The sequence below is a fragment of the Flavobacterium sp. genome, assembly GCF_035456085.1.
Classification (GTDB): domain Bacteria; phylum Bacteroidota; class Bacteroidia; order Flavobacteriales; family Flavobacteriaceae; genus Flavobacterium.
The window spans coordinates 1-57,671 of sequence record NZ_DATIDY010000023.1 but is presented as its reverse complement, the minus strand read 5'-3'; the positions used below and the strand labels follow the sequence as shown (position 1 = coordinate 57,671).

The 57,671-nt window shown below is 32.9% G+C and carries 48 protein-coding genes (1 of these 48 running past the window's edge); 32 read left to right on the top strand and 16 right to left on the bottom strand.

Annotated features, from left to right (window positions below):
- From VLC96_RS02035 to VLC96_RS02015, 5 genes are all read right to left on the bottom strand, one after another.
- Positions 1-174, bottom strand: the 5' portion of a protein-coding gene (locus VLC96_RS02035; RefSeq protein ID WP_325260383.1) for a CsgE family curli-type amyloid fiber assembly protein. The gene continues 126 nt to the left of window position 1, outside the view; only the first 174 of its 300 coding nucleotides appear in the window; its start codon is at positions 172-174; the stop codon falls past the left edge of the window.
- Between the two features lie 35 nt (positions 175-209).
- Positions 210-620, bottom strand: a complete 411-nt coding sequence (gene csgH, locus VLC96_RS02030; RefSeq protein ID WP_325260382.1) for a curli-like amyloid fiber formation chaperone CsgH — start codon at positions 618-620, stop codon at positions 210-212.
- A 1-nt stretch (position 621) separates the two neighbouring features.
- Positions 622-1,164: a hypothetical protein gene (locus tag VLC96_RS02025; RefSeq protein WP_325260381.1), complete on the bottom strand. Its 543-nt coding sequence runs from the start codon at positions 1,162-1,164 to the stop codon at positions 622-624.
- A gap of 81 nt (positions 1,165-1,245) precedes the next feature.
- Positions 1,246-2,115, bottom strand: coding sequence for a hypothetical protein (locus tag VLC96_RS02020; protein WP_325260380.1), 870 nt, complete (start codon positions 2,113-2,115; stop codon positions 1,246-1,248).
- Positions 2,116-2,464: 349 nt separating this feature from the next.
- Positions 2,465-4,654 (bottom strand): glutamine synthetase III family protein, encoded by a 2,190-nt coding sequence (locus tag VLC96_RS02015; RefSeq protein ID WP_325260379.1) that lies wholly within the window; start codon positions 4,652-4,654, stop codon positions 2,465-2,467.
- 382 nt (positions 4,655-5,036) lie between these two features.
- Between VLC96_RS02015 and VLC96_RS02010 the strand changes: the two genes are divergently transcribed.
- Positions 5,037-6,053, top strand: a complete 1,017-nt coding sequence (locus VLC96_RS02010; RefSeq protein WP_325260378.1) for a glutamine synthetase beta-grasp domain-containing protein — start codon at positions 5,037-5,039, stop codon at positions 6,051-6,053.
- A 189-nt stretch (positions 6,054-6,242) separates the two neighbouring features.
- Positions 6,243-7,202 carry a TerC/Alx family metal homeostasis membrane protein gene (locus tag VLC96_RS02005; RefSeq protein ID WP_325260377.1) on the top strand — a complete coding sequence of 320 codons (960 nt, stop codon included), beginning with the start codon at positions 6,243-6,245 and terminating at the stop codon, positions 7,200-7,202.
- 70 nt (positions 7,203-7,272) lie between these two features.
- Here the strand turns inward: VLC96_RS02005 and VLC96_RS02000 are convergent, their stop codons facing one another.
- Together VLC96_RS02000 and VLC96_RS01995 are read right to left on the bottom strand one after the other, a co-directional pair.
- On the bottom strand, positions 7,273-7,815 hold the full coding sequence (locus VLC96_RS02000; RefSeq protein WP_325260376.1) for a hypothetical protein: 543 nt from the start codon (positions 7,813-7,815) through the stop codon (positions 7,273-7,275).
- Positions 7,816-8,001: 186 nt separating this feature from the next.
- Positions 8,002-8,868, bottom strand: a complete 867-nt coding sequence (locus tag VLC96_RS01995; protein ID WP_325260375.1) for an alpha/beta hydrolase — start codon at positions 8,866-8,868, stop codon at positions 8,002-8,004.
- A 260-nt stretch (positions 8,869-9,128) separates the two neighbouring features.
- On the opposite strand from VLC96_RS01995, the gene VLC96_RS01990 reads away from it, so the two are divergent.
- Positions 9,129-9,851, top strand: a complete 723-nt coding sequence (locus VLC96_RS01990) for a DUF4197 domain-containing protein (RefSeq protein WP_325260374.1) — start codon at positions 9,129-9,131, stop codon at positions 9,849-9,851.
- A gap of 261 nt (positions 9,852-10,112) precedes the next feature.
- On the opposite strand, the gene VLC96_RS01985 is transcribed toward VLC96_RS01990, so the two are convergent.
- The 3 genes from VLC96_RS01985 to pyrF form a co-directional block, all read right to left on the bottom strand.
- The gene (locus VLC96_RS01985) at positions 10,113-10,898 is read right to left on the bottom strand and encodes an alpha/beta fold hydrolase (protein ID WP_325260373.1); all 786 of its coding nucleotides are present in this window, start codon (positions 10,896-10,898) and stop codon (positions 10,113-10,115) included.
- A gap of 78 nt (positions 10,899-10,976) precedes the next feature.
- Positions 10,977-11,771, bottom strand: a complete 795-nt coding sequence (locus VLC96_RS01980) for an ABC transporter substrate-binding protein (protein ID WP_325260372.1) — start codon at positions 11,769-11,771, stop codon at positions 10,977-10,979.
- A 125-nt stretch (positions 11,772-11,896) separates the two neighbouring features.
- Complete coding sequence (gene pyrF / locus VLC96_RS01975) at positions 11,897-12,715, bottom strand: orotidine-5'-phosphate decarboxylase (RefSeq protein ID WP_325260371.1); 819 nt, start codon at positions 12,713-12,715, stop codon at positions 11,897-11,899.
- Between the two features lie 159 nt (positions 12,716-12,874).
- Here pyrF and VLC96_RS01970 point away from each other — a divergent pair, with 159 nt between their 5' ends.
- The 7 genes from VLC96_RS01970 to VLC96_RS01940 all read left to right on the top strand — a co-directional run bounded on the left by VLC96_RS01970 (position 12,875) and on the right by VLC96_RS01940 (position 19,123).
- Positions 12,875-13,060, top strand: coding sequence for a CsbD family protein (locus VLC96_RS01970; RefSeq protein WP_325260370.1), 186 nt, complete (start codon positions 12,875-12,877; stop codon positions 13,058-13,060).
- Between the two features lie 357 nt (positions 13,061-13,417).
- Entirely contained in the window at positions 13,418-13,984 is a 567-nt protein-coding gene (locus tag VLC96_RS01965; RefSeq protein ID WP_325260369.1) for a helix-turn-helix domain-containing protein, read from the top strand.
- 5 nt (positions 13,985-13,989) lie between these two features.
- Positions 13,990-14,436 carry a response regulator gene (locus tag VLC96_RS01960; RefSeq protein WP_325260368.1) on the top strand — a complete coding sequence of 149 codons (447 nt, stop codon included), beginning with the start codon at positions 13,990-13,992 and terminating at the stop codon, positions 14,434-14,436.
- A gap of 15 nt (positions 14,437-14,451) precedes the next feature.
- Positions 14,452-16,668, top strand: coding sequence for a PAS domain-containing protein (locus tag VLC96_RS01955; protein WP_325260367.1), 2,217 nt, complete (start codon positions 14,452-14,454; stop codon positions 16,666-16,668).
- A gap of 103 nt (positions 16,669-16,771) precedes the next feature.
- Positions 16,772-17,332, top strand: coding sequence for a hypothetical protein (locus tag VLC96_RS01950; protein ID WP_325260366.1), 561 nt, complete (start codon positions 16,772-16,774; stop codon positions 17,330-17,332).
- Entirely contained in the window at positions 17,329-18,306 is a 978-nt protein-coding gene (locus tag VLC96_RS01945; RefSeq protein ID WP_325260365.1) for a YihY/virulence factor BrkB family protein, read from the top strand. Before VLC96_RS01950 ends, VLC96_RS01945 begins: the two co-directional genes overlap by 4 nt.
- 154 nt (positions 18,307-18,460) lie before the next feature.
- Entirely contained in the window at positions 18,461-19,123 is a 663-nt protein-coding gene (locus tag VLC96_RS01940; RefSeq protein ID WP_325260364.1) for a DUF6565 domain-containing protein, read from the top strand.
- 134 nt (positions 19,124-19,257) lie between these two features.
- Here the strand turns inward: VLC96_RS01940 and VLC96_RS01935 are convergent, their stop codons facing one another.
- The 3 genes from VLC96_RS01935 to purU all read right to left on the bottom strand — a co-directional run bounded on the left by VLC96_RS01935 (position 19,258) and on the right by purU (position 23,903).
- Positions 19,258-21,465: a DUF5723 family protein gene (locus VLC96_RS01935; RefSeq protein WP_325260363.1), complete on the bottom strand. Its 2,208-nt coding sequence runs from the start codon at positions 21,463-21,465 to the stop codon at positions 19,258-19,260.
- Positions 21,466-21,586: 121 nt separating this feature from the next.
- Positions 21,587-22,663 (bottom strand): peptide chain release factor 1, encoded by a 1,077-nt coding sequence (gene prfA / locus VLC96_RS01930; protein WP_325260362.1) that lies wholly within the window; start codon positions 22,661-22,663, stop codon positions 21,587-21,589.
- 385 nt (positions 22,664-23,048) lie between these two features.
- On the bottom strand, positions 23,049-23,903 hold the full coding sequence (purU, locus tag VLC96_RS01925) for a formyltetrahydrofolate deformylase (protein WP_325260361.1): 855 nt from the start codon (positions 23,901-23,903) through the stop codon (positions 23,049-23,051).
- A 282-nt stretch (positions 23,904-24,185) separates the two neighbouring features.
- On the opposite strand from purU, the gene VLC96_RS01920 reads away from it, so the two are divergent.
- Positions 24,186-27,638, top strand: a complete 3,453-nt coding sequence (locus VLC96_RS01920) for a methylmalonyl-CoA mutase family protein (protein WP_325260360.1) — start codon at positions 24,186-24,188, stop codon at positions 27,636-27,638.
- Positions 27,639-27,749: 111 nt separating this feature from the next.
- Here VLC96_RS01920 and VLC96_RS01915 read toward each other — a convergent pair whose 3' ends face one another.
- Positions 27,750-28,148, bottom strand: a complete 399-nt coding sequence (locus VLC96_RS01915) for a T9SS type A sorting domain-containing protein (protein WP_325260359.1) — start codon at positions 28,146-28,148, stop codon at positions 27,750-27,752.
- 189 nt (positions 28,149-28,337) lie between these two features.
- Between VLC96_RS01915 and VLC96_RS01910 the strand changes: the two genes are divergently transcribed.
- The 4 genes from VLC96_RS01910 (at position 28,338) to VLC96_RS01895 (ending at position 31,773) form a co-directional block, all read left to right on the top strand.
- The gene (locus VLC96_RS01910; protein WP_325260358.1) at positions 28,338-29,210 is read left to right on the top strand and encodes an AraC family transcriptional regulator; all 873 of its coding nucleotides are present in this window, start codon (positions 28,338-28,340) and stop codon (positions 29,208-29,210) included.
- A 324-nt stretch (positions 29,211-29,534) separates the two neighbouring features.
- Positions 29,535-30,350, top strand: a complete 816-nt coding sequence (locus tag VLC96_RS01905) for a DoxX family protein (RefSeq protein ID WP_325260357.1) — start codon at positions 29,535-29,537, stop codon at positions 30,348-30,350.
- A 289-nt stretch (positions 30,351-30,639) separates the two neighbouring features.
- Positions 30,640-31,035: a hypothetical protein gene (locus VLC96_RS01900; protein WP_325260356.1), complete on the top strand. Its 396-nt coding sequence runs from the start codon at positions 30,640-30,642 to the stop codon at positions 31,033-31,035.
- A 150-nt stretch (positions 31,036-31,185) separates the two neighbouring features.
- On the top strand, positions 31,186-31,773 hold the full coding sequence (locus VLC96_RS01895) for a hypothetical protein (RefSeq protein WP_325260355.1): 588 nt from the start codon (positions 31,186-31,188) through the stop codon (positions 31,771-31,773).
- Between the two features lie 167 nt (positions 31,774-31,940).
- On the opposite strand, the gene fabF is transcribed toward VLC96_RS01895, so the two are convergent.
- Together fabF and VLC96_RS01885 are read right to left on the bottom strand one after the other, a co-directional pair.
- Entirely contained in the window at positions 31,941-33,179 is a 1,239-nt protein-coding gene (gene fabF, locus VLC96_RS01890) for a beta-ketoacyl-ACP synthase II (RefSeq protein WP_325260354.1), read from the bottom strand.
- A gap of 53 nt (positions 33,180-33,232) precedes the next feature.
- Positions 33,233-33,826, bottom strand: coding sequence for a TetR/AcrR family transcriptional regulator (locus tag VLC96_RS01885; RefSeq protein WP_325260353.1), 594 nt, complete (start codon positions 33,824-33,826; stop codon positions 33,233-33,235).
- A gap of 344 nt (positions 33,827-34,170) precedes the next feature.
- On the opposite strand from VLC96_RS01885, the gene VLC96_RS01880 reads away from it, so the two are divergent.
- The 17 genes from VLC96_RS01880 (at position 34,171) to VLC96_RS01800 (ending at position 57,514) form a co-directional block, all read left to right on the top strand.
- Positions 34,171-34,749: a cupin domain-containing protein gene (locus tag VLC96_RS01880; RefSeq protein ID WP_325260352.1), complete on the top strand. Its 579-nt coding sequence runs from the start codon at positions 34,171-34,173 to the stop codon at positions 34,747-34,749.
- A gap of 93 nt (positions 34,750-34,842) precedes the next feature.
- Positions 34,843-35,541, top strand: a complete 699-nt coding sequence (locus VLC96_RS01875; protein ID WP_325260351.1) for a DUF1826 domain-containing protein — start codon at positions 34,843-34,845, stop codon at positions 35,539-35,541.
- 79 nt (positions 35,542-35,620) lie between these two features.
- Positions 35,621-37,921 (top strand): type IA DNA topoisomerase, encoded by a 2,301-nt coding sequence (locus VLC96_RS01870; RefSeq protein ID WP_325260350.1) that lies wholly within the window; start codon positions 35,621-35,623, stop codon positions 37,919-37,921.
- A gap of 194 nt (positions 37,922-38,115) precedes the next feature.
- Positions 38,116-38,604, top strand: coding sequence for a DUF6265 family protein (locus VLC96_RS01865; protein ID WP_325260349.1), 489 nt, complete (start codon positions 38,116-38,118; stop codon positions 38,602-38,604).
- Between the two features lie 162 nt (positions 38,605-38,766).
- Positions 38,767-41,115 (top strand): TonB-dependent receptor, encoded by a 2,349-nt coding sequence (locus VLC96_RS01860; protein ID WP_325260348.1) that lies wholly within the window; start codon positions 38,767-38,769, stop codon positions 41,113-41,115.
- Between the two features lie 89 nt (positions 41,116-41,204).
- Positions 41,205-42,386 (top strand): PepSY-associated TM helix domain-containing protein, encoded by a 1,182-nt coding sequence (locus tag VLC96_RS01855; RefSeq protein WP_325260347.1) that lies wholly within the window; start codon positions 41,205-41,207, stop codon positions 42,384-42,386.
- Positions 42,387-42,817: 431 nt separating this feature from the next.
- Entirely contained in the window at positions 42,818-44,323 is a 1,506-nt protein-coding gene (locus tag VLC96_RS01850; protein WP_325260346.1) for an ankyrin repeat domain-containing protein, read from the top strand.
- A gap of 95 nt (positions 44,324-44,418) precedes the next feature.
- Positions 44,419-44,901 carry a DUF2271 domain-containing protein gene (locus VLC96_RS01845; RefSeq protein WP_325260345.1) on the top strand — a complete coding sequence of 161 codons (483 nt, stop codon included), beginning with the start codon at positions 44,419-44,421 and terminating at the stop codon, positions 44,899-44,901.
- A gap of 142 nt (positions 44,902-45,043) precedes the next feature.
- Positions 45,044-47,509 carry a TonB-dependent receptor gene (locus VLC96_RS01840; RefSeq protein WP_325260344.1) on the top strand — a complete coding sequence of 822 codons (2,466 nt, stop codon included), beginning with the start codon at positions 45,044-45,046 and terminating at the stop codon, positions 47,507-47,509.
- Between the two features lie 73 nt (positions 47,510-47,582).
- The gene (locus VLC96_RS01835) at positions 47,583-49,769 is read left to right on the top strand and encodes a PepSY domain-containing protein (protein WP_325260343.1); all 2,187 of its coding nucleotides are present in this window, start codon (positions 47,583-47,585) and stop codon (positions 49,767-49,769) included.
- A gap of 199 nt (positions 49,770-49,968) precedes the next feature.
- Positions 49,969-50,985: an FAD:protein FMN transferase gene (locus VLC96_RS01830; RefSeq protein WP_414655558.1), complete on the top strand. Its 1,017-nt coding sequence runs from the start codon at positions 49,969-49,971 to the stop codon at positions 50,983-50,985.
- Positions 50,986-51,341: 356 nt separating this feature from the next.
- Complete coding sequence (locus VLC96_RS01825; RefSeq protein WP_325260342.1) at positions 51,342-53,615, top strand: TonB-dependent siderophore receptor; 2,274 nt, start codon at positions 51,342-51,344, stop codon at positions 53,613-53,615.
- A gap of 168 nt (positions 53,616-53,783) precedes the next feature.
- Positions 53,784-54,635, top strand: coding sequence for an NAD(P)-dependent oxidoreductase (locus VLC96_RS01820; RefSeq protein ID WP_325260341.1), 852 nt, complete (start codon positions 53,784-53,786; stop codon positions 54,633-54,635).
- 90 nt (positions 54,636-54,725) lie between these two features.
- Positions 54,726-55,151 carry an HIT family protein gene (locus tag VLC96_RS01815; RefSeq protein WP_325260340.1) on the top strand — a complete coding sequence of 142 codons (426 nt, stop codon included), beginning with the start codon at positions 54,726-54,728 and terminating at the stop codon, positions 55,149-55,151.
- 376 nt (positions 55,152-55,527) lie between these two features.
- On the top strand, positions 55,528-55,995 hold the full coding sequence (locus VLC96_RS01810; RefSeq protein WP_325260339.1) for a hypothetical protein: 468 nt from the start codon (positions 55,528-55,530) through the stop codon (positions 55,993-55,995).
- Between the two features lie 42 nt (positions 55,996-56,037).
- Positions 56,038-56,844 (top strand): COG1470 family protein, encoded by an 807-nt coding sequence (locus VLC96_RS01805; protein WP_325260338.1) that lies wholly within the window; start codon positions 56,038-56,040, stop codon positions 56,842-56,844.
- Positions 56,834-57,514, top strand: coding sequence for a hypothetical protein (locus VLC96_RS01800; RefSeq protein WP_325260337.1), 681 nt, complete (start codon positions 56,834-56,836; stop codon positions 57,512-57,514). The genes VLC96_RS01805 and VLC96_RS01800 overlap by 11 nt, the downstream gene beginning before the upstream one ends.
- Positions 57,515-57,671 lie beyond the last annotated feature (157 nt).

The following is a 57,671-nucleotide window of genomic DNA, read 5'->3' as shown; positions in this document are numbered from 1 at the left end:
AACTTCGTTATCAACTGTGATGGTAATCTTTGTGTTTCGGGCAAAAGTATATTCTTCTCCAATCAAAACTATTTCCTTTGCATTTATTCCTACATCATTGTATTTAAAAAAAAATTTATCATAAAAATCTTTACCTGCTTTAGTTTTGGTATCATCCGTTATAATTCCTCTCATTGTAAAACTATCATCAGGCTTAGCTACTGGCTGTTCTAATTGGTCTTTTTTTTTTCGTCACCAAAAACCATACGGTCTTTGCTTATGATTTCTTTGTTTTCATTAAAAAATAACAACAATACTATTACCTCATCATCACTAGTTAAGTTAACTTGTGTTGTCGATAATTTAATCTTTTCATTTGGTTTTAATGTAAAAACCCCATCCTGCGAATTATTAGAACTATTATTATTTATATGATTATTTTTTATCACTGATAATTTATAAGATGCGCTCTTAGTTATATTAGTCATGTTTTCTGCAGTTCCAGTAATTGTAATATTACTTTCTACTTTTTCGACATCAATTTTAGCTTTTATTTCATTTTGAATAACTGCATTTTGAGCATAAAAAATGCAGCTAAAAAATAAAAAAATAATACTGATATTGATTTTCCCTGCTTGCATTTTAATTTAATTTGTTCAGGATTATTACTGATGCACCGTTACCTGTTTGCGTAACTTTCATATCTTTTGATATTGAGTTGGTTCCAATGCTTTTGATGTTCTGATTATTTCCGTTTTGAGTCATTTTGGTATTAACATCGTAATTAGTACGATAAGAATAATCATCAATTACATTATTATTTCCATTTTGAAGTACATCAGTGGATAATGTTTTAGCACTCTTCACTAAAGTATATTCATTGTAATTCCCATTCTGCATCACTCCTATATTAGCCTTGTCAGATTTAACATTTAAATCAGATGTATTATAATCGCCAATTTGTATGATCGAAACTATTGAATTTTGATTCTTTAAATAATCGACTGTTGTTGTTTTTTCCTTACTATCAGAAGCTGCAGAAATTAAACTTAAAGCTGTCTCTTTTTTATCAAATACAGATGAACTATAGTTTTTAAATTCTGAATTTTCTTCTTTTTCTTGAGAAAAAATCAACTGAGTAAAAAATAAAAGGATGACACTACTATTTATAAATATTGTTTTCATTTTATTTATTTTTTAAAATTAAAAAATGAGATAGTCATTATTTTTAAATGACTATCTCACATTGTATCCCATTAATTATAATTACGGCAAAGCATTAGTTTGAGTAACTATATGAGTATTACTATTCCCGCTTACAAAGGAGATAGCAGAATGGTCATTACCAGTTTGAGTTACAGTCGATTTATTTAATTTACCTATCAATAATGTATTTTCTTTTAATTTGAAACCTGTTTGAACAGTTGTTGCTGTATTTCCTTCACCATAAGCGTAATGTTTAGAAAGATTCACGTCTGCTGAAGTAGCTCCTGCTTTTGTATTAGTCTGAGTTTGATAAGATTTATTAGCTGTACCTCCTTGGCTAGAAAGCGCTTCATTCCAATTATTGTTTTGAGTTTGTGTTGCCTCATTTCCTCCATTAGGACCAAAAGGAACTACCACAAGATTTGCTGCAGCAAGTGCATCAGCTTCAAAGAAACTTGTTGATGGAGTAGGTCTTTCATTTCCAGTAGTACCTTGATCAATAGTTGCTTTATTGTGATCTCCAGTTTGAGTTTGCCAAGCTTTATCTCCTCCTCCTAATGCATTACCAAGTGGAGATGCTGCAATTTGATCTTGCCAAACTTTAGCTTCATTTGAATTACCAAATTGTTTTTGATCAGAAAAGTTATTTTTATTACTTTGAGAAACTTGTATTAAATTACCGTTCCCATTTTGTAATTGTATAGCCGCATTATGATCTGCTGGATAGCTATTTGGTAGAACTCCTTGATACGCATTAGCTGTATTTCCATCTCCATTTTGATGTAATATCGAGCCATTCCATGTTCCGTGCTGAGTCACGTTAGCAGCATTCCCATTACCAACTGTACTAGCTACAGATGTGTTAGCCTGAGCAAATCCAATTGCTCCTACAAATAGCATCGCTGAGATGCTTAAAACTACTTTTTTCATAATAAATATATTTAATTGGTTGTTAATTCTAATATTATTATGCAGGTAAAGTAGATTGGGGAATCTTTTTTTTTGTGATCACTTCATCATTGGTAAACATCCTAATTTTCCATTTTCACAAGTCAAATTTATATATCTTTTTTTAAAACAACAACCTCGAAACAAGTAATTTAAAACTAAACAAGCCACTTTTCGACAAACTGTTAAACTATCACGATGAACTACTTGTCTGACAAAAACTGTGCTAAGAAAATGATTACTAATAAAAAATACATTGCCTTTTTACTTTTAAAAATAAAAAAACCTGTCCATTTTATTGAACAGGTTTTAATAGAATTTACACCTAATTCTATTTAGTCAGAAGCAATTCTCTATATTTTGTTAATGTCCATAATTCATTATCCACTAACAATTCTAACTTGTCACAATGGTTTCTAATAACTTCGAAATACGGCTTTACATTATTACAATACGCCTCAGCCATTGCTAATGCATCTGTTAAATTATTAGCTTTTTTTCTTTCTTCAGTCATTTCCTCAACTTTAGAATTAATTCCTTCTATATGTCTGGAAATTTCTTTTATCAAAACAATCTGCTCTTTTGCAATAGATTCAAATTCGGAACCAAAAATATCTTTCAGACCTTTCACATTTTCAATCAAAGTATTTTGATATTTGATAGCAGTAGGAATCACATGATTTTTAGAGATATCTCCCAACACTCTACCTTCTATTTGAATTTTTTTGGTGTATTCTTCTAATTCAATTTCGTAGCGGGCTTCCATTTCAATATGGTTCATTACTCCCATTTCAGAAAATAAATCTAATGCTTGTTGAGTCGCTCTTGCTTTCAAAGCTTCTGGCGTAGTTTTGTAATTGCTTAAACCTCTTTTTGCAGCTTCTTTTTCCCAAGCATCACTATAACCATCTCCTTCAAAAAGAATTTTTTTAGATTGTTTGATATATTCTCGTAAGACATTGAAAATCGCATCATCTTTTTTCATGTCTTTAGATTCAATCAAGATATCAACAGCGACTTTGAAATCTTTAAGTTGTTTGGCAACAATAGTATTTAATGTTGTCATTGCATTTGAACAATTTGCCGATGAACCAACCGCTCTGAATTCAAATTTATTTCCTGTAAAAGCAAATGGAGATGTTCTATTTCTATCAGTATTATCTAAAAGAACATCTGGAATTTTACCGACAACGTTCAATTTTAAATCAGTTTTCTCTTCAGGGGATAATTTTCCTGTTGAAACTCCTTCTAATTCAGCTAAAACTTTAGTCAGTTGCTCTCCTATAAATACTGATATAATTGCTGGTGGCGCTTCATTAGCCCCTAACCTATGATCATTGCTTGCAGTAGCAATTGATCCTCTTAATAAAGCTTCATAATCATTTACCGCTTTAATGGTATTAATAAAGAATGTCAAAAATTGCAAATTGGTCATTGGAGTTTTACTTGGACTCAACAAATTAACACCTGTATCAGTTGAAAGAGACCAGTTATTATGCTTTCCTGAACCATTTACTCCTTTAAATGGTTTCTCATGCAATAAAACTTTCAAATCATGACGTTCTGCAACTTTTTGCATGATATCCATTAATAGACAATTATGATCTACAGCAAGGTTTGCTTCTTCAAAGATTGGAGCGAATTCAAATTGATTCGGAGCAACTTCATTATGACGGGTTTTTACAGGTATTCCGAGCAACATACATTCTTGCTCTAAATCTCTCATATAAGTTAATGCACGAGTTGGAATAGAACCAAAATAATGATCATCTAATTGTTGTCCCTTTGCCGAAGTATGTCCCAGCAAAGTTCTTCCTGTCATAATGATATCAGGACGAGAATTAGCCAAAGATCTGTCAATCAAAAAATATTCTTGTTCCCATCCTAAGGTAGCTGTTACTTTCTTTACATTTTTATCAAAATATCTACATACTTCTGTCGCAGCTTCATCCATAGCGGATAATGCTCTTAATAATGGAATTTTATTATCTAAAGCTTCTCCTGTATATGAGATGAAAATTGTTGGAATACATAAAGTTGTACCAAAGATAAAAGCAGGCGAAGTTGGATCCCAAGCGGTATATCCCCTAGCCTCAAAAGTATTTCTGATTCCTCCATTCGGAAAACTGGAAGCATCTGGTTCCTGTTGCACTAATTGAGCACCGCCAAATTTTTCGAGTGGGTCGCTTCCATCATACGAAGTTTCAAAAAAAGCATCATGTTTTTCTGCTGTTGTTCCAGTAAGAGGCTGAAACCAGTGTGTATAATGCGTAACACCTTTAGCTAAGGCCCATTCTTTCATACCCATGGCAATATAATCTGCCAATTTTCTATCAATTTTAGTTCCATATTGAACTGCCCCTTGTACCGCTTTAAAAGCATCCGAAGTCAAGTATTGCTTCATTGCTTTATCATTAAACACATTAGATCCAAAAAGCTCCGATTTTCTACCAAATTCCTGAAAATCAATTAACTTTCTATTAGAAGCTTCCTTTAAAGCTTGAAAACGAATTGACGACATATACTCCATCTTAAAATTAATATTTACTAAAAAAACACATACAAATATAAATCATTCTATTTAACAAATAATTAAAGCGTGAAACGAATAAGCAGTTATTTAAAACAGAGTTGATATATGACCAAAAAAAATAGTCATTAAACCAATTTTATCTAATTGTGTAATAAAAGTCTTAAATTAAATTTAACATCAAAAATTTCTAGATTATGAAATTAATCATTATACCCCCTTAAAATTGCAATTTTTAAAATATACCCCTCATAAAATGCAGTAATATCAAAAATTAAAAAGACTTAAATAAAAACTACCCCCTAATTTTACGACATAAGTAATTTATTTTATATTTGCATCTGAAAAAACAAAAAAAACTAATTATAATATTATGGCTAAAATAAAATTAGAGTATATCTGGTTAGACGGATATGAACCTACACAAAATTTAAGAAGCAAAACTAAAGTTGAAGAACACGAAAATTTTCAAGGAACATTAGCTGAACTAGGAAACTGGTCATTTGATGGTTCATCAACAAAACAAGCACAAGGCGGATCATCAGATTGTCTTTTGGTACCAGTTGCTATTTATCCAGATCCAACACGTATCAATGGATATTTAGTTATGTCTGAAGTTATGTACGCAGATGGAACTCCACACCCTTCAAACGGTAGAGCGACAATTGATGATGAAGATGATGATTTCTGGTTTGGATTTGAACAAGAGTATTTCATCATGGATACAAAAACTCAACTTCCTCTTGGATTCCCAGTTGGAGGTTACCCTGCTCCACAAGGGATGTACTACTGTTCAGTAGGTGGAAAAAACACACACGGAAGAAAATTAGTTGAAGAGCATGCTGATTTATGTATCGCTGCCGGAATCAACTTTGAAGGGATAAATCAAGAAGTTGCTTGTGGACAATGGGAATTCCAATTGTTTGCTAAAGGAGCTAAAAAAGCGGGTGATGAAATCTGGGTTGCTCGATATTTATTAGACCGTTTGACTGAGAAATATGGTTATTATATTGAATATCATCCAAAACCACTAGGAGATACAGATTGGAATGGTTCTGGTATGCACGCTAACTTCTCTAATTCAGTATTAAGAACTTGTGGTTCTCAAGAAGTTTACGAAAAAATCTGTGAGGCTTTCCGTCCTGTTACTGCTGAGCACATAGCTGTTTACGGAGCTTACAATGATCAACGTTTGACTGGTAAACACGAAACTGCTTCTATCCACGATTTCTCTTATGGAGTTTCTGATAGAGGATGTTCAATTCGTATTCCATTAATGACCGTTCAAAAAGGATGGAAAGGATGGTTGGAAGATAGAAGACCAGCATCAAATGGTGATCCATATAAAATTGCTGCAAGAATTATTAAAACTGTAAAATCAGCTTTGTAATAACAGCCATTTAATCATAAAAAAATGCCTTTGTAAATCGAAGGCATTTTTTTTTGCATTTTAATAACAATGTTTAATCTATACTATTACAACCATTAATAAACCTTTAATTTAATTATTTAATAATCAATAATTAGACTTTAAAAAACAAATCTTACATTTGAAATATATAACTAAAATCATTGTATTATGATCGTCTGGATATTATTCTTAGTACTAATAATATTGATATTGGCACTCGATTTAGGTGTATTCAATAAAAATCCCCACGTTATTAGCACTAAAGAAGCTAGTAAATGGACTGCTATTTGGATAGCCTCATCTTTTCTTTTTTCGGGAGTTGTATATTGGCTCTATACTACCAATTATGTTTTAAATCCAGATCGTTTAAGACCAGGAGTTGCTTCAATGAAATTTATTACCGGATATTTAATTGAGCTATCGTTAAGTATTGATAATATTTTTGTAATTGCATTAATATTTGCTTCATTCAAAATTAAAAACGAATACCAACACCGAGTTTTGTTTTGGGGAATATTGGGTGCGATAGTTTTTCGGGGGTTAATGATTTTCTTTGGCGTTTTGTTGATCAATAAATTTTCATGGACAACATATGTTTTTGGAGTCTTCTTGATATTTACAGCAATGAAAATGTTGTTTTCTTCTGAAGATGAAAAAGAATTTAATCCTCAAAAATCGATTGTCTATAGAATTTTAAGTAAAATAATTCCAATTTCTACACAAACAGAAAAAGAACATTTTTTTATAAAAACCGAAACAGGAAATGCCGCTACTCCATTGTTTGTAGCTTTAATTATTATTGAAGTAATGGATGTTATCTTTGCCGTAGATAGTGTTCCAGCGATTCTAGCAATTACATCAGATCCTTTCTTGGTATTTAGTTCTAATATTTTTGCGATATTAGGTTTGCGCTCTATGTACTTTTTCCTGGCAAATATGCTAGAAAAATTCAGTCACTTGGAATACAGCCTGATTGCAATATTAAGCTTTGTTGGGCTCAAAATGCTACTGCATGATTATATAGATGTTCCAGAATGGGCTTCGCTCGGGTTTATATTTGTTTCTTTACTTGTTGGAGTAATTGTTTCAATTAGGATTGCGGATAAAAAAGAATCCAATTTGGATTAATTTAAATTTATAATCATTATTTCAAAAAAAAAAGCTGTCAAATGACAGCTTTTTTAATATGATTAAGGGCTTAATATTTTAAAACCTTCACATTTGAATCATCAACATTATAAACTTTAATAACTGCATTATAATCGGAATAATCGATTTTTTTGGTATTTGCATTTTTACCTGTTGAAGCATATGTCAGATAGCCAGGAATTATAACAATTCTAAAAACTTGGTTCAATCTATATTCATTACCAACTGTTGCTAAATCATTTCCTTCTAAAAATATACTCACATCATTAATACTAAAATCAAAATTGTAACCAAAATTTTTAGTCCCATCGTCAAAATAGTATGTTTCTGGGAGTAATTTCCAAATATCAGCACCAGTATTAGTTGAGCCTGACAACCTATAAACCAAAACCATATCTGACGCTTGTATTGCAGGATTTAGTGGTATTAATGGTGCATAACCGTTTGTTGTATCAAACTTAACTCCCGAAACTTCGAAAACTTCACTATTAGGACCTGCTTCACCCGGAGGTCCTTCTGGTCCTTCAGGTCCTTCGCAAGCTTGAAACCCAAACATTGCTATTACTGTTAAAATTGTTATTATTTTTTTCATCTTAATTTTTATTTAAAGTTCGATAAAGGTATTTCAAAAATTAAGCCAAAAAAATTATTTTAAGTAATTTCAATCAAAAAAATTCAATCGATTTCGTTTTTTAACATAAAACCTTAACCTTACTCGCTAGTCTTTAAAATATTATACTTTATTTTTTTTTTAAACAAATAAAAAATATCTAACAAATTAATTAGCCATTGAACCGTTGGCTTTCCAAATTTTACTAAAAAACAACACCTGATAAGGCAACGAATTCTCCCAATATTCCCATGTATGTGCTCCGGGACGCTCTATGTAATCATGAGGAACTTTGGCATAAACTAATCTTCTATGCAATTCTCTATTAGGTTCAATCAGAAAATCATCAACGCCACAATCGATAATTAATGGCAGTTTATTACCCTTTATTTTATCGACCATTCCGATTACAGCATTTTTATCATACAAATCCTGATTGGTACTTTGATCTCCAAAAACAGGTTGCATTAATTTTATAACTTGATCATTTGGCTCTCTGCCCAACATCGTACCCATATCTACAGCCCCACTCATACTTCCTGCGGCACAAAACAATTCTGGATGTTTAGAAGACAAATACAAAGCACCGTGACCACCCATAGAAAGTCCAGCTATAGCACGTCCTTTTTTGTCATTAATAGTTCGGTAGGTTTTGTCAATTTTCTGAATCACTTCAGAAGTAATATAGGTTTCAAACTGACTTTCTTTATTTACGGGACTGTCAAGATAGAAACTAAATGTTTCGCCTTCCGGCATTACAATTATAATATTATATTGATCGGCTAAATTCTTTACAGTATTTTTATTAGGAGTCTTTGACACCCAATCTGCAAAATGTCCATAAGCACCGTGCAAAAGATAAAGCACCGGATAAGTCGATTTTCCTTTAGCATAAGAATTTGGAAGCACAACTGCCGCTTTATAATTCTTATTCATGGCCACACTAGGAATTTGCAAAGTATCTACTGTCGATGCAAAAGACAAAATGGTATTACCAAATAAAAATGCAATACATAGTATTAGTAATTTTTTCATATTTTAATTAATTATGTTATTTATAGTTGACATGTAAATATACGCTTTATACAAATAAAAAATAATTATCGCAAAACCGATTAAACAATTGGTTAACTATACAAAACCAAGTACAAACTATGGAATAGAATAAATCATATTAATTCAAAATCCTTTTTGAATATTATCATTTTGTTAAAATGATTAGTTTAAAAACTAAAACTACCAATTGTTTTTTATCCTTAAGTATGTTTCTCTACATTTGAAAAAAAATTAATAAAATGAAAAAAGCCCTACTCCTGCTACTACTTATACCTGCAATTAGCAATGCACAATTTAAAGACATTTTAGCGAAAGCTGCCGAAAAAATCGCTGCAGCTACCAAAACAAATAGCAATTTAGACATTGCTGCCGGATTAAAAGAAGCTCTTAACAAAGGTGTTACTGAACAAGTGTCAAAACTTACTAAAACCGATGGTTTTTATAAAAATGAAGCCGTAAAAATTTTAATGCCAGAAGAATTAGCAAAAGTTGATAAAACTTTGCGTAGAATGGGAATGTCAAAATTGGCAGATCAAGGTATTCTTGCTTTAAATAGAGCTGCAGAAGATGCCGTGAAAGAAGCTACTCCAATATTTGTAACCGCTATTAAAGACATCACAATAACAGATGCAAAAAGTATTTTGCTTGGAAGTGAAAATGCCGCAACACTTTATTTGCAATCAGCGACTACTACTCCGCTGTATGCCAAATTCAGCCCTGTAGTTCAACAATCGATTGGAAAAGTCGGTGCTGATGTGATTTGGACAAAAATAATTAAACAATATAATACCATTCCATTGGTAACTAAAGTAAATCCTGATTTGACAGATTATGTTACCAACAAAGCTCTTGATGGTGTTTTTAAAATGATCACTGTCGAAGAAAAAAATATCAGAACTAATATCAATGCAAGAACATCTGATGTTTTAAAGAGAGTATTTGCTTTGCAGGATAAAAAATAAAGACTTGCATCACCAAACCAAACAACTATAATCCAATTAATTATGGATTTGTAAAGTTTAAAAAATTTTATTTGTTAAAATTGAAATACAAAACTTAACTTTTATAAAATAACTAATAACAATTCCTTAACAACAAAACAAAAACATTATACTGATCTTTGCAATGTAATAAACTGGTTATTTATTATTTTGGTTTTGGTTAGTTATAAGATTGCCTGCATCTATACGGTGCAGGCATTTTTTATTTGGGTTATTTTCAGTTTATTTAGTGGTGTGGATAAAAGACAAAACGACAGAATTAAAAGTGTTTGGCTGCTCTACATTAACCACATGTCCGCAATTTTCGATTACAAATAACTGAGATGATTTATAATGACTTTCGACTACTTTGCGAACAGCCGGCAAAAACATATAATCTTCTTCACCCATAATGTAAAGTGTCGGAATATTTAATTCGACCTGACGAAACCACTTTAGCACTGGATTTATCTCGGCAGTAAGTTTAAACCACTTGATAAATTCTTTTTGATATAATTTCTTGGCTTCGGTAATAAAAAGTGAACGCGATTGTTTGTGACTTTTTTTAGGCATAATCACAAAAGCGAAAAACCTGTATAAAACCAAATACGGTAATACATATTTGAACGTATTTCCTAAACGCATTAATATTTGCGAACGAAAGTTCATTTTCAAAATAGCACCACCAAGTATCATACTTTGTACACGATTGGGATACATTTCGGCTAATTGCCGAATAAGAATGGTACCTAGTGAAATTCCGACGAAATGTGATTTTTCAATTTGCAGATGATCCAGAACTTCGAGAATGTCATGTGCCAGAGCAGAAAAAGTATATTTTTGTTTGAAAGCAGTTTTCAAAGTCGTCTTAGAATCTCCATGACCTCTTAAATCCAACAACAAAACATTATAATCTTTCTTAAAATCCCTAATTTGTTTGAACCAAATAGAGGAGCTTCCGCCAGCACCATGTACAAATGTTACCCATTGGTCGCTATTTTGGTTCTTATATATTGTGTAATTAATCACTTAGCTTTTTTGTGGCAAATATAGTTTTTTTTCAGGTGCTTACAACGTTGAATCACTACTTCGCTAAAGTTCAAACAATTACAAACTATTGTGCAAGTATTTAAAATAATTCAGAGCTTTCAGCAAACGGCTTCCATACCAAGAAAACATTTCACCATCAACTAAAATTGCTTTAGCATTTTGAGTAGCATTTACAATTTCGAAACCATCTTCAGCCTTAAAAGGAAAAGGCTCAGATGAAAGTAGAACCAAATCCAAATCACCATTAGAGTCTAAATTATCAAGTTCAATTTCGGGATAACGCTCCTGCGAAGCAAATTGATTTTGAAAATGGTTGAGTTGTAGCAACTCATCTATAAAAGTTCCTGAACCAGCCACCATATAAGGATTTTTCCAAATGAAATAACCAACATTCTTCACAGGGATCTCCTTCATAAAATTTTTAAAATCGCTCAAGGCAAAAGATAACTTTTCATTCCATTTCTTGGCTTCTGTTCTTCGACTAAAGAGTTTTCCAAAATCGGAAATCATTTGAAAATTATCTTCTAAAGTAAAAATATCAGTTATCCAAACAGGACAAATATCCCTTAATTCTTCAACAATTTCCTTTGTATTTTCTTCTTTATTACAAATGATAATATCAGGTTGCAACAAACGAATTTTATCAAAATTGACTTTCTTAGTTCCTCCAACTATTTTCTTTGTTGATTTAAAATGATACGGATGCACGCAAAATTTAGTAATACCAACTATTGAATCTTCAAGTCCTAAGTCGTATAACAATTCGGTTTGTGAAGGCACGAGAGAAACGATTCGCTGAGGCGTATTTTCAAAAAAATGTATAGTTCCCAGTTGGTCTGTAAAGATTTTCATTTTTTTAGAGTTACTAAGTCTCTAAGTTTCTGAGTTGCTAAGTTATACTTAGAGACTAATAACTGTTTTTTACGTACAAGAATCTTAGTACCTCAGTAGCTTAGCAGCTTTAAACTTTTAAAGAATTAAACTTTAGACAAAATGGTTGCCATTTCCTCTTGCATTTTCAACGCTTCTGTTCTTGCAACTTCAGCAAAATCAGTTCCATTTGAAGCATAGATAATAGCACGTGAAGAATTAATAAGCAATCCAACATTAGAATTCATTCCATATTTACAAACTTCAGAAAGACTTCCTCCTTGTGCGCCAACGCCAGGAACAAGCAAGAAACTGTCAGGAACAATTTTACGAATTTCAGTAAAATATTCGGCTTTGGTAGCGCCGACAACATACATTAAATTTTCAGCATTTTTCCAGGTTTTGGATGTTTCCAATACGTGTTTGTAAACTTCTTTACCATCAACTTGCAAAGTTTGAAAATCAAAAGCACCTTCATTTGAGGTTAAAGCTAATAAAATCGCGTATTTATTTTCGAAAGCAAGGAAAGGTTCAACAGAATCTTTTCCCATATACGGAGCAATCGTTACACTATCAAAATTCAAATCTTCAAAAAAAGCCTTGGCATACATTGAAGACGTATTTCCGATATCACCTCTTTTGGCATCGGCGATTGTAAAAATCTCAGGATGCTTTTCATTTATATAATCGATTGTTTTTTGCAACGAAGTCCAGCCTTTTATTCCATAGGCTTCAAAAAAAGCAATATTGGGTTTATAGGCAACAGCAAGATCATGAGTGGCATCAATAATTGCTTTATTAAATTCGAAAATTGGATCTTCTAATGTTAATAAATGCTGAGGAATTTTATTTAAATCTACATCTAAACCTACGCAAAGAAATGATTTTTTTAATTGGATTTGATCTTGAAGCTGTTGTGTTGTCATCTGAGAGTTTGTTATCCGGCAAATTTACAAACTTGAATTAAAAAACCTTGAAATTTTACAACATTCCTAAATAATTGTGTAATAAATTATGCGTACCATGCACATACATTTGTAAAATGAATATAAAAAAATGATTATTAATTTCTAAAACACATTGTCATGAACACTAATGAAATCAAAGGGAATTGGAATGAAATTAAAGGGAAACTAAAACAACAGTACGCTGATCTTACTGATGACGATTTGTTGTATGAAGAAGGTAAAGAAGACGAACTGTACGGAAAAATCCAAAAAAAAATTGGAAAATCTAAAGATGAAATCAATAAATGGATTGCTGAATTGTAATCCAAATTTTAACTGCCTATAATAATTTGTAACTTCTTGACTGATTTTTACAAATTGTATAGGCAGTTCTTTTAACTTAAATTAAAATCATACAATTAAACCTATTAAATATTTATTTCTACAATGTTAAGTTTTGAAAAAAAACTCAAAATTACCACTTTAACAAAAAAATACTTTTTTTAACACAATTCAATTGTAATCACATTCCCGCAATGTACTTATTTGATTACTTTTGCAATTATAAAGATTAAATAGCGTTTATAATAACACATCAAAAAGAATTAAAAACTAATCACTTAACTAACAATATTTTACAATATTTTTAATTATTTTTAGTGACTAAATAATTTTAGACCCATGAGGATATTTATTAAATTTGATTTCAACAACACTTGCAAAAAAATTCTGGAAGAGAAATTAGAAGAATGTCAAATAAAACATAGAATTTTAGGATTTGGGGAAGTTGAATTTTTAGAAAAAGTATCAACCGAAAAACTAAATTTATTTAGCAAGTCACTGGAACGATATGGAATTGAAATCGTTGAAAATCAAAAAACAATTTTGATACAAAAAATTAAGGACGCGATAACAGACATGGTCTTTAATGAGGATGCGAGTATAAATGTGAAAAGTTCAGTGTATTTATCAGAAAAACTGAATCATTCCTATGGATATTTATCCAACATTTTTTCTGAAGTAACTTATACCTCGATTGAAAATTTTATCATACTTCAAAAAATTGAGTACACTAAACAATTAATCATTAATAATCAATTGTCATTAACAGAAATAGCCTTTAAATTAAATTATTCCAGTGTTGCACATTTAAGTTCCCAGTTTAAAAATACAACAGGCATAACACCTTCGGCCTTTCAAAGAATTATAAATAAACGAAGGGAAATTACCACTAAAAACAAAAACTAAAAAACATGCAACACGATTCAATACTCATAACACTAGCAGACGACGACGAAGACGATAGATTATTTTTTACAGACGCTTTTGATGAATTAAAAATAAACACAATAGTCAATACTGTAAACAATGGTAAGGAATTATTAAACTACTTAAATGATCCCGATACCATTTTACCTAATATTCTTTTTCTGGATTTAAATATGCCTATCCTAAATGGGATAGAATGTTTGAAAGAAATTAAATCTAATGATAAGTTTAAAGATATTGTAATAGCAATCTATTCGACCTCATCTTCGGATCAGGATGTTGAAGACACTTTTGTTTTAGGCGCCAATATTTACATCAAAAAACCAAGTAATTTTGACAGCTTAAAAAAAATATTAGCAAACATTATAACTATCAACTGGCAATACCATACTAGCGGCTTGAATAAAGATACATTTTTACTAAGAGTGTAATCAATCACTAATTTTATGAAATACAATAGACAAAAATCTTCCGTTTATCATAAAATTATATTTACAATAAGCTTATTTATTTTACTATTCATAAGTGTGCTTACTGTAAAGCATATCAACAACATTTCCAATTCTACCAAGGTACTCATGCATACGTATGAAGTAAATTTAGAATTGGAACACTTGTATTCCTATATCAAGGATTCTGATAATAATTTTAGAAGTTATATTATCTCCAAAGATAATTTCTATTTGGTTATGTATCAGAATGATATAAAAAATGTAAATAGTTCTTTCTCTATACTTAAGGAGCTTAACAGTAAAGATCTAGGGCAGCAAAGAAATTTGGAAACTCTTTACAAAATGGTCAATAATCGTTATGAGTATATTGCCAATAACTCTAATCTGAACAAAAATGTAGATCTTACAAGAAACTACGATTTTAAAATGGTTTTAAAAGAAAGCGGCAAACGTTTGGCAGATATTAGAATTCTGCTTAACGACATGGTACATAATGAAAAAACAAACTTAAAGTTACAAAATTCGGTGTACGACAGACAAATTTATCTGACTCCAATCATAACATTAAGTATTTTGTTTATCACATTTTTGTTGCTGATTTTTACTTATATCCAAACCACAAATGATATTGAAAAACTGCAAACTACTAACGTCAAATTAAACAAATCACATTTTTTAAGCTCTCAGGCAGAAATTCTTTCTGAATTTGGAACTTGGGAATGGGATTTAAATAATGATAAATTAATTTATTCCAATAACTTATATCACATATTAGGTGTTGATCCACAATCATTCGAAGCAACTAAGGAAAATTTCATGAAATTTGTCCATCCCGAAGATGTTGAAATTGTAGATACAATGTTCAAAAAAATCACTGAGGACGAAGATCTCCCACATACTTATTTTAGAATTATAAGACCAAACGGAAAAATCAGAAATTTGAGATCTGTCGGGAAATTGTTTACTGATAATGTAGGCAATAAGACTGTTCTCGGTGTAACAAATGATATCACTGATGAACACAACAAAAATGAGCTATTAAAAAGTAATTATGAAGACTTAATTGCCATTAATAATCAATTAAAAATATTTGAAGAATCAAGTAAACAAGCTGAAATCCTTGGTAAATACGGAAGTTGGATTCTGAATTACGACACATTACATCTTACTTATTCTGATAATAGGTATCGATTATTAGGCTATGAACCACGGGCGTTTGAAGCTACTATTGATAACATATTTAGTTTTATTCATCCGGACGATAAAAAAGCAGTAGACAAAGCATTCAAAAAAGCTTTGACGACAAAGAAAATGCTTTCAATGAATTATAGAGTTATAACTAAAGATGGCAGGATACGTAATTTTAAAACTATCGCCAAATCGTATATCGATTTAAGCGGTAGTCATAGTATGATTGGGACTACCCGTGATGTCACTGAAGATTACAACAAAAGTTTGCAATTAAAGGAGCGTAACATAGAATTAGAAAAGCATGTAAAGGAGTTAAATGAATTCAATCAAGTTGCGAGTCACGATTTACAAGAACCTTTGCGTAAGATTCAAACTTTTATTTCTCGGATTAATAATAAAGAAAAGGAGAACATGAGCGATGCAGGCAAAGAATATTTGTCAAGAATTGAAATTGCTTCTGATAGAATGCGGGTTTTAATTGATGATTTGTTACAATATTCGAAAGCCAACAGATCTGAAAAAAAACTTGAGACAACAGATTTAAACCAGATATTAAGCGAAAGTTTATCGGAACTATCTCAAAATATTGAGGATAAAAAAGCTACGGTAAATCATAGCTCATTGCCAACAATTAATGGCATTCCGTTTCAGATGCAACAGCTTTTTTCTAATTTATTAAGTAACTCATTAAAATATTCTAAAGCTGATGTTCCACCAATAATTAATATTGATTGCTCTGAAATTATAGCAAAGAATGAAAGTGTCTTAAACGATAACAGTTCAAAAAAATATTATAAAATAAGTATTTCCGACAATGGAATAGGTTTTGAACAAAAACATTCCAAACAAATATTCTTGCTATTTAACCGACTTCATGGTAAAACTGAATACCAAGGAACCGGTGTGGGATTGGCCATTTGTGAAAAAATTGTAGAAAAACACAATGGTTTTATTTTTGCTACAAGTAATCCTAACGAAGGTGCAACCTTTACATTTTATCTTCCTGTTACCATTACATAATTTATTCAAGATTCATGTAAATGGAAATTTTATAAGACCACTCAATTAATTATATAATCGTCTTTTACAATTTCATTCCTAACTTAGCCTTAAAATAAAGCTGATGGAAAATCTGCCCATTTCTAGTCGATACATTTACAATACATTTTTGTTTGCTGTAATCATTTCATTAATAGTTGCTTGTAACAATCCAAAAAATGAATACAGCAATGCATTGTTTAAAAGTAGTTCACCGAAAGAGACACCAATAACAGATTTTACAACTATTGATTGTTTGAATGAATCAAATCAAAAAGTTATTAAACTATCTACAATCTCATTTCAACAGACTAAGAATCCTAAAGCACTTCGAATACTTTTGAAAATTAAAAATGGACATCAAAAAATTGATTTTAATTTAAAAAAATTGACAAAAGACAATTTAATAATCATTCCGAAACTTAATTATAACATCAACATAAATAATGATTCTATAAAAAGACGAAACTCTGATCGGTATATTTTTCGAACTTTAGATAACGAAATTAAAAACCAAATGGTATTAATGGATAGTCTTCAAAAAACTACACACAACAGTGATTTGAAGATTTTTGCATTACAATCTAAACGAACATTAGAAGAGAATAATAAAGCGTTGAAAACACTTTTAGTTTATCAGGAATGAACAATTTCAAACAATATATTATTTCATTGTTAAAGGTTATTAAGAATGCTGCCAACTGTTTTTCTGAACATAAAGTTTTAAAAATGAGTGCAGCTTTATCTTACACAACCATGTTTTCGATGGGACCATTGTTGTTAGTTATTTTGTTTTTATCTGATTTATTCTGGGGAAGAGAAGCCACGGAAGGAACAATCTATAATCAGATTAAAAGTTTTGTAGGTCCATCAAGCGCAGAACAAATTCAGACAATAATCGAAAATCTAAGTATTTCAAACAAAGGTCATCTTGCTGGAATAATCGGAGTTGTAACCTTATTAATTGGTGCAACATCTGTTTTTGCAGAAATCCAAGATTCGATAAACACTATCTGGGGCATTAAACCTAAAAAACAGTCCGGGTTTTGGCTTTATCTCAAAGCGAGATTATTATCATTTGGCGTAATTGGAAGTTTTGGTTTTATATTGCTAGTTTCCTTGGCCATTTCAACAATAATGGACACCTTAAGCCACCGATTTTTATCCCAGTTTTCAGACTCATTATTTTATTTAGTTTACATAGTCAATACTCTTATGACCTTTATTGTAATTTCATTATTATTTGGCGCCATTTTTACAATCCTTCCAGATGCCGAAATAAAATGGCGACAAGTCAGATTGGCTTCATTTACTACTGCAATATTATTTATGATTGGTAAATTTTTAATCTCATTTTACATTTCTAGTTCAAATATCCAGAATGTTTATGGCACAGCGGGTTCATTTGTTGTGTTGATGATTTGGGTTTATTATTCATCGGTTATACTTTATTTTGGTGCTGAATTTGCAAAAAATTATGCTTTAGAATTCTCAACAGCCATTGTTCCTTCAAAATATGCTGAGTTAGTACAATCAGTTGAGATTACCTCTGAAAAAAAAACTCTTCAACAAGCTGATGAAGAATTTAAAGCTATTAAAAGTAGCTCTTCATTAAAATAAATATCCATTTTCTTGAATTGTATATTTTATAATGGTAATTATATAAAACATTAAAACGAGGATATAACACATAGCCATTACTCTTGTTGCAACTTTGTAAAGAAGAATTTCAAATAAGGAAGAATTCAAATAACATAACCTAAAAACCATTAAAATGAAAAATCTAAAATTTACATTAGCCTTAGCAGCTACCGCAGTAATGTTTGCAGCGTGCAAAGACGAAAAACAAGAGAAAGCACAAAAATCGCTAGATACTTATAGCAATTATGTAGATTCTGTAAGCAATATTACAAAAGAGAATGCCATTGAAAACTGGGCAACAATTGAAAGTGATTACACAAAACTAAAAACAGATGCCGAAGTCTCATTAGCAAATGCAACTGATAAAACAAAGTTGCAAGCCAGTTTAGATACAACTTCAATCAAATATGAAGAATTCAAAACCAACATTTTAACAGAGAAAGAAAAATTAAACGAAAACAATTCTAAAACATCAAAATTCAAAGCGCTGTTTGGAGCTGGTTATGTAGATGATGACATGAAGTTCAATTGGGTTAACAAGGACAATATTTTAAGTGTATATGAAACCTTTGTAAACACAGTTCAAAAGAATAAAGACTCCTATTCCCGCGAAGATTGGGACGAAATAAAATTGGTTTATGAAGCATTGGATTCAAGAAAAAACACTGTTGAAAAAGAAGGCTTATCTAGCCATGACAATAATAAAATTGCAGGATTAAAACTTAAGTTTGCGCCAATGTACACTGTTAATAGAATTGGTGCCAAATCCGAAGAAAATGCCGAAGCAAAAAAATAACCTTTTTACTTTTACTTATTTTTAAATTCTTTAGTCGTAATATTTTATGAACTCTTAATTGAGTTATAGTTTTTTTTGAAAAAAAAATGAGGTCCTCACAGACCTCATTTTTTTTAATAATTAATTAAAGAAAACTATAATTTTCCTTCGTATATAGTTCCAACATGAATTACTTCTGTTCTTCTGTTTTGGGCTCTTCCTGCAGCAGTTTTATTACTAGCAACTGGTTTGGAAGCTCCATAACCTTTATACGTTAAATTTTCAGGTTTAACACCTTTAGCAATTAAGGCATCCATAACTACTTTAGCTCTTGCTTCAGAAAGTTTTTGATTTACTTTAGCATTACCTACGTTATCAGTGTGGCCTTCAATAGAGAATTTAGCATTTGGATAATTTTTAATAATATCTTTAATAGCATCTAGTCTACCATCTGTTTGACCTTTATCTGCTCCTTGCAAAATAGCTTTTCCTGTTACAAAATATACTGCTCTTGCTTGAACTTTAAGTTCCTTCAATACTTCTTTTGTAACTTCTGGACAACCTTTGTTACTTGCAGGACCCGCAATTGTAGGACAAGCATCGTCTTTATCTAATACTCCATCTTTATCAGCATCAAGTTCAGGACAACCTCCATTTGCAACCAATCCTTTTTCGTTAGGACATTTATCATCTTTATCCAATACTGAATCTCCATCAGTGTCAGGCCAAGGACAACCTTTATTTTCAACTGGACCGGCAACTTTTGGACAAGCATCAACATTATCAAAAACAGTATCGCTATCTGTATCTCCCCAAGGACAACCTTTGTTTTCAACAGGACCAGCAACTTTTGGACAAGCATCATCTTTATCTACAACAGAGTCTTTATCAGCATCTGGCCAAGGGCAACCTTTGTTTTCAGCTGGACCTGCTTCTGTAGGACATTTATCATCTCTATCTAGGATATCATCTCCATCTTTGTCTTTAAATTTCTTTTCGTATACAGGAATTTTGAATCCAAAATACACATCAGCACCTTTAGATTCTTTTGAAAATGCATTGGTAATCAAAGAACTTGAACCAACAAATATTGGCCCAAAACGCAATCCTGTTCCAACTTGCATTCCGCTATATTCCATATAATTGATTGGCAATGAGAAAGTAAACCATCTTGTTTCATAACGTGGAGTCAACATCCACGTATTTTGAGAATATGTAGAATTTGTAGCCAACTTATCAACCAAACTCACATTACCTGTCATGTTCAAATAGAACTTTCTATACATATTCCAATCCACATCAACATGCAACATAGTAGGCAAATTCGTTTTTGAATCTTTATAAGTAGTAACTGGCTGTCCGTAATGAGCCTCCAAGAAATCTCCTAAATTATCAAAGTCAGAATTCTCAATATCTTGTGCAGAAACTACACCGTTGATATCATATAGGTCATGTCGCATATTTTTATATTTGATAGAACCAAGATCAGTAACAGAAACACCAAAACGTAATTTGTATTTATTCAAATCTCTAAAATTATTATCTGAAGCTTTAGCTTTGCTCAAATCATAAGACTCATAATCTGGTCTCCACTCATATATCAAACCAAAATCAGCTCCAACACCTTTTGAATCAGGATTGAATTTCACATCTTCGTCTCCAATAATATAATCCGGACTACTACCAATAGTAACTGTACCGGTAGTAACCAAAGGACTCGTTATAGGATTACCCGTTTGAAGAAAAGCAGCTGTTACATTGTTTCCATCAACGTATGAATTAACGCCACCAATTAAATATTTAGCAGTGAAACCTCCCTTTAAGAAATGTTGTTTGCTCTGCCATAAAACCGCAGCATATGAGGCACCAACCTCAGCCCAGGTATGTCCAACAAATTTTGGGCTTCCTACTGGAATATTAAAATTATTGGCATCATCTAAACCATCTTTTAATTGATCTATCAATTCTCCATTTATATTATTTGCATTTACAACAGCTCTGGCTCTTGAAAAAATAGCAATTGAATGTTTTGGAGCGATATTAAACATAAAAGAAGGCCCCATAATATCAGAATAAATTATCCCTCCATTATTTTTAGTTGGAGTTTTTACTCCATCTTTGTTAAAATCATATGAGCTTTTTGATAAATCGAATAAGCTAGCACCATAGTAATCATTGTTTAATGAACTACTGGTTGAAAATAAATTAATATCAGTTTTAAAACGAGAATCCACAATCGAGGCTGGATTAAAAAGTACTCCCTGAATTCCAGCATAATTATCCGGAATATACCCCATATAAGATTGGGCATTTGATTTGATAACTGAAAATAAAACAAAAAGAAATAGTAAAGATTTTTTCATTTAAAAGATTTTGGGTTATTATTAATACAATTTTTATTATACAATTTTATTTAGATATAAAAAAACACTTAGCTATCATTACAAATAACTAAGTGCTTTATTTACAGAATATTATTTTTTTTTAGAAAACTTCACTAGCTTCTTTTAGTTTTTCCATATTGTTCACCAACTGTAATTCGTCAACAATTTTTTGGATATCACCATTCATGATATTTCCTAAATCATATAATGTTAATCCAACGCGGTGATCGGTAACACGCCCTTGTGCATAGTTGTATGTTCTAATTTTTGCAGAACGGTCACCAGAACTAACTTGTGAAGTACGTTTAGTAGCATCCTCAGCTTGTTTTTTGGCTAATTCCATTTCGTACAAACGAGAACGTAAAACCGTCAATGCTTTGTCTTTATTCTTATGTTGTGATTTTTGATCCTGACATTGAGCCACCAACCCTGTTGGAATGTGCGTCAAACGTACAGCAGATTTCGTAGTATTTACCGATTGTCCTCCAGGTCCTGATGAACAAAAGAAATCTACACGAACATCATTCATATCAATTTGTACATCAAACTCCTCAGCTTCTGGAAGTACCATAACTGTTGCTGCTGATGTATGTACACGTCCTTGAGTTTCTGTTTGAGGTACACGTTGTACACGGTGCACACCAGCTTCAAACTTCAAAGTTCCATAAACATCTTCTCCTGTAACTTCAAAAATAACCTCTTTGAAACCACCCGAAGTTCCTTCGTTCATATCAACAACTGAAGTTCTCCAACCTTGACTTTCGCAATATTTGGTATACATTCTGAATAAATCTCCTGCAAAAATACTCGCTTCGTCTCCACCAGTACCTGCACGAATCTCTACCATAACGTTTTTGGCATCTTCTGGATCTTTTGGAATCAACATAAATTTGATTTCGTCCTCCAATTGAGGCAATCTTTCTTTTGCTTCTTCTAGTTGCATTTTAGCCATTTCCACCATATCAGCATCACTCCCATCGGCAATGATTTCGTTGGCTTCATCAATATTGGCCAAAACCAAAATATATTCTTCACGCTTTTCAACCAAGGCTTTAATTCCTTTATATTCTTGATTCAACTGCACGTATCTTTTCTGATCTGCGATTACATCCGGCTGAATAATCAAATCCGAAATCTCGTCAAAACGCTGTTTTACATATTGAAGTCTATCTAACATCTCTATTTTCTTTATTTCTTCTCTATTAGTTTTTTTTTCAAAAAGGCATACAAACCTATTAATTGAAATTTTATTTTCTAAACTTTACAATTAAAAAAACATACTTCGGTTCGGAGTGCAAAAGTACAAAAAAAAGTATTCAATCAGTAAGGTTCTTTTTCAGATTAAAATCTCCTTCTCTGAGATTGCTAAATCACATATTTAAACTGATTTCTATTGTTTATTTTGGAGCATAAACAGCAGGATTTCTAAGTAAATTTAGTCCTGCTGTCCACTATATCTTTTTCTTTTTAAAGAAAAAAGAAAAAGGATGCCGTTCCCATCAGGGCTAAATAACAAATATTTTAGTTCTTTATCATCATTCAAAATGAAAGCCTAAGAACTACTACGAAAATACAACAGTTTTATTATTATACACCATCGTTTTTCGCTCAGCATGAAGTTTTATTGCTCTTGCAAGTACGATACGTTCCAAATCCCGACCTTTCATAATAAAATCTTCAATCGAATGGCTGTGAGTAACTCTCGAAATGTCCTGTTCGATAATTGGTCCTTCGTCTAATTCTTCGGTAACATAATGACTTGTCGCTCCAATGATTTTCACTCCACGTTTGAAAGCTGAATGATACGGTTTCGCCCCCGGAAATGCAGGTAAAAAGGAATGATGTATATTAATGATTTTGTTTTTGTAAAGTGAAATCAAATTTGGAGTAATGATTTGCATATAACGAGCCAAAACGATAAAATCAATATTGAATCTGTTCAATAATTCAATTTGCGCCTTCTCCCCTTCTTCTTTATTGTCTTTGGTAAAAGGAATATGAAAGAACGGTATATCAAATTGCTTGGCAACCGATTTTAAATCTTCGTGATTGCTTATAATCAAAGGAATTTCCAAAGGCAATTCGCCAGCACAATAACGTCCTAATATATCGTACAAACAATGATCGTATTTTGAAATGAACAACGCCATTCGAGGTTTTTGATCTTGTGGATACATTTCCCAAGTCATATTAAAAGGAGTCGCAAGATTTTCCTGAAAATGTTTCTTAATCGATTCGATATTCCAATCTACGCTACTAAACTCACATTCTAAACGCATGAAAAAAACATTTCCATCTGCATCAACATGCTGATCCAAGTAAATAATATTTCCATCAATTGAAGCAATATAATTTGTAACCGAAGCGATAATCGCTTTTTTATCTTCGCAATGGATGAGTATGGTAATTTTTTGCATTGGTTTTAATTTGTGAGATAAAAATATTTGAATCCTAATTAATAATTGTTTAAAAAATGTTTTAAAAGACAGTGCTTTTTTCAGAAATAAAGTTCCATTTTTAACTTTCCTGAGCTCGTCTTTTCTATTAAATTTGGTTTCGAAAATACCATTTTTTTACCAAAACCAGCCTGTTTTCTTGACAAAAAACTCTATTAACATATTTTGTGTTTTATATTAATTTTGATGAGTTTTATTTTAAAATTTACGTAAATTGCACCATAAAATTATCATATTCATAAAATGGAATCAACAAGTCCCTATACCCCTACAAATAAAGTTCGAATAGTAACCGCCGCATCTCTCTTTGATGGACACGATGCAGCGATTAATATAATGAGAAGGATTATTCAGTCAACAGGAGTTGAAGTTATTCATTTGGGACATGACAGAAGCGTTGAAGAAGTAGTTAATACCGCTATTCAAGAAGATGCAAATGCCATTGCTATGACCTCTTACCAAGGAGGACACAATGAGTATTTTAAATATATGTATGACTTACTTCAGGAGAAAGGAGCTGGTCACATCAAGATTTTTGGCGGTGGCGGTGGTGTAATCCTGCCATCAGAAATAGCCGAATTACAAGATTATGGAATTACCCGAATTTACTCGCCAGATGATGGACGAGCGATGGGATTGCAAGGAATGATCAATGATTTGGTGCAACGTTCTGATTTTCCAATTGGGAATAAACTGACCAACGAATTGGATTTAATCGAAGATAAAAAGCCAACAGCAATTGCACGCTTAATTTCGGCAGCCGAGAATTTTCCTGAAATCGCAAAACCTTTCTTTGATACTATTCACGAAAAAAATAAAACATCCAAAATTCCAGTTCTTGGAATTACAGGTACAGGTGGTGCGGGAAAGTCGTCTTTGGTTGATGAATTAGTGCGTCGTTTTCTAATTGATTTCCCAGAAAAAACCATTGGATTAATTTCTGTAGATCCTTCAAAACGTAAAACTGGCGGAGCATTACTTGGTGATAGGATTCGTATGAATGCTATTAATAATCCTAGAGTTTATATGCGTTCATTGGCAACACGTCAATCTAATCTTGCCTTATCCAAATATGTTGCCGAAGCCATTGAGGTTCTAAAAGCAGCCAAGTATGATATTATAATTCTGGAAACTTCGGGTATCGGACAATCGGATACAGAGATTATCGAACATTCAGATGTTTCTTTATATGTAATGACACCAGAATTTGGTGCAGCAACTCAATTGGAAAAAATAGATATGCTTGATTTTGCCGATTTAGTAGCTTTGAATAAATTCGACAAACGTGGTGCTTTGGATGCGATTCGAGATGTAAAAAAACAATATCAGCGCAATCATAATCTTTGGGAGGTAAGTCCAGAAAACATGCCGGTTTTTGGCACAATTGCTTCCCAATTCAACGATCCAGGAATGAATACTTTGTATAAATCGATCATGGATAAAATCGTTGAAAAAACAGACGCAGACTTGAAATCGACTTTCAAAATTACTCGTGAAATGAGCGAGAAGATTTTCGTAATTCCTCCTCACAGAACACGTTATTTATCTGAGATTGCCGAAAACAATAGAAAATACGATGCCATTGATTTGAGTCAGGAACAAGTGGCTCAAAAATTATATGGAATTTTCAAAACGTTAGAAAGTGTTTCAGGAAAAGTGCCGGTGATTAATAAAGCCGGAATTGATGAAGATTCAGTATTGCCCGGCGCTTTAGAATCAGAAAGACCAGGTGTAGCCGAAAATAAAATCTTTCTAAACCTTTTATTAAATCAATTTGATAAGGTAAAAATGGATTTGGATCCCTACAATTGGGAAATGATTTTGACTTGGAATGAAAAAGTCAATAAATACAAGAATCCAGTTTATACTTTTCAGGTTCGTGATAAGGAAATCAAAATGGCCACTCATACCGAGTCGCTTTCACATTCACAAATTCCAAAAGTAGCGATGCCTAAATATCAGGCTTGGGGCGACATTTTGCGATGGTGTTTGCAGGAAAATGTTCCGGGAGAATTCCCTTTTGCTTCTGGTTTGTATCCATTTAAACGTGAGGGTGAAGATCCTTCCCGTATGTTTGCCGGTGAAGGTGGACCAGAAAGAACTAACAAACGTTTCCACTATGTAAGTGCAGGATTGCCAGCAAAAAGGCTTTCTACCGCTTTTGACAGTGTGACTTTATATGGAAATGATCCCCATTTGCGTCCTGATATTTATGGAAAAATAGGAAATGCAGGAGTTTCTATTTGTTGTTTGGATGATGCCAAAAAATTATATTCAGGATTCGATTTAGTTCACGCCATGACATCAGTGAGCATGACAATTAATGGACCGGCTCCTATGTTGCTTGGTTTTTTCATGAATGCCGCTATCGATCAACAATGCGAACATTATATACATGAAAATAATCTTGAAGCTGAGATCACCGATAAAATCAATAAAATATACAAAGAAAAAGGTGTAGAACGCCCGCATTACCAAGGTGATTTACCCGAAGGAAATAATGGTCTGGGATTATTTCTTTTAGGAGTAACTGGAGATCAGGTTTTACCTTCTGAAGTATATGAAAAAATTAAAGCTAAAACGCTAAAGAAAGTCAGAGGAACAGTTCAGGCAGATATTTTAAAAGAAGATCAGGCTCAAAACACTTGTATTTTTTCAACTGAATTTGCATTGCGATTGATGGGTGACGTTCAGGAATATTTTATCAAACAAAATGTACGAAACTTTTATTCGGTATCTATTTCTGGTTATCATATTGCCGAAGCTGGCGCCAATCCAATCACGCAATTGGCTTTCACGCTAGCAAATGGTTTTACTTATGTAGAATACTATTTGAGTCGTGGCATGGATATCAACGATTTTGGGCCAAACTTATCGTTCTTTTTCTCCAACGGTGTCGATCCGGAATATGCTGTAATTGGTCGTGTAGCTAGAAAAATTTGGGCGAAAGCCATGAAAAATAAATACGGAGCCAACGAAAGAGCGCAAATGTTAAAATATCATATTCAGACTTCTGGACGTTCTTTGCACGCGCAGGAAATTGATTTCAATGATATTCGTACAACTTTGCAGGCTTTATATGCAATTTATGACAACTGTAATTCATTGCATACGAATGCTTATGACGAGGCAATTACAACACCAACTGAAGAATCTGTTCGTAGAGCAATGGCCATCCAGTTGATTATTAATAAAGAGTTAGGCTTAGCCAAAAATGAAAATCCAATTCAAGGTTCGTTCATAATCGAAGAATTAACAGATTTGGTTGAAGCAGCAGTTCTGGAAGAATTTGACCGAATCACAGAACGTGGCGGGGTACTTGGCGCAATGGAAACGATGTACCAACGTTCTAAAATTCAAGAGGAAAGTTTGTATTATGAAACATTGAAACATACAGGCGAATTCCCGATTGTAGGCGTTAATACGTTCTTGAGTTCCAAAGGATCTCCAACCGTAATTCCAGCTGAAGTAATCCGTGCCACCGAAGAAGAAAAGCAATACCAAATCACGATGCTCAATAATTTACACCAATGTCATGCTGAACTGGTAAAAGAACATTTGGCAACACTTCAGGAAGCAGCTATCAAAGGTGACAATCTATTCGAACATTTAATGGAAGCCACCAAAGTTTGTTCTTTAGGACAAATTACTGACGCTCTATTTGAAGTTGGCGGTCAATACAGAAGAAATATGTAAAACAAACAATTGATTATCACCAATATTTTGAGTTTTTCCCATAAAAAAAACAGCTTCAATACGAAGCTGTTTTTTTATGATTTTGAATCAGTAAGCTTGCAAAAACAACTACTAGTTAGCAGCTACTTTTTGATTTTTTACTTTTAATGGTTTTTGAACTTCTGTAACTGATTTGCTTGACAATGTAGAACCTTTAGTAGTAACAACAATTTCATGAATTACTTTTTTTGAATTCGTTTCTACTGCCAAAAAATATGTTCCTTCTGGGAATTCTTCAAGGCTGTAAGTTTTCAAGATACCTTCTTTTCCAGTAACAGTTTCAGAGTAAATAACATTGTCATATTTATCTTTAATAGTTACATGCGCTCTTTGAAGTTGATTGATAGCAAAAGTAATTTCTTTTCCATTCCCGCTCATTACTCTTAAAGAAAAATCGCCGTTATCTGCATAAGTACTGATTGTTGTCATTGCAACTAACACTACTAAACTAAGTTTTAAGATCGTTTTCATATGTTTCTTTTTAAAAATGTTTAAATTCTAATTTTATTTTACAAAGGTAATTATGCAATCGATTACATAACACAACAGGATTTTCCAATTTATATGCTATTTTAACCCTACGAAAACGTTATAGGTTAATTTTTGACAATATAAGACAACTTTTCGGTAAATTTGAGTAGTTTTTCTAAAATAAAGCAAATGAAGAAAATAAGCCCAACACTCGAAATTATCAGCCCTCCTTTTGGTAGTTCATTTAACTTTTCGAAGTATGATGAAAATTCCAATTGCAAATCGGATTTGTGGCATTACCATCCCGAAATAGAACTCGTTTTTGTAAATGGCGGATCAGGCAAACGACAAATAGGAAGCCACATTTCCTATTATTCAGATGGTGACTTGGTTCTTATTGGAAGCAATTTGCCTCATTGCGGCTTTACCGATGAACAAACCGGAAATAAAAACGAAATTGTCATTCAATTGCCGGCTGATTTTCTAGGAACTGATTTTCTAAATGCTCCAGAACTCAAAAACATTCAACAGCTTTTCCAAAAAGCAAAAAGAGGAATTGCATTTGGCAAAGAAACCATCAAAAGAATTGCACCTATAATAGACGAGATGGGATATCGAAATAATTTTGACCGATTATTACGTATGATCCGAATTTTGAACGACCTCGGAACAAGCGACGAATACACCATTCTAAACGCTGACGGTTTTGCACTTGAGTTACAAGTTCAGGACAATGACCGAATCAATGTGGTTTTTAACTATGTGAAAGATAATTTTCAAGAACCCATTCATCTTGATACAGTTTCTGATATGGTGAGCATGACTACACCTTCGTTTTGCCGATATTTCAAGAAAATTACCAATAAAACATTTACTGCTTTTGTCAACGATTACCGTTTGGTTCACGCCTCAAAACTCTTATCCGAAAACAAAAAAAGCATTACCGAAATAAGTTATGAAAGCGGATTCAACAACTTCAGCCATTTCAATAAGTCTTTCAAAGCATTCACCGGCAAAAGCGCCTCACAATACAGAAATGAATTAAAATCTCTTGTAGAGTAATTCTAATTTTAAAGCGTAAAGTTTCATTAGGAGCTGATTCCTGCTATCCGCTTCAAACGAAGTTCACTACACTGCCATGAATAAAACATAGTAAAGTAATCTTCTAGGCTCAATCCAAGCCCACAAGGATTCCTGTTACTCTCATGGTTAGATCTGTTGTTTTCAAAAAAAGCCTATAATCTTTACAAACAACTGAACACCAGTTGATTATTTAAAAAAGATTCAAAACAAAAATCTACCTCATCATTATTTTAGTTACAATTTTATACATTTGATAGTTATCCGAAATTTATTCTTTGACTATTTTATCTAACAATAATATCAATGAAAGGAGTTATCAAAATCGGCCGCTTATTTTATGGCATCAGCATTGTTGCTTTAGGAATACACCAACTTATAATCAAAAATTTTCGTTCCGAAATTTTATCTCCATTTCCTGCATGGGCTCATAGCAATATTATATTTCCCATTCTTACAGGAATAGCTTTAATTTTCGCAGGGATTATTATTTCAGGATTATTCCAAATTAAATTTGTCAATACAAAAAAGACATGCCTTTATTTAGGATTTTCTTTTCTTGTAGCTCTCATTGCTTCTCATCTGCCTTATATATTAATCCTTAGTGCTGGAAAAACTTTGGGTTTACAACCTTGGATTGACGCTGCCGAAGAATTAGCATATAGTGGGGGTGCATTTGTAATGGCTGGCTCATTTTCAGATAGTATTAATAAGGATGAAAATAATCGATTTACAATATTATTAGAAAAGCTTATTCCATTTGGAGGAATTTTTTATTCAGTGCTTATGATATTATTTGGAGTCAGTCATTTTCTTTTTGCAGCTTTTATAGCAACATTGGTGCCAAAATGGCTACCATTTCCAATGTTTTGGACTTATTTTTTTGGTATTGCGCTTATCATTTCGGGCATTTCAATTATTTTCAAAATAGGAACAAAACCAATTTCCCTTCTTTTAGCATTCATGCTTTTACTTTTTTTCCTATTCTTTCATATTCCTGAAGCCATTTCGAACCCTTCAACAGGTGGTGGGAATGAAATTGTACGCGCATTTGTTGCGTTGCTTTTCTGCGGAATTGCATTAGGGATCGCATCAACAAATAATCCGAAAAGACAGTTTTAATTACGATATCCTGATTTGCAATCAGGACAACAAGTATTTCAACTCCTATCAGACTTGAGGTTTTGCATTTCAGAAGAACTATAAAATGTGAGCATCAAAAGAGTTAAACAATTGTTAACTACTAATAATCAAATACTTGCTAGTTAAATTTAAAACAAAAACATGACGTTTATCATTATACACGTATGTTAAATTGGGTAGTTTTGCGTGATTTTATTATACATATAAATGGGTAGTGGTCAGAATACAAACCCCATCACGAAACAAAACACTTAACGATATAAATATAATGAAAACAAGAGTAAGCACATTGATTTTTGTACTATTTGCTACGATTACATTTGCTCAAAGTACATCTGAAGCACCTATTCAAAATATTTCTCCGGATAGCACAGTAGAGTACAGGCTTTTTTCCACACGAAATACATGGACGTTTATTAAGTTAAACACAAGAAACGGACAAATGTGGCAAGTTCAATGGCATTTTGAAAGCGAAAAAAGGTTTGAGACAATATTATCCGACATATCGCTGGTAAATAAAGAAGAAGAGAAAAATGGTAGATTTTTTCTTTATCCAACAACAAACTCATATAATTACATTCTGCTTGACCAAATAAACGGCAGAGCGTGGCAGGTGCAATGGTCAATAGAAGTTGAAAAAAGGATGGTTACTCCAATATACTAAAATAAAGATATGAGTGTCAGTGTTGGATATCCTAATCAAGAAGTCAAGCGTTTACAAAGCTGAGTATTACACTGAGAACGAATCAGTATTTCCCTATCTTTCGAACTAAAACACATAAAACACTACATATCAATAAATTAAAATAAAAAAATGAAAACCAAATTTTTCACATCATTGATTGTTTTATTTACAATCGTTTCGTCTGCTCAAAGCCAAACATCAAAGCACCTTATTTTTAAAGGAGTTCCTATTGACGGAACACTTAATGAGTATGTGACTAAAATGAAACTAAACGGATTTACTCATTTAGGGAATGAGGATGGAACTGCTATATTAAAAGGTGATTTTGCCGGTTACAAAGGTTGTTCTGTTGGTGTTTCTACACTAAAACAGAAAAATTTAGTCCATAAAATAGCCGTCATTTTTCCAGAAAAAGAAACTTGGTCCACACTTTCAGGAAATTATTATGATTTGAAACAGATGTTAACTGAAAAGTATGGAGAACCTTCAGAAACTCTTGAAAAATTTGACAGTTATTCTGAACCAAAAGACGATGGTTCCAAAATGTATAGTGTTAAATTTGATAATTGTAAATATTACTCTGTTTTTGAAACAGAAAAAGGCAATATTGAGTTGTCAATAAAGCACGATGGAGTTACTAGTTGTTTTGTAGTGTTAGCATATTTTGACAAAATCAACAGTGATATAATAAAATCGCAAGCAAAAGACGATTTGTAAAATACTCTTTACTGCGATTGCCGTGCTCTCAAACACAATCAAAGTCTTTGTGAGGAACCAAGCAAACTCACTATCAAAAAACAACAAATCATTAGTAATAGCTAAGATAAATGAGATTGCTTCGCTCCATGTACAGTTTTCCCTTTAATTCAGAATTTACAGAAAGCCTACACTTCTTTGAAAATTACAGCAGAATTATGTCCTCCAAAGCCAAAAGCATTACTCATTGCTGTTTGTATATTTTTTTGCAAAGGCTCATGCTTTACGATTTGAATATTTTCAGGAATTTCGGGATCGAGATTTTCGATGTTAATGGTGGGGGGAATTGTATTTTCATTAATTGATTTTATGGCAAGAATAGCTTCAATGGCTCCGGCCGCTCCCAACAAATGCCCTGTCATCGATTTAGTAGCACTTACCCACAATTTTTTTGATCCCTTGAATGTTTTATTTACGGCTTTCAATTCGGCAATATCTCCAACAGGTGTCGAAGTAGCATGCAAATTCAAATAATCCAATTGAGAGATATCGAGTTTTGCTTCCTCAAGAGCCAGCTGCATTGCTTTTGCTGCCGCCAAACCTTCGGGATGCGGCAATGTCATATGATAGGCATCTGTAGTCATTGAGGCACCCACTAATTCGGCATAAATTTTGGCACCACGTTTTTTAGCGTGCTCATATTCTTCCAAAATCAATGCGCCTGCTCCCTCGCCCATCACAAATCCATCACGGTCTTTATCAAAAGGACGGCTTGCTGTCAGTGGATCATTATTTCTGGTGGACATTGCTTTCATGGCAGAAAAACCGCCAATCGAAGCCGCAGTTATCGGTGCTTCTGAACCACCGCTTACAAATATTTTAGCTTTGCCTAAACGGATATAATTAAAGGCATCCATGATAGCCGTATTAGAAGTGGCACAAGCAGAAACCGTTGTATAATTAATGCCTTGAAGGCCAAATTTCATAGAAATCATTCCGGAAGCCATATTCACAATCAATCGAGGCACAAAAAACGGACTAAATCGTGGAATATAATTTCCAGTTACATAATTTTCAACTTCGGATTCAAAAGTTTCCATTCCACCTTGTCCAACTCCCCAAATTACGCCAATATCGAAAGGATCAATTTTGGAAATATCCAGTCCCGAATCTTCCAAAGCCTGCGATGCACTGTACAATGCATACTGCGTAAACAAATCACTGCGTTTTATTTCATTTCGATCCAGATATTTTTGGGGCTCAAAATCCTTTATTTCAGCAGCAATTTGTGTACGAAATTTTGAAGCGTCAAAACGTGTGATGATCCCGATACTGCTTTTTCCTTCAATACTATTTTTCCAAAAGGTATCTACATCATTTCCCAACGGATTTATGGTTCCCAATCCTGTAATTACAACTCTTTTCATATTATTGATTGTTTTTAAAATATACCGATTGGTATATTTTTAATTAAATTTTTTTATTCTACTATTTCTTCATTAATAATTTTAACGATTCTATCTAAAGCCAGGTATAAATTATCCGGTTTATTCGCCATTTTGGAAAGCAAAATACCGCCTTCAATTAGCATTATAAATGTATTAGCATAGTCCATTGGATTAATATTTTTTTTAAACTCTTTATTTTCAATACCTGAATCAATGATTTTTACAATTTTATTCGCCCAATTCACAAACGATTGTTGAACCGTAGCTTTCATAAAAGGCATTGTATCATCAACTTCTATCGCTGAATTTAGCATTGAACAGCCTCCTTTTTCAAAAATTGAAGACCAATTATTTCGATAAAAATCTACAAATGCAATAAGTTGATTATAAGCTCCATTTTCAGCAGAAACTGCCTCTTCTACTTTCTTTGACAATTCACCTGCACTATACTTGAATACAGCAGCAACTACCTCTTCTTTATTTTTAAAATTCCCATAAATACTTCCTTTTGTAAGCCCGGTTGCTTCAGTCATATCAGACAAAGAGGTTCCTGCATATCCCTTTTTATTAAAAAGAGAAGCGGTTTTTTCTATTATTAATTGACGTGTTTGTTCAGCTTTAGACATTTTAAAAAAAATAGATTTATTGGACAAAGATAATAAATAATACCGAACGGTATATTTAAAAAACGATCTATAAACGATATTGACTTAAAAACCAAACCTAAAGTCATAATGTATTGATTTAAAAAAGGTTACAAATAACAAAAAACACATTCACAACTCTTTTCTTTACACTTTCAGATATTTAATTCATACCTTTGAAAGCAACAAATGCTTCAAAAACACCTTTAGCTAATCGATTTTAGATACATAAATGACAGTCTATTAAGTAAATTCTTTAGTAGTCGTCATCGCTCCAACTAGCGCAAGTTAATACGACACTCTGAACAACTTAATTATTTATTATCATGAAAAGAAAAAGTTTTTTGCAAGCATGCTTCTCTTCCATTGCTTTGATGTCAGTTCCATTTGACATAATTGCCAAATCATCATTGAATTTTAGAGAAAAAAAAGGGTTTAAGGTAGATGCCGGGAAAGCACGGTTCGACAAAAGCCTTCCAATATTTGAAGGAGACACATTTGACGGTAAGGTTTCGACAATAGACACTGACGGCGATATGTACATATTCGAATCCGTCCGCACCAAAGAAGGCGGTCCTGCCCATCACTATCACTTTAGCCAGGACGAATGGTGGTATGTTCTTCAAGGTCAATTCCTGATAAAAATTGGCGACACTACATTCGAAGCAAAAGCTGGCGACAGTGTTTTTGGACCAAGGATGGTTCCTCATAGTTTTGCCAAAATTGGAGAAGGAGAAGGAAAACTATTGATGGTTTTTCAGCCAGCAGGCAAAATGGAAGAATGTTTTCAAAAAATCAGCTCGGGTGCTGTCAGTAAACTAACAGAAGAAGAGCGAGATAAATTTTGCATAGAACACGGTTTTAAAAGAGTTGGTCCTCCAATAAAAAATCAACAAAAGTGGTGAAATTTTATAATTACAATTTTTAAAATATAAAACTACTTGGCGGAATTGCATAATTTTGCAGTGCATTAAAAACTGGCTTTTTAACACACTACTATGAACAATACATTTCCTGACAGCAACCAAATTGGAATGGCATCCACTTTTTCTGAACTTGTAAATAAGGATTTTAACGGAGAAATGAATGCATTATGCTGGCATCGAAATTTGGAAGGCGATTTTAAAGAAATAGTTGAGAAACTGCAATTAAAAGAAAATATAACAGAAGTTTATCCTGCAGATTTAGTAGCACTCCAACTATCAGAAAAGGGAAATACAGCAAGAGAAATTATCTTAAATGATTTACAGCTATTAACCGATTTTGGAGCTTCACCATCTCTTAATTTACTTAAATGTTACGAACGGGATGATGAATTTGATTTCATATCTACTGATGTGTATTCGTATCATGTTGATCGTTCGCCCATTGCAACGGATACCTTTTTGTGTACCTATCATGGAGCCGCAAGTGATATTATTTCTAATGAACAAGCCGAGCAAAAAATTCTAATTCCTGAGATTCGAAAAAAACTTAAGGAACTTCATAACGGTCCAGCTGAGGAATTTGCAGACTTTCTAAAAGAAAATTATTTTGATCTTCATTATCAGGCGCAACCCGATGTAGTGCCTATTAATTTGGGAATAGGACATCTTTGGCGCTTGGCGGTGGATCATCCAAAACAACAGGTGCTACCTTGTATTCACAGAGCACCAATAGAAAATGAAGGAGAATATCGTTTATTGTTGATTTGCTAAAAAAAAGCGATGGAATTACATTTCATTTCAATACCAATTTCTAAATCCCTAATTTCGCCTTCAAATTAGAAGTCAAAAAATGAAGGTCTGTATTGCCGAAAAACCAAGTGTAGCACGTGAAATAGCAGCCGTTTTGGGTGCCAATACCAAGCATGACGGCTATTTTGAAGGCAACGGGTATGCTGTGACCTATACTTTTGGTCATTTATGCACCTTAAAAGAACCTAATGATTACAAACCCAATTGGAAAAGCTGGGACTTGAACAATCTGCCAATGCTTCCTGAAAAATTCGAAACCAAAGTGGTGCAAAATTCGGGAATCCAGAAGCAGTTTAGAATTGTAAAAAGCTTGTTTGAAAAAGCCGAGTTGGTCATCAACTGCGGGGATGCTGGGCAAGAAGGTGAACTCATTCAGCGATGGGTTATGAACGAAGCTAATTATAAAGGCGAAGTAAAACGCCTGTGGATTTCGTCCCTAACCACCGAAGCCATCAAAGAAGGTTTCGAAAACCTAAAACCATCCGCCAATTACGATAATTTATACTACGCCGGATTTTCCAGAGCCATCGGCGACTGGTTATTGGGTATGAATGCCACGCGTTTGTACACCGTAAAACACGGCGGTTACAAACAAGTGTTGTCTATCGGGCGCGTGCAGACGCCAACGCTGGCAATGGTTGTGGATCGATTTAAAGAAATCGAAAATTTCAAACCGCAACCGTATTGGGAATTGCAAACTTTATATAGAGAAACACTTTTCAGTTATGAAGAAGGTCGTTTTTTGAATAAAGAAGATGGTGAAATTTTAGCTAATAAAGTCAAGGAAAGTGAATTCGAAATTGTTTCTGTCGATAAAAAGAAAGGAAACGAATATGCCCCAAAACTGTTTGACTTAACGGGTTTACAAGTGTATTGCAATCAAAAATTTGGTTTTTCGGCAGATGAAACGTTGAAAATTGTTCAGACACTATACGAACAAAAAGTAGTCACTTACCCTAGAGTTGACACGACTTTTTTACCAAATGACATCTATCCGAAAGTACCTGGAATTCTAAAAAACTTAACTAAGTATTCTGAGTTGACTCAGCCGCTTTTGGAGAAAAAGATTAAAAAATCTCCAAAGGTTTTCAACGATAAAAAAGTTACCGATCACCATGCGATCATTCCAACTGGGGTGCAAAACAATTTACAATATAATCAGCAACAAGTGTATGATATTATCGTAAAACGTTTTATTGCTGTCTTTTATGACGATTGCTTGGTAGCGAATACAACAGTAATTGGAAAAGCGGCCGAGGTCACTTTTAAAGCTACCGGAAAAGAAATTCTGAAAAAAGGTTTTAGAATTGTCTTCGAAGATCCAAACGCTAAAGAAAAAGAAGCCGATATATTGCCAAGTTTTACTGTTGGGGAAAAAGGTCCACACGAACCGTCATTTCTTCAAAAAGAAACTAAACCACCTAATCAATTCACCGAGGCGACTTTACTGCGTGCCATGGAAACCGCAGGAAAACAGGTTGATGACGAAGATTTGCGTGAATTGATGAAAGAAAACGGCATCGGACGCCCATCTACACGTGCGAATATTATTGAAACACTTTTCAAACGCCAATATATTGTTCGAAATAAAAAACAGGTTTTACCTACTCCAACCGGAATTCAGCTCATTGACACGATTCAGAATGAATTGATAAAATCCGCTGAACTTACGGGAACTTGGGAAAAGCAATTGAAAGACATTGAAAAAGGAGAATATTCCGCAGGAGCTTTTATCAAAAACATGAAACAGATGGTAGAAGCGTTGGTTTATGAAGTTCGATCTGAAACCAAACGAGCCAATATTTCACATGCGGCAACGATTCAAAAACCAGTTGTAAAAGCTGAAAAAAAACCAGCTGCAGGAATTTTGGCGGAAGCCTGCCCAAAATGCCAAAAAGGAAATTTTATAAAAGGAAAATCAGCCTATGGTTGCAGTGAATATAAATCCGGCTGTGATTTTGTTTTGCCTTATGTTTTTGCCGATAAAAAAATTACTGAAAGCCAATATTTACGATTACTACAAAAAGGATCAACCGTAAATATAAAAGGTTTCAAAATGGATTCAGAAACCGTAGAAGGCTTGATTCGTTTTGAAGAAAATTACAAACTGAAATTAGAAACAAAGAAGACCGAACCAAAAGCAACTCCAACGACATCGGACACAATAATCTGTCCCAAATGCAAAAAAGGAACGGTGCTGAAAGGAAAAACTGCTTATGGCTGCGCCGAGTATAAATCCGGCTGCGATTTCAAAATAACTTTTGATGAAGTTCGGGCAAAACTGCAAGATCAAAAACCAACGAAAGAATTGGTTTATTCGATTTTGAATGAGAGTGTTTAAATCAACACGAATTACACGAATTAGCACAAATTAAATAACTTCTCAACTTGAAATTGGATTTGTGAAATTTTTAAAGGCAAAAGAATTAGTGACAATTCGTGTAATTGCTTCGCCTGTTCGCTATCACTCGAGTTGTGGCAAGCATTTTTTTCATAATTTAGCATTTCAAAAACAACACCAAAATATTTACTCCAATGTTTCAAAAAACAATCCTTATACTGCTTTTGTTAGCCATTGTTTCCTGCAAAAACTCTGAAGCAACCGAAAAAGACCAAATCAAAACCGCTAATTGGTTACTAGGAAAATGGAATACCAAAACAGCTGATGGCGATCTTTCGGAGAGTTGGAAACAAATTAACGACAGCACTTTTCATGGAGAATCTTTCTTTATCAAAAACAAAGACACCTTGCATTTTGAATCCATGACATTACAGCAAAAAGGAGAAAATTTATTCTACAATGCCACTGTAAAAGGACAAAACGAAAACAAAGCTGTTACTTTTAAACTTACGAATAAAACAGAAAAGCAACTCGTTTTTGAAAACCCAAAACACGATTACCCTCAAAAAATCACTTATACATTAATAAACAAAGACAGCTTAACAGCATCAATTTCTGGAGTTCAACTTGGTAAACCAAGTTCCGAAACATTCGGAATGAAAAAAGATAAAGTAGCCAAATAATCTCTATCTAATAAACATTGCTTTAATCGGCAATGTTTTTTTTGAACTAAAACTATAATAATCACCACATTAAAATCTTTATTTATATTTAATCTAAATAAATTTTGTTGTAATAAAATTAGTAATTAAATTTGCCGCTATATTTAATCAATCTAAATAAAAATGAGGAACATTATTTCATTGCTAACCATTGTATTATTTTCAACAACTATCCTTGCACAAGGAGGTGGTACTATAAAAGGAAAAGTTAAAACAAGTGACAATAAACCAGCAGAAGGAGTTTCTGTTTCCATAATTGGAACAAATAAACTCACCATCGCAAACAACAACGGAATTTTTGAAATAAAAAATGTTCCTTCTGGAAAACAAACTTTGGTCATCACTTTGGTTGGTCATGATGATTTAAAAAAAGAAGTAGAAGTAAATTCTGGAGAAGTAACTAATTTAGATTTACAATTAAACTTATCCAATAATGAATTGAATCAAGTGGTCGTTTTGAGTAACAAAAGTGCTTTTAAAACAAATAGAATTTCAAGTTCCTTACGCTTACAATCTGTTATCTTAGAAATTCCTCAAAATATTCAGGTGATTACTGGAAAACTAATGGAAGATCAACAGATTTACAATATGCTTGAAGGCGTAACACGTAATGTAAGTGGCGCAACAAGAGTTGAACATTGGGATAATTATGCTAATATTACGATGAGAGGAAGCCAAGTTTCGGCTTTTAGAAATGGTATGAATTTCAGTACTACATGGGGACCATTAACCGAAGATATGAGTATGGTGGAACGTATTGAATTTGTAAAAGGACCTGCAGGATTTATGATGGCAAATGGAAATCCAAGTGGTTTTTATAATGTGGTTACCAAAAAACCAAGCGGAAGAAACAAAGCGGAAGCTAGCTTTACTTACGGAAGTTTTGATATGTATAGAGGAACATTAGACCTGGACGGAAAAATAACGAAAGACGGAAAACTTTTGTACCGCTTTAATGTTATGGGAGAAAAGAAAGACAGTTACCGTGATTTTGATTTTAATAATCGATATTCTTTTGCACCAGTTTTGAAATATTTGCCAACAGACAATACTTCTTTTACCCTTGAATACACGCAACAGTATTCTAAAGTAAATGCAATTGGTGCCAACTACCTATTTATGAAAAATGGTTATGAAGAATTACCAAGAAGCAGTACGACTTCAGAACCCAATTTGAATCCAACAGATATGCTCGAAAGGAATCTTTTGGGAATTTTTGAACACCAATTTAATCCTAACTGGAAATTAACAGCTCAGGCATCTTATTTAAATTACGAACAAGAAGGAATGTCGTTATGGCCATCTGGATTTGACCCCGACAACGATGCAATTCTTAAAAGAGCAGGAAGTATTTGGGATATTTTAGGAAAAATATATGTAGGTCAGGCTTTTGTAAATGGGGAATTTCAAACTGGAAAAGTGAATCACAAAGTATTGTCCGGAATAGATATGAGTGACAAAACGTACTATCATGACTTTGGCCAATATTTTACGATGCCAGATTTGGATATCTACAATCCTGTTCATGGAACTCTTGCGGAATCTCCAGTTTTTGACAGAAGCAAAGATATTAAAGACCGAGGTGTAAAATATTATAATAATTATAAAGGTCTTTACTTTCAAGACGAATTAGGATTTTTTGATAATTCACTTCGTGTAACTTTAGCCGGAAGATATACCGTTTTAAAAGCTGGTGATTATTATTCTGGTAATACCAAAAATGACAAATTTACTCCTAGAGTTGGTGTGAGTTATTCATTAGACAAAAACAATTCTTTGTATTTTGTGAGCGATCAAACTTTTACAGAAAATTATGGGACGGACTGGCAAGGAAAAAGTTTTTCACCTAAAACAGGAACCAATTTAGAATTAGGTTACAAAAGAGATTGGTTTAACGGAAAATGGAATTCGGCTCTTGCGGCGTACCAAATTACGATGGATAATGTATTGACAATTGACCCTGACCATTCTGATGGATCGTTCCAATACAACAAAGAAGGAGGGCAACAAAAAGTAAAAGGTGTAGAAGTTGACATTAGAGGAGAAATCCTTAAAAACTTTGACATCATCATAAACTACGCTTTTACAGAAGGAAAAACTACCAAAGATACCGATCCAAATATGGTTGGAAATCAAATTCCTGGTTCAACAAAACATATTCAAAATACGTGGATCAATTATAGATTTGATAATGGTTTACTTAATGGTTTTGGGGCTTCATTAGGATATCAATATCAGGTAAAAAGAGCGCCTTGGTATATTTCGCCAGATAATACGGGGACATTACCAGAGTATTTTAGAGTTGACGGAGGCTTATCTTACCAACATAAAAAGGTTGCTGTAAATCTTATAGTTAATAACATTTTCAATAATTATCTATATTCCGGAGGTTATTATAGTTATTCTGACATGTATTATTTGCAAGCTGAAGCAGGTACAAACGCAAGAGTAACTGTTACCTATAAATTTTAATTTTAAAAAGTTACTAAGTTGCTGAGATTCTAAGTTACTGAGTAAAAAAAACTTAGAAACTTAGAGTCTTAGAAGCTCAAAAGAAAAAAATGAAAAAAAATAATTTTAAAAAAGCAATAAACAAGATACACCTATGGCTCGGATTGTCATCAGGTATTATCGTTTTTATAATTGCCATTACAGGCTGTTTATATGCTTTTCAGGAAGAAATTCAAAACTACACCGAAGAATATCGCTTTGTGGAAAAACAAAACAAAGCTTTCCTACCTCCTTCTAAATTGGAACAAATTGCCAGAAAAGAATTTCCGAATAAATCCTTGCACGCTATAAAATATAATGGTCCAGAAAAATCTGCCGAAGCTATTTTCTTCCATTACGAACCTACTTATTATCACATCATTTACCTCAATCCATACACCGGAAAAGCATTGAAGAATGTCAATATGGATGAAGGTTTTTTTAATTTTATATTAGATGGACACTTTTATCTGTGGCTTCCTGACCAAATCGGACAAACAGTTTGCGCTTCGGCAACACTAATTTTTCTAATACTCGTGCTTTCTGGATTGTACCTTTGGTTTCCAAGAAGTAAAAATGCTGTCAAACAACGTTTTACTTTTAACTGGAAAGAAACCACAAGATGGAAACGCAAAAATTATGATTTACATAGTATAACAGGTTTTTATGTGCTTTTAATTGCGCTTATTTTTGCAATAACAGGTTTGGTTTTTGGTTTTGAATGGTTTGCAAAATCTTTCCATTCTGCCCTTGGCGGCGAAAAATCATTGGTTTATGTGGATCCTGTTTCTGCAAAAAAAACTATTGCTGTAACAAAACCAGTAGATAAAATTTGGATACGAATGCAAAAGGAATATCCAAACGCAAAATCGATAGAAGTTCATCCTCCTGAAAATGACAGTACCGCAATTGCCGCAAACGCCAATCCGGAAGAAGGCACTTTTTGGAAAACCGATTACCGTTATTTTGACCAATATTCTTTAAAAGAGTTAGAAGTTAATCATCTTTACGGAAAATATAATGATGCAGCAGTTTCTGATAAATTATTGCGAATGAATTACGACTTACACACTGGAGCAGTATTTGGTCTAGCAGGGAAAATATTTGCTTTTTTAATAAGTTTACTGATTGCTACTTTGCCTATTTCAGGATTTTATATTTGGTGGGGACGTCATAGGAAAGAGAAAAACAAAACTGACATTGCATCTACTACTATTGACAAAATACCCACAGAAGTACAAGAAATAATCTAAAATAAACCCGTTGGGTAAAATTATTTTTAACCACATAGAAACATAGAATTTATAGTGTTCAAAAAGAATTTGATAGTCGTCTCACTTATCACATAGTCTATCTATGTGGTTCGTTTTTTGTTTAAATTTGATTCAAGCGACAGTTTCACCCAACGGTTAAAATATAAAAAACTCAATAAGAAGCCAGTTCAAATAATTTGAATTGGCTTTTTTGATTTCTATTCTCAAAAAATGTTTATTATTCAAATTAAACCTTTTACAGTTTTTTGAATCTTAACAGTAAATTATAAAAGTGTAATTATTTTGCTATAATCACTAAATAATAATTGGTATTGTAATACTATTTTTTACATTTGCATTATTTTTATTTATTCTAAATAGATTTAATACTAATCAAAAACTACAATTACCAAATAACTTTACTGGGTATTATGAACAAAAAACTTCTCACAACCTTTGCCTTAGTTGCTTCATTTTTTGTAAATGCGCAACAAAAAAATTCTCTTTTAGAGCAATCCTTTTGGAAACCAACAACAGATGTTGCAGCCGTTCAAGCTGAAATAGCCAAAGGAAATAATCCATCAGAATCTAATGATCGTGCGTTTGACGCTGTTACTTTTGCAATCAATAATGATGCGCCAACTGCCACTATAAAATTCTTATTGGAACAACCAGGAAATCCAGTAACCAAATCGACTCATGACAATCGTCGTTATTTGCATTGGGCTGCCAATAAAGGAAATGCCGAAATCGTAAACTATCTAATCTCAAAAGGTGCCGATATCAATTATGAGGACTCACTTGGTACAACTGCACTTGCTTTGGCAGCTAGCAGCGGACAAAAAAATATAGCAGTATATGATGCCTTTTTCAAAGCTGGTTTAGACCCGAAGAAAAAATACAAAGATGGTGTGACTTTGCTGTTGATGGCAATTCCTTATGACAAAGACCTTTCATTGACCAATTATTTTATTTCTAAAGGATTGTCATTGAAAGACACTGATAAAGATGGAAACACTCCATTTAATTATGCTGCACGAACCGGAGATTTAAACCTATTGAAAACCTTAATCGAAAAGGGAGTAAAATATAGCGACAACGCACTCATTTTTGCAGCTCAAGGTTCTCGCCGTGATTCGAATCCTATTGAAGTTTACCAATATTTGATAGAAACTTTAAAACTAAAACCAACTGTAATTTCAACTGATGGTGAAACGGTGCTTCATATTTTAGCAACAAAACCAAAACAGACTGAAATAATCAATTACTTTTTGGCTAAAGGTGTTGATGTAAACAAAACCGACAAAGAAGGTAATACAGTTTTGATGAAAGCGGCAACGGCTAGAGATAATACTGAAACTTTGGAATTGCTTTTGCCAAAAGTAAAAGACATCAATATACAAAATACAAAAGGGGAATCGGCTTTAACAATGGCGGTTAAATCGGGCACTCCAAAAGCTGTTGAAATTCTTTTAAACAATGGAGCTGACACTAAAATCGTTAACAAAGAAGGATATAATTTAGGTACTTACTTAGTGCAATCGTACCGACCTCAAATGAATCGTGGGCCGGAAGGTAGCTCAAAACAAGATCCTTTTGCAACTAAGATGAAATTACTGCAAGACAAAGGCTTAGATTTAGCAGCTCCTCAAAAAGATGGAAGCACTTTGTATCACTTTGCTTTATTGAAAAATGATTTAACGTTGCTTAAAAAGCTAGCCAATCTAAACATCGATATCAATGCTAAAAACAAAGAAGGATTAACTGCTTTGCACAAAGCAGCTATGATTTCAAAAGATGATGTGATTTTAAAATACCTAATTTCACTTGGTGCCAAAAACGATATCAAAACCGAATTTGACGAAACCGCTTATTCATTAGCAAAAGAAAATGAAACTTTAGCGCGTAACAATATTTCAATCGAATTTTTAAAATAAATTTTTACTAAGTAGTGAATGGTGATTAGTAATTCGAAAACTCACCATTCACTATTTATTATTGACAAATAATCCACTAATTACTATAATAAAACATGAAATCAATCTTAAAAATAGCCTTTATCTCCACATTAATCTGTCTGTTATCTTTTCAAGCAAACGCACAAACGAGTAAATATAAATGTATGCTCCAAATGTCCAATTATGTTGGTGAAGGCGCTTATATTGTTGTTTCTCTTATTAATCCAAAAGGCGATTACGAAAAAACACTTTATGTAATGGGAGACGACAAAAAATGGTACAAATCACTTAAAGAATGGCATAAATTTTATTCTAAAAAACCAACCGACATCAGTGCTACAACTGGCGCTTCGGTAACTGGAGGAGATCGCAGTATTACCACTTTTGAAATTGACGATGCCAAAATCAATAAAGGATATAAATTGCGTTTTGAATCTTCTGTTGAAGATCAAAAATACTACACTACTGATTTAGAATTGCCTCTAACAACTACTGCAATGGCAGAAAAAACCGAGGGTAAAAATTACATTCGCTACGTGAGATTGAACAAAATATAATATACTCTTCTTCATTGGAATTCAATAAAAATAGAACATAATGATAGTAATTTATTAAATTTTACTTAAGTCTATAAAATAGATAGAATTTGTAGTATTTTTGATCACTTTAAATAATATCTAATTCTATTTTTATATAATAATGAGACATAAACTATTTTTTTCAACTCTTTTATTAATATTATTTTGGAGTAACACAATGGCACAAAACGCATCTATCAAAGGATTAATTTTAGAAAATAAAACTCAAGCTCCTATTGAATATGCAAGTGTATCGGTACTCGAAAAAAATGATGGCAAAATTATCAAAGGCACATTATCTGAAAAAAATGGAAAATTTACCCTATCAGAACTCAGCATCGGCAACTACTCGCTTAAAGTAGTTTCCATTGGATATGAAACCAACATTATTGATTTTTCAATTTCTAGTAAACACCAGGAAATTGTTTTGGATGTAAAAATGAATTTATCCGGTAAAGTTCTAAACGAAGTAGTTGTCAAAGGAGCGAAAAATACAATCACAAATAAATTAGATAAACAAACTTATAAAGCCAACCAATTTGAATCAGCAAAAGGGGGTAATGCAGTAGATGCTCTTAAAAATTTGCCTTCGGTAGCTGTAAATAGTGAAGGAGAAATAAGTGTGAGAGGAGCAACCGGTTTTTTGCTACTAGTAAATGGAAAGCCAGTATTAACAGATGCGCAAACTATTTTGAGTCAAATACCAGCCAATACAGTAGAAAATATTGAACTAATCACAGCTCCATCAGCCAAATACGAAGCTGATGGAAAAGCTGGAATCATCAATATTGTTACAAAAAAAGGAACTACTGACGGCACATCATTACAAGTCAATGTTTTGGCGGGTTTACCTAGCACTACAGACTATGATAACTTAGAGAATCCAATACGCTTTGGAGGTGATTTTACTGTCGATTTCAAACAAAAAAAATGGGACATATTAGTTAGTGGTAATTATAATCGAAATGATGCAAATGGAAAACGTGAAGGTGATGTATATACCAAAAATTTTGAAAACAATACAATAACAAAATTCCCTTCCATCGGCGAGAGAAGTTTTGACAGATATAATTATGGTGGAAGAACTGCAATTACTTATACTGCCAATGACAAAAATATATTCAACTTAGGTTTTTTTGCCAGTAAAAAATACCAAGAACGCCGAGCAGATTTGGTTTATAATAATTCAACCGAAGATTTAACTACAGGAGAAGTACTTAATGCCCTAACCTATTTTAATTCTAATCTCCAGGAAAAAGAAGGAAATTTTGTTTTAAGCAGTTTTGATTACACTCATAATTTCGAAAACAAATCAAAACTTTCTGGAGCTTTTATTTATGAATATGCCAATTTATACGGAAATACAGTCAATAAAAACCTTGATTATCCTGAGAAAACAAACATTTTTCAAGAGGTAAACAATCCTTATACGAATCCAATAAATGGTTATCGGATTAAATTAGATTATAGCACACCGTTAGGAAAAGGAAAATTAGAATCAGGTTACCAGCTTAGAAACGACAAACAAGATGGTAAATTTGATTACATAGTAGATCCAATTGTTGACCCTATCGAAGATGCCAAATTTAGAGGCACAGCAAAATCTTCAAACATAATAAATGCAGTGTATAGCCAATATTCAGGAGAACATTTAAAATTAAAATATATTGCAGGCTTAAGATATGAATATTCAGAAAGAAAAGTAGAAATATCTACCGATAGCCAACCGCATCTTTTAAACTTAAGCAACTTGTTACCTTCGGCAAATTTATTATATACTTTTAATGAGACCTGGAGTTCAAAATTAGGCTATAGCAAAAGAATTCAAAGAAATAACAACTTCGAATTAAACCCTATACCTGAAAGAGAGCATTCAGAAACGCTTGAGCAAGGAGATCCGGATTTATTGCCACAATTTGTTGATTTAGTTGAATTGGGGATAAATTACAACTCCAAAAAAACGTCATTCTTTAGCACCTTGTATTTTCAAAATGTAAAAAATCCGATACAAAGAGTCAATAACGTGTATGCTGACACGATTTTGAACCGACTATTCACTAATGCCGAAAATGCAAAATCAATTGGGATAGAAATAGGAACAAATTATAAACCAAATAAATGGCTTACCGCTTATTTAGGAGCCAATATTTATAATTACAAAGTTAGTGGCGGTTTAGAAATATTTGATACCACTACAGAAGTTAACAATCAAGATTGGGTCTATTCGATAAATATGAATACTACATTTGATTTGGGTAAAAATTGGAATTTACAGGCCAATGTTAATTATTTATCAGCCAGACCAACTGCACAAGGTGAAGATTCAAGATTTTTGTCTCCAAATACTTCGATCAAAAAAACTTTTTTAGATGGAAAAATGACTGTAGGTTTACAGTGGCAAAATATGGATCTGGGTTTTATGAATTCCAATCAGCAAAGGATAACCACTTCCGGACCGGATTTTTATACAACAACAAATTATATTTATGAAACAGATGTTTTTCTATTAAATTTTAGCTATAATTTCAACAAATTAAACAACAAAACAAAACTACCTTCAAGTGAAATAGGTGAAAAAGAATTTTAGGCAAACTATTTAGTTAATGCTATAAAACTATTTATCTCTAATGTCATAAAAAGGTAAAACTTAAATACAATCAATGACACTTTCTTTTTGGCGTTACGTACACTTGACTTTGGCGATATTCTCGGGTGCATTTTTAATCATAGCTTCAGTTACAGGCATCATCCTCGCTGTAGATGCGGTACAAGAAAAAATACCATCTTACCAAGTCGACAATTTTGATAACATTACTTTGCAGGAATCATTACCAAAACTCCGCAAAATCTATCCTGAAATTACCGAATTAAGTGTTAACTACAATCACTTTGTAACACTACAAGCCATTGACAAAGAAGGAAACGACATTAACGCCTACATTGATCCTTTGACGGGAAAAATCATTGGTACACCACACAAAAAAAGCGAATTTATCCAATGGGTCACTGACTTACATCGTTCTCTATTTTTGCATGAAATGGGGCGTATTTTTATTGGAATTAATTCTTTTCTTTTAGTATTAATTGCTATTTCGGGATTTACATTAGTGATCAACCGACAAAGAGGTTTGAGAAAATTTTTCTCTAAAATCATTAAAGAATATTTTGCGCAATATTATCATGTTTTATTGGGCCGTCTGGCTTTAATTCCTATTTTGATAATTGCACTTTCGGGTGTTTATTTATCGATGGAACGCTTTCATTTTTTTGAAAATAAAGAAAAAGATAAAAACAAAATCGAAACTAAGGTTACAACTTCATCCGAAAATAAATTTGATTTAAAAAAAGCACTACTTTCTGATGTTACTAAAATTGAATTCCCTTTTTCAGATGATCCCGAAGATTATTACACCTTTGAATTAAAAGATCGAAAAATTGAAGTCGAACAATATTCGAATAAAATTATTAGCGAAGAACGTTTTCCTGTATCAGCAATTTTAGCTGATTTAAGTTTGGATTTGCATACTGGCCGAGCCAATATTTTTTGGGCAATTGTTTTGGGACTGGCATCAATAAACATATTATTTTTTATTTATTCTGGTTTTGCCATGACACTGAAACGCAGGGCCAGTCGCATCAAAAATAAATTCAACGCCAACGAAAGTAAATTCATTTTATTAGTTGGTTCCGAAAATGGAAGTTCGTTGCGTTTCGCCAATTCGGTTTTGAAACAATTAATTGGTCATGGAGAAAAAGCTCATATCGCTCAATTGAATAATTACACGACTTATCCAAAAGCTGAATATTTATTGCTATTTACTTCAACTTACGGTTTGGGAGATGCTCCATCGAATGCTACAAAGTTTGAATCTCTTTTAAATAAATTCAATCAAAAACAAAAAATAAATTATTCTGTGATTGGTTTTGGCTCTAAATCTTATCCCGATTTTTGTGGTTATGCCAAAGAAATTGATATTTTACTTGAAGATCAACAATGGGCACACCGATTCATTGATTTACAAACCGTAAACGACAAATCAACCGAAGAATTTGTCGAATGGGTAAAACATTGGAATCATAAAACTACTTTCTCATTAGCTACTACTCCATCACTTTATAATCATATTCCGAAAGGTTTAGAAAAATTAATGGTGTTAGAAAAAACAAGTGTTTCAGATGATGAACAAACCTTTTTATTGACGCTTCGTGCAGGCATAAGAAGCAAATTCACTTCGGGAGATTTACTGGCAATTTATCCTGCAAACGACAATAGAGAACGTTTATATTCGATCTCAAATAATAAAGGAAATATTCAGCTGGCTGTAAAATTGTATCCTCATGGTTTGGGTTCTGAATTTTTGTATAATATTGCTATCGGCGATGTTATAAAAGCCAGAATCATTACGAATCATGCTTTTCATTTTCCTAAAAAGGCAAAAAAAGTAGCTCTGATTTCTAATGGAACCGGTATTGCTCCTTTCCTTGGAATGATTGAACAAAATAAGAAGAAAGTAGATATCGAATTGTATTGTGGCTTCCGCCAAAAAACTAAAATCACTTCACATTATGAGCAATTTGCTTCAGAAATGATAGAGAAAGGCCAATTAAAAAATTTACACTTAGCTTTTTCTCGTGAACAAGACCATCATTATGTAATGGATTTGATTAAAAGAGATAAAGACTTTTTTATTGATTTATTGAAGAATGATGGAGTAATAATGATTTGTGGCGCTTTGAAAATGCAGTTTGATGTAGAAAATGTTTTAGATGCCATTTGCATGGAAAAAAATAATAATCCTCTGTCTTATTATAAAGCCAAAGGACAAATTTTGACTGATTGTTATTAAGTGTTTTAGAAGCAGAAAGATTAAACACTTTTGGAATGAACAGACCTAACAGGTTTTCAAAACCTGTTAGGTCTCCGAAGAGAAACAAAAAAACAAATACGAATAATACATTCATTGCTGCAAGGTCTTTTTCTGACGTTGAAGGTATAATCAAACTTAATACTTACAAGGTTCTAGAAACCTTGCAGAATAACAACACATGAAATTTACTGCAAAACCAACAACCACCCTTTTTTTCCTTTTTGCCTTTTTAATGGTAAGCAAAATCGGTTATACGCAGGTCTTGCGAAAAAGAACCACCATGCTTATGGGAGGCCGTTTTGATATTACCATTGTTGCCAAAGATTCACTTACCGCTGAGCAAAACATTGATGAAGTCATTGCAGAAATCAGCCGAATAGAATATTTAATTTCAGATTGGAAACCGACTTCACAAGTATCACAAGTCAATCAAAATGCAGGAATCCGACCTGTAAAAGTTGATAAAGAAGTTTTTGATCTAACCAAAAGAGCCATTCGTTTTTCGGAAATTACTAATGGCGGTTTCGATATCAGCTTTGCCGCGATGGATCGAATTTGGAAATTTGACGGTTCCATGACCGAAATGCCTTCGGCGGAAGCCATAAAAAAATCGGTTGAGAAAGTGGGTTACAAAAACATTATTTTGGATAGCGTAAACTCGACCATTTTCCTGAAACTAAAAGGAATGAAAATCGGCTTTGGAGCTTTGGGCGAGGGTTATGCTACCAACAAATGCCAGGAAATGATGCTTGCCAAAGGAATCAATGCCGGAATTGTAAACGGTACTGGCGACATGAGTACGTGGGGCAAACAACCTAATGGAAAACCTTGGAATATAGGTATTACCAATCCGTTTCATCCTGAAAAATTGTTAGCGGTAATTCCACTGTCAAAAGGAGCGGTAACCACTTCAGGTTCTTACGAAAAATTTGTCGTTTTTGATGGTAAACGCTATTCGCATATCATCAATCCTGCGACAGGTTATCCCGTAACTGGTTTGTGCAGCGTTACCGTTTTTGGTCCCAATGCCGAAACTTCTAATGGTTTGAGTACTTCATTGATGGTTTTAGGAAAAACAGCAGGATTACTTTTACTTGAAAGATTTCCTGATTATAGCTGTATCATGATTACAGATAATGGAAAAGTGGTAAAATCGAAAAACTTTAGCATTAAAAAATTCAATGCCAAACTTTAAGTTTTAGTCTTGTAATTGCACAAAATTTCCGAAACAGTATTTATCTGTCAAATTTTTTTTTCTTCTGTTTTAGTATAAAAAGATTAATAAATTATCGTGCTAAATTTTTATCCAAACTATATTACATTTTGGTTAATAAGTCTTTTTCTTATCATTTTAATTTAACTATTTATTCAAAAATCGTTTTTTTTTAAGATTTTTAATAAACTAATTACTGATTTTTAAACATAAATAGCTGATAATCAATAAATTATATTTAGTTAAAATATTATTAATATTTAGTCTAAATAAGTTTGCAGAATTAAATATGGATTGTATATTTGCCTCGTTATTTTTATTAATTCCAAATAAACGAAATGAAATATATTTTACTCCCCCTGACGCTTATAGCATTTAGTTTCAATAGTCACGCTCAAGAAATGGCAAGTAATAGCTCCAAATCAAATGACAAAGAACTTTATTATTTTTCTTCGGATACTATCAAATCGGAAAACGATACTGTTAAGAAAAGAAAAGGACAGCAATTAAAAGAAGTTATAATTACTGGAAATAAATTACCAAAAGTAACTGCCTTGCGCTCAGGTTTAAAACCAATGGATACACCACAAAGTGTACAAGTTGTAGGTTCTGAAGTTATCGAACAACAACAAGCTATTCGTTTAAGTGAAGTAATAAAAAACACCAATGGTGTATATGTAGGTTCTGCTCGTGGTGGAGCTCAGGAATCCTTTTTCTCAAGAGGTTATGACATGTCTGCCAATAATATGTTTAAAAATGGTTTCCGTTATAATGCAGGTTCTATTCCTGATGTATCAGGTCTTGAAAGAGTCGAATTTCTAAAAGGTAGTTCAGCCTTATTATATGGAAACGTTGCTCCAGGAGGAATCTTAAATTTGGTTACAAAAACACCATCATTCAAACAAGGCGGAGAAATAGCGATGCAAATGGGAAGTTTTGCTTATTACAAGCCTTCTATTGATTTTTATGGTCCGATAAACAAATCTATCGCTTATAGAATTAATGGTTCTTATGAAAACTCAGAAAGCTTCAGAGATGTGGTAAAAAACGAACGTTTATATGTTAATCCCTCTTTACTTTTTAACGTAAGTGACAAAACCCAGATTACTGTTCAAGGAGATTATCTGAATGCTGATTGGACTCCAGATTTTGGAACAGGAGCAATTACTACCACTACAACCTCAACAATTGTTGATGTACCACGCAACAATTTTTACGGAGCGCTTTGGTCAACCGGAAACACAAAATCAGCAAGTGCATCTGCATTAGTAAATCATGATTTTAACAAAAACTGGAAATTAAATTTCAATAGTTCCTATCAAACTTATGATAGAACTTCAAAATCTACCAATCAATTATCAACTGTAAAAGAAAATGGTGATTGGACAAGAGGTCTGACTGAAAATAAAAATTTAGAAGAAATTCTGGGCGACCAATTAAGCTTACAAGGAACTTTTAATACAGGGAGTATCAAACATCAAATATTTACTGGAGCAGATTGGGAAAGTTCATTTGCATCCTCTTATACTTATGTTTTCAATCCTGCAAACTATGATACTATCAATCTTTACAACTTTGATCCAAGTACACAAAGAAATGACGAACCAAATTCTAGAAATTCTCAAATTGTTGACACAAAAACCAATCGTTTTGGAGTTTATTTTCAAGATTTAATTTCGGTTACAGAACAAATTAAAGTTTTGGCGGGTATTCGTTGGTCTTGGCAAGAAGCTGAGGCTACAACATACAAAGAAACACTTATAGGCGGTGTACAGACAATTTCTCCTGAAGATGCTGTTGGTACTGTTGCTCCAAAAAAATTAGACAATGCTTTTTCTCCAAAAATAGGTTTGGTTTATCAACCAATGAAAGATATGTCTCTATTTGCAAGTTACGCTAATTCATTTACGCCAAACACTGGAACAACTGTAGATTTAAAACCAATTGAACCATCAATTATTGATCAATACGAAGTTGGGGTTAAAAAAGATTTCTGGAAAGGTGTCTTAAGTACAAACGTAACAGTTTATCAAATTACAAACAGCAATTTAGCTCAAACTGCCGAATTTAAAGCAGACGGTTCTCTTAATACCGATACAAGTATCAAAACCCTAAATGGAGAAACAAAAAGCAAAGGTGTTGAAATTGATATTACAGCAAAACCAGTTGATGGTTTAAGTGTAATCGCTGGATATAGTTATAACGACATGCGATATAGCAAAACATCTGGTTTAAATGGAAGTAATATTGAAGGTGATCGTTTAGTAAGAACACCAAAAAACACAGCCAATTTAAGCTTTTTCTACACTTTACAAACAGGAGCTTTAAAAGGTGTATCTGTTGGAGCGATTGGAAATTATATTGGAGAGCGTCTAGGCGGATGGAACGATCAATATGACAGTACAAAACCTGACGGAATTAACCACAGAGAATTCCCTATCGATGCTTATACCACTATCGATGCTTCTGTAGGTTATACTTGGAGAAAATTTTCTATTCTATGTAAACTTTCTAATATTACAAACGAGTTAAATTATACTGTACACGAAAACTATAGTGTGAACCCAATTGCACCAAGACAATTCTTAACTAGTTTAAAATATAAATTTTAAAACCTTAATTTGGTTTTAATAATCACAAGTAAATTGACTTCACAAACCTCGTTTAGAAAAACGAGGTTTTTTTATGAATTATTCAAACCTATGTGGACTAATTATTTTTGTAAATTTACTTATCAAATTAAGTCTCAAATTTCAATCTTAATTTTAAAATAAAAAGAAATGAATAAACCGAAAATAGGATGGATTGGCCTCGGAAACATGGGGAATCCCATGGTAAAAAATCTTCTTAAAGCCAATTATGAAGTGACTGTTTATAACAGAACGAAGGATAAAGAACACGAATTAATCAATCTTGGAGCAACATCTGCATCAAGTCCACAAGAATTAATTGAAAAATGCGACACTGTTTTTACTATGCTTTCCAATGACGAGGCTGTAAAAGAAGTTTTCGAGAACCAAACCGGTTTATTGGCTAAAACCGAAAATGGCAAACTTATTATCAATATGAGTACAATTTCGCCACAAACTACAAAATACTTAGCAGAAATAGCCAACAAACATAACATCAAATTTCTAGATGCTCCTGTGTCAGGAAGTGTCAAACCTGCACAGGACGGCACTCTCCTTATTCTTGTCGGCGGTAGTTCCGAAAATTATGAAAGAGCAAAACCTTTGTTTGATATTTTGGGTAAATCTTCTCTGCTTTTAGGAGAAACAGGAGCCGGAAGCTCAGCCAAACTAGCTATTAATTACTTCTTAGGATTAAATATTCAAGGATTAGCAGAAACGGTTTTGTTCGCCGAAAAAAACGGTGTGAGTCGCAAAGATATGTTAACCATTATAAACAAAAGCGCATGCGGAAATGGTATAACCGAAATAAAGACACCTTCCATTTTATTCGATCAATATCCCGCAGCTTTTGCTCTAAAACATTTACATAAAGATTTGAATCTAGCTAAAAATGAAGGCTTGGATTCTCCATTGTTTCAGCCTTTATTTGAAAGTTTTCAGCACGCAAAAGACAATGGTTTGGGCGAAGAAGATGTAATGGCTATCATCAAAATCCTTTAATCTTGAAATAAATTTTAAAATATTTTAACTACAGAAAGAAGTTATTTTAATTAGTTTTGGTTCCAATTAAAAAATTCTTAAAAAAATAATATGACTAGTCCAGCTTCAGAATGTCTTTATTGCCAAAATAACGACACCTTACACCAATTAATGATCAAAATTGGTGACTTAAAAGTATCTCAACTTTTCCTTTTCAAAGAACAATCATATTCCGGCAGATGCAATGTAGTTTACAAAGATCACGGTGTCGAATTATATGAATTAAGCGACGAACAGCGTAATTTATTTTTTGAAGATGTTGCTACAGTTGCAAAAGCAATTGCAAAAGCTTTCAACCCGACCAAAATCAATTATGGCGCTTATAGCGATACTCTTTCACATTTACACATGCACATAGTTCCAAAATACAAAGAAGGTTATGCTTTTGGAGGCGTATTTGAAATGAATCCACAAAAAACATATTTAACCGATGCAGAATATGCAGAAGTTATTGAAAAAATAAAAGCACATTTATAATAGAAGTCAAAACTTATAAACTGCAAAAAAATCTCATTTAGAAATAGATGAGATTTTTTTTGTTTTGAAATGTCCTGCTTAAAAATAGCAACAGACAAAAGACCATTAAATTGAATGTTTTTTAATCACATTTCCATTATGTAAATTAAATCCGGAAAATTCCACCTACCAATTTCTCTAAGTCCATTCTTAATAGCACTTTCATTAAATAGAAATGTTGCAATTGACTTATTCTTCCAAAATTAATTATATAAAAATACACTTGTTTTTTGTTGTCCAACGATAATAATTTTTATCTAATTAACTGAAATACAACAAATAACAATTACATATTTAAAAATTTCGTATTTTTACCTTAACTATAAAATAATTTATTATGAGTACACCAACAATACCCACCACATACACTCATAGACTGAATCCTATTAGTGGTTTTGATGTAGATTCAACAATTGATGGAGGTCTAGATACGCGATTATCTGGTGAATTTCAAGCTACACATGCCGGAAGCATAGAAACAAAAGTTAGTGGCTTATTGCAAACGGACAGTGTTTTAAAATTAAAAGGCGATCCAAATGAGCCCGTTAGTACTGATAGTAAAATCGAAATTTTGAACCTACCACGATTCACGCTTCAGGATATAAAAGACATGATGAAAACTCGGGTTAGAATTCCAAACTATTCCAATGTATGTATAAAAATGCTTGGTGTTGAAGTTTTGAGTGTGCATTTGGGTGGCGAAAGTCAAATTATTACCGAACCTTACATTCCTAATTCAGCCGAAAGATGTGAAGCTGATTGCTGTGATTATGACGACAGACCTTTTCCTGACAACAATAAATGATTGGATTTAAGTCAATCTTTCTAATACTTAAAATAAAAAGTTATGATTACAGTAACTTCCGATTTGTATCAAGATAAAATCAATATTAATGATCAGCAAATTATATTAAATGGTCCTCCTCAAGATCTTCAAGGGCTCATTCAATTTAATAACATCCACCCGGAATCATTAAAAATTAGGTCTTTAGCCATATTCAATAAAGACAACAAGGATAAGAACAATAAAAGAATCAGTGATTTAGGAAATGATTCCATAAAACTATCTTGCCGATTAAATCCAGGGGAACAGAAAACAGTCAACATCAGTCATCAGTTACCTTCCACCACTCCACCGGGCATATATGAAAAATATGCAGTGATAAATGGCCAACAGAGAGCAATAAAAATTGTTGTGCAACCCACTATAGAAATTGACATTACTCCAAGCAACTTCACCTTTCTAAACAGCACTCCCGGAACACAACATACTGCAACAGCAACCCTTACCAATCTTGGGAATCTTCCTTTTCAAATCCCTGCATTAAAACACGCGTCAATGCTGGATATGGATTTGTTGTGTCGGGCGCTCAACTTTGGATTCAGAGAAAAAACTAATGATGGTATACAATCCACATTTGATGAAGTGACAAAAAACATAAAATCAAATTTTGTTGACTGGGTTTCGATTGCTGTAAAAGAACAAGATCAAATTCTTCAACCTGGAGAAAGTATGCTCATAAATATTCTCTTCACTATTCCTCCAAACGCTGACTCCAAGAGAGATTACGAAGGTAATTTTAGATTGTGGGACAAAGTGATTTCAATAGTAATAAAATCTCATACCGAAAAAACTAAAAACAATGGCAAATAGTAATTCAACCAAAGATGGACAACAAAACCTGTTTAAATCTTTACAGCAAATAACCGATTTATCATTAAGCACAGTGCAACCTTTAATGGAAAGCGTAATTGATAATGTCTCCAGAATAAACAATTCCGTGGCTGAGCTTGGAATTCCAACATTGAACATTTTATCCAATAAAAATAAAGATTGTTGTACTCCAAAAAGAGAATGTCCTCCATTTTGTATTGCAACTATAACAAGACACGCTTCCGCAAATGAACGAATTGTGGTTCCAGTATTGATAACCAACAAATGTTCATCAACCAAAACCTATCGAATTGGTGTGCGCGAATTAAAAAATAACGATGGAAAGGCGGCTGTGAACCAACCCTTATTGAATAAATCTTCGGTAACATTAGAGCCCAACAGAAGCGAAAGCGTTTTGATGACAATCGATCTGAATGCTACCCAAACAAACGAAGTTTATTCCACTGAGATTGTTGTTCGGGAAAAAGAGATCAATCAAAACATTTGTTTCAAACTACACATAGACAATGCAAATCAAACCGAAGTCATTCCAAATGACGAAAAAAAATACAAACTAAAATGGCTCGATTGGCAATCGCATTTTTATTGTGAACCAAAAGCCAAAACAAGACTCGATCTCGACCAGTTAACTCCCAACCATAAAGCTTAAGTGTATGAGTTCTTCTTCGAATAATTTTTCCAAAAACTTTGAAAACATCGTTGAGCAAACCATTGAGATCAATAAACAATACTTAAAAGAAGGAACAGAAATAATAAAACAAATTAGCAATTCCAATACTGCTAAAAAGGATATTAATCTGCTTCAA

Bases quoted from the DNA above. Each gene is read 5' to 3' on its own strand.
- csgH (WP_325260382.1), bottom strand. From the start codon at position 620: ATGCAAGCAGGGAAAATCAATATCAGTATTATTTTTTTATTTTTTAGC.
- VLC96_RS02025 (WP_325260381.1), bottom strand. From the start codon at position 1,164: ATGAAAACAATATTTATAAATAGTAGTGTCATCCTTTTATTTTTTACT.
- VLC96_RS02020 (WP_325260380.1), bottom strand. From the start codon at position 2,115: ATGAAAAAAGTAGTTTTAAGCATCTCAGCGATGCTATTTGTAGGAGCA.
- VLC96_RS02015 (WP_325260379.1), bottom strand. From the start codon at position 4,654: ATGTCGTCAATTCGTTTTCAAGCTTTAAAGGAAGCTTCTAATAGAAAG.
- VLC96_RS02010 (WP_325260378.1), top strand. From the start codon at position 5,037: ATGGCTAAAATAAAATTAGAGTATATCTGGTTAGACGGATATGAACCT.
- VLC96_RS02005 (WP_325260377.1), top strand. From the start codon at position 6,243: ATGATCGTCTGGATATTATTCTTAGTACTAATAATATTGATATTGGCA.
- VLC96_RS02000 (WP_325260376.1), bottom strand. From the start codon at position 7,815: ATGAAAAAAATAATAACAATTTTAACAGTAATAGCAATGTTTGGGTTT.
- VLC96_RS01995 (WP_325260375.1), bottom strand. From the start codon at position 8,868: ATGAAAAAATTACTAATACTATGTATTGCATTTTTATTTGGTAATACC.
- VLC96_RS01990 (WP_325260374.1), top strand. From the start codon at position 9,129: ATGAAAAAAGCCCTACTCCTGCTACTACTTATACCTGCAATTAGCAAT.
- VLC96_RS01980 (WP_325260372.1), bottom strand. From the start codon at position 11,771: ATGAAAATCTTTACAGACCAACTGGGAACTATACATTTTTTTGAAAAT.
- pyrF (WP_325260371.1), bottom strand. From the start codon at position 12,715: ATGACAACACAACAGCTTCAAGATCAAATCCAATTAAAAAAATCATTT.
- VLC96_RS01970 (WP_325260370.1), top strand. From the start codon at position 12,875: ATGAACACTAATGAAATCAAAGGGAATTGGAATGAAATTAAAGGGAAA.
- VLC96_RS01965 (WP_325260369.1), top strand. From the start codon at position 13,418: ATGAGGATATTTATTAAATTTGATTTCAACAACACTTGCAAAAAAATT.
- VLC96_RS01960 (WP_325260368.1), top strand. From the start codon at position 13,990: ATGCAACACGATTCAATACTCATAACACTAGCAGACGACGACGAAGAC.
- VLC96_RS01955 (WP_325260367.1), top strand. From the start codon at position 14,452: ATGAAATACAATAGACAAAAATCTTCCGTTTATCATAAAATTATATTT.
- VLC96_RS01950 (WP_325260366.1), top strand. From the start codon at position 16,772: ATGGAAAATCTGCCCATTTCTAGTCGATACATTTACAATACATTTTTG.
- VLC96_RS01945 (WP_325260365.1), top strand. From the start codon at position 17,329: ATGAACAATTTCAAACAATATATTATTTCATTGTTAAAGGTTATTAAG.
- VLC96_RS01940 (WP_325260364.1), top strand. From the start codon at position 18,461: ATGAAAAATCTAAAATTTACATTAGCCTTAGCAGCTACCGCAGTAATG.
- VLC96_RS01935 (WP_325260363.1), bottom strand. From the start codon at position 21,465: ATGAAAAAATCTTTACTATTTCTTTTTGTTTTATTTTCAGTTATCAAA.
- prfA (WP_325260362.1), bottom strand. From the start codon at position 22,663: ATGTTAGATAGACTTCAATATGTAAAACAGCGTTTTGACGAGATTTCG.
- purU (WP_325260361.1), bottom strand. From the start codon at position 23,903: ATGCAAAAAATTACCATACTCATCCATTGCGAAGATAAAAAAGCGATT.
- VLC96_RS01920 (WP_325260360.1), top strand. From the start codon at position 24,186: ATGGAATCAACAAGTCCCTATACCCCTACAAATAAAGTTCGAATAGTA.
- VLC96_RS01915 (WP_325260359.1), bottom strand. From the start codon at position 28,148: ATGAAAACGATCTTAAAACTTAGTTTAGTAGTGTTAGTTGCAATGACA.
- VLC96_RS01910 (WP_325260358.1), top strand. From the start codon at position 28,338: ATGAAGAAAATAAGCCCAACACTCGAAATTATCAGCCCTCCTTTTGGT.
- VLC96_RS01905 (WP_325260357.1), top strand. From the start codon at position 29,535: ATGAAAGGAGTTATCAAAATCGGCCGCTTATTTTATGGCATCAGCATT.
- VLC96_RS01900 (WP_325260356.1), top strand. From the start codon at position 30,640: ATGAAAACAAGAGTAAGCACATTGATTTTTGTACTATTTGCTACGATT.
- VLC96_RS01895 (WP_325260355.1), top strand. From the start codon at position 31,186: ATGAAAACCAAATTTTTCACATCATTGATTGTTTTATTTACAATCGTT.
- fabF (WP_325260354.1), bottom strand. From the start codon at position 33,179: ATGAAAAGAGTTGTAATTACAGGATTGGGAACCATAAATCCGTTGGGA.
- VLC96_RS01885 (WP_325260353.1), bottom strand. From the start codon at position 33,826: ATGTCTAAAGCTGAACAAACACGTCAATTAATAATAGAAAAAACCGCT.
- VLC96_RS01880 (WP_325260352.1), top strand. From the start codon at position 34,171: ATGAAAAGAAAAAGTTTTTTGCAAGCATGCTTCTCTTCCATTGCTTTG.
- VLC96_RS01875 (WP_325260351.1), top strand. From the start codon at position 34,843: ATGAACAATACATTTCCTGACAGCAACCAAATTGGAATGGCATCCACT.
- VLC96_RS01870 (WP_325260350.1), top strand. From the start codon at position 35,621: ATGAAGGTCTGTATTGCCGAAAAACCAAGTGTAGCACGTGAAATAGCA.
- VLC96_RS01865 (WP_325260349.1), top strand. From the start codon at position 38,116: ATGTTTCAAAAAACAATCCTTATACTGCTTTTGTTAGCCATTGTTTCC.
- VLC96_RS01860 (WP_325260348.1), top strand. From the start codon at position 38,767: ATGAGGAACATTATTTCATTGCTAACCATTGTATTATTTTCAACAACT.
- VLC96_RS01855 (WP_325260347.1), top strand. From the start codon at position 41,205: ATGAAAAAAAATAATTTTAAAAAAGCAATAAACAAGATACACCTATGG.
- VLC96_RS01850 (WP_325260346.1), top strand. From the start codon at position 42,818: ATGAACAAAAAACTTCTCACAACCTTTGCCTTAGTTGCTTCATTTTTT.
- VLC96_RS01845 (WP_325260345.1), top strand. From the start codon at position 44,419: ATGAAATCAATCTTAAAAATAGCCTTTATCTCCACATTAATCTGTCTG.
- VLC96_RS01840 (WP_325260344.1), top strand. From the start codon at position 45,044: ATGAGACATAAACTATTTTTTTCAACTCTTTTATTAATATTATTTTGG.
- VLC96_RS01835 (WP_325260343.1), top strand. From the start codon at position 47,583: ATGACACTTTCTTTTTGGCGTTACGTACACTTGACTTTGGCGATATTC.
- VLC96_RS01830 (WP_414655558.1), top strand. From the start codon at position 49,969: ATGAAATTTACTGCAAAACCAACAACCACCCTTTTTTTCCTTTTTGCC.
- VLC96_RS01825 (WP_325260342.1), top strand. From the start codon at position 51,342: ATGAAATATATTTTACTCCCCCTGACGCTTATAGCATTTAGTTTCAAT.
- VLC96_RS01820 (WP_325260341.1), top strand. From the start codon at position 53,784: ATGAATAAACCGAAAATAGGATGGATTGGCCTCGGAAACATGGGGAAT.
- VLC96_RS01815 (WP_325260340.1), top strand. From the start codon at position 54,726: ATGACTAGTCCAGCTTCAGAATGTCTTTATTGCCAAAATAACGACACC.
- VLC96_RS01810 (WP_325260339.1), top strand. From the start codon at position 55,528: ATGAGTACACCAACAATACCCACCACATACACTCATAGACTGAATCCT.
- VLC96_RS01805 (WP_325260338.1), top strand. From the start codon at position 56,038: ATGATTACAGTAACTTCCGATTTGTATCAAGATAAAATCAATATTAAT.
- VLC96_RS01800 (WP_325260337.1), top strand. From the start codon at position 56,834: ATGGCAAATAGTAATTCAACCAAAGATGGACAACAAAACCTGTTTAAA.